This window comes from Roseomonas sp. 18066 (assembly GCF_902706185.1).
In the GTDB taxonomy this organism is placed as follows: domain Bacteria; phylum Pseudomonadota; class Alphaproteobacteria; order Acetobacterales; family Acetobacteraceae; genus Pseudoroseomonas.
The window spans coordinates 1-55,942 of record NZ_CACSJM010000001.1 but is presented as its reverse complement, the minus strand read 5'-3'; the positions used below and the strand labels follow the sequence as shown (position 1 = coordinate 55,942).

The 55,942-nt window shown below is 69.9% G+C and carries 50 protein-coding genes (1 of these 50 cut by a window edge); 30 read left to right on the top strand and 20 right to left on the bottom strand.

The genetic code is table 11. From position 1 onward, the window contains the following. Nucleotides 1-630 carry the 3' portion of a LysR substrate-binding domain-containing protein gene (locus GVN67_RS00250; protein ID WP_159992243.1) on the top strand. It extends 273 nt beyond the left edge of the window, so 630 of the gene's 903 nt are visible here — the last part of the coding sequence; the start codon falls outside the window, past its left edge; it ends in the stop codon at nucleotides 628-630. Nucleotides 631-712: 82 nt separating this feature from the next. Here the strand turns inward: GVN67_RS00250 and GVN67_RS00245 are convergent, their stop codons facing one another. Then, nucleotides 713-1,684 carry a S1C family serine protease gene (locus tag GVN67_RS00245; protein WP_159992242.1) on the bottom strand — a complete coding sequence of 324 codons (972 nt, stop codon included), beginning with the start codon at nucleotides 1,682-1,684 and terminating at the stop codon, nucleotides 713-715. A 205-nt stretch (nucleotides 1,685-1,889) separates the two neighbouring features. Then, nucleotides 1,890-2,717, bottom strand: coding sequence for an alpha/beta fold hydrolase (locus GVN67_RS00240; RefSeq protein ID WP_200845054.1), 828 nt, complete (start codon nucleotides 2,715-2,717; stop codon nucleotides 1,890-1,892). 431 nt (nucleotides 2,718-3,148) lie between these two features. Between GVN67_RS00240 and GVN67_RS00235 the strand changes: the two genes are divergently transcribed. Further along, the gene (locus tag GVN67_RS00235; RefSeq protein WP_159992241.1) at nucleotides 3,149-3,868 is read left to right on the top strand and encodes a ParA family protein; all 720 of its coding nucleotides are present in this window, start codon (nucleotides 3,149-3,151) and stop codon (nucleotides 3,866-3,868) included. Between the two features lie 2 nt (nucleotides 3,869-3,870). Further along, on the top strand, nucleotides 3,871-4,503 hold the full coding sequence (locus GVN67_RS00230; RefSeq protein ID WP_159992240.1) for a hypothetical protein: 633 nt from the start codon (nucleotides 3,871-3,873) through the stop codon (nucleotides 4,501-4,503). Between the two features lie 16 nt (nucleotides 4,504-4,519). Here GVN67_RS00230 and GVN67_RS00225 read toward each other — a convergent pair whose 3' ends face one another. Next, nucleotides 4,520-5,485 carry a replication protein RepA gene (locus GVN67_RS00225; protein WP_235034877.1) on the bottom strand — a complete coding sequence of 322 codons (966 nt, stop codon included), beginning with the start codon at nucleotides 5,483-5,485 and terminating at the stop codon, nucleotides 4,520-4,522. Between the two features lie 577 nt (nucleotides 5,486-6,062). Here GVN67_RS00225 and GVN67_RS00220 point away from each other — a divergent pair. Continuing rightward, nucleotides 6,063-7,160 carry a branched-chain amino acid aminotransferase gene (locus tag GVN67_RS00220; RefSeq protein ID WP_159992239.1) on the top strand — a complete coding sequence of 366 codons (1,098 nt, stop codon included), beginning with the start codon at nucleotides 6,063-6,065 and terminating at the stop codon, nucleotides 7,158-7,160. 39 nt (nucleotides 7,161-7,199) lie between these two features. Here the strand turns inward: GVN67_RS00220 and GVN67_RS00215 are convergent, their stop codons facing one another. Next, on the bottom strand, nucleotides 7,200-8,096 hold the full coding sequence (locus GVN67_RS00215) for a LysR family transcriptional regulator (RefSeq protein WP_159992238.1): 897 nt from the start codon (nucleotides 8,094-8,096) through the stop codon (nucleotides 7,200-7,202). A gap of 137 nt (nucleotides 8,097-8,233) precedes the next feature. Here GVN67_RS00215 and GVN67_RS00210 point away from each other — a divergent pair, with 137 nt between their 5' ends. Genes GVN67_RS00210 through GVN67_RS00200 form a run of 3 tightly spaced genes read left to right on the top strand, consistent with a single transcriptional unit; the run spans nucleotide 8,234 to nucleotide 11,626 of the window. After that, a complete protein-coding gene (locus tag GVN67_RS00210) occupies nucleotides 8,234-9,877 on the top strand; it encodes an NAD(P)/FAD-dependent oxidoreductase (RefSeq protein WP_304621450.1) in 1,644 nt (547 codons plus the stop codon). A 1-nt stretch (nucleotide 9,878) separates the two neighbouring features. Further along, a complete protein-coding gene (locus GVN67_RS00205; protein ID WP_159992237.1) occupies nucleotides 9,879-10,844 on the top strand; it encodes an alpha/beta hydrolase in 966 nt (321 codons plus the stop codon). Next, complete coding sequence (locus GVN67_RS00200) at nucleotides 10,841-11,626, top strand: SDR family NAD(P)-dependent oxidoreductase (protein WP_159992236.1); 786 nt, start codon at nucleotides 10,841-10,843, stop codon at nucleotides 11,624-11,626. Before GVN67_RS00205 ends, GVN67_RS00200 begins: the two co-directional genes overlap by 4 nt. On the opposite strand, the gene GVN67_RS00195 is transcribed toward GVN67_RS00200, so the two are convergent. Continuing rightward, entirely contained in the window at nucleotides 11,623-12,348 is a 726-nt protein-coding gene (locus GVN67_RS00195) for an SDR family NAD(P)-dependent oxidoreductase (protein ID WP_159992235.1), read from the bottom strand. The genes GVN67_RS00200 and GVN67_RS00195 overlap by 4 nt on opposite strands. Before the next feature lie 174 nt (nucleotides 12,349-12,522). Here GVN67_RS00195 and GVN67_RS00190 point away from each other — a divergent pair, with 174 nt between their 5' ends. Then, entirely contained in the window at nucleotides 12,523-13,500 is a 978-nt protein-coding gene (locus GVN67_RS00190; RefSeq protein WP_159992234.1) for a phosphoribosylaminoimidazolesuccinocarboxamide synthase, read from the top strand. Nucleotides 13,501-13,543: 43 nt separating this feature from the next. On the opposite strand, the gene GVN67_RS00185 is transcribed toward GVN67_RS00190, so the two are convergent. Next, complete coding sequence (locus GVN67_RS00185) at nucleotides 13,544-13,798, bottom strand: hypothetical protein (protein WP_159992233.1); 255 nt, start codon at nucleotides 13,796-13,798, stop codon at nucleotides 13,544-13,546. Between the two features lie 485 nt (nucleotides 13,799-14,283). Between GVN67_RS00185 and GVN67_RS00180 the strand changes: the two genes are divergently transcribed. The 3 genes from GVN67_RS00180 to GVN67_RS00170 all read left to right on the top strand — a co-directional run bounded on the left by GVN67_RS00180 (nucleotide 14,284) and on the right by GVN67_RS00170 (nucleotide 17,386). After that, complete coding sequence (locus GVN67_RS00180; RefSeq protein WP_159992232.1) at nucleotides 14,284-15,252, top strand: helix-turn-helix domain-containing protein; 969 nt, start codon at nucleotides 14,284-14,286, stop codon at nucleotides 15,250-15,252. Nucleotides 15,253-15,391: 139 nt separating this feature from the next. Next, on the top strand, nucleotides 15,392-16,909 hold the full coding sequence (gene adh, locus GVN67_RS00175; RefSeq protein ID WP_159992231.1) for an aldehyde dehydrogenase: 1,518 nt from the start codon (nucleotides 15,392-15,394) through the stop codon (nucleotides 16,907-16,909). Between the two features lie 57 nt (nucleotides 16,910-16,966). Further along, complete coding sequence (locus tag GVN67_RS00170; protein ID WP_159992230.1) at nucleotides 16,967-17,386, top strand: DUF779 domain-containing protein; 420 nt, start codon at nucleotides 16,967-16,969, stop codon at nucleotides 17,384-17,386. Here the strand turns inward: GVN67_RS00170 and GVN67_RS00165 are convergent. The 7 genes from GVN67_RS00165 to cyoA are packed head-to-tail and all read right to left on the bottom strand — an operon-like array spanning nucleotide 17,379 to nucleotide 24,280. Beyond that, nucleotides 17,379-17,948: a response regulator transcription factor gene (locus tag GVN67_RS00165; RefSeq protein ID WP_159992229.1), complete on the bottom strand. Its 570-nt coding sequence runs from the start codon at nucleotides 17,946-17,948 to the stop codon at nucleotides 17,379-17,381. The genes GVN67_RS00170 and GVN67_RS00165 overlap by 8 nt on opposite strands. Continuing rightward, nucleotides 17,938-19,236 (bottom strand): ATP-binding protein, encoded by a 1,299-nt coding sequence (locus tag GVN67_RS00160; protein ID WP_200845053.1) that lies wholly within the window; start codon nucleotides 19,234-19,236, stop codon nucleotides 17,938-17,940. The genes GVN67_RS00165 and GVN67_RS00160 overlap by 11 nt, the downstream gene beginning before the upstream one ends. 33 nt (nucleotides 19,237-19,269) lie before the next feature. Next, nucleotides 19,270-20,037, bottom strand: a complete 768-nt coding sequence (locus GVN67_RS00155) for an SURF1 family protein (protein WP_200845052.1) — start codon at nucleotides 20,035-20,037, stop codon at nucleotides 19,270-19,272. A gap of 4 nt (nucleotides 20,038-20,041) precedes the next feature. Then, the gene (cyoD, locus tag GVN67_RS00150; RefSeq protein ID WP_159992228.1) at nucleotides 20,042-20,470 is read right to left on the bottom strand and encodes a cytochrome o ubiquinol oxidase subunit IV; all 429 of its coding nucleotides are present in this window, start codon (nucleotides 20,468-20,470) and stop codon (nucleotides 20,042-20,044) included. Beyond that, complete coding sequence (gene cyoC, locus GVN67_RS00145) at nucleotides 20,467-21,105, bottom strand: cytochrome o ubiquinol oxidase subunit III (protein WP_159992227.1); 639 nt, start codon at nucleotides 21,103-21,105, stop codon at nucleotides 20,467-20,469. The genes cyoD and cyoC overlap by 4 nt, the downstream gene beginning before the upstream one ends. Nucleotides 21,106-21,110: 5 nt before the next feature. Continuing rightward, complete coding sequence (gene cyoB / locus GVN67_RS00140; RefSeq protein ID WP_159992226.1) at nucleotides 21,111-23,114, bottom strand: cytochrome o ubiquinol oxidase subunit I; 2,004 nt, start codon at nucleotides 23,112-23,114, stop codon at nucleotides 21,111-21,113. Between the two features lie 41 nt (nucleotides 23,115-23,155). Next, nucleotides 23,156-24,280 (bottom strand): ubiquinol oxidase subunit II, encoded by a 1,125-nt coding sequence (gene cyoA / locus GVN67_RS00135; RefSeq protein ID WP_159992225.1) that lies wholly within the window; start codon nucleotides 24,278-24,280, stop codon nucleotides 23,156-23,158. 201 nt (nucleotides 24,281-24,481) lie between these two features. Here cyoA and GVN67_RS00130 point away from each other — a divergent pair, with 201 nt between their 5' ends. Beyond that, a complete protein-coding gene (locus GVN67_RS00130) occupies nucleotides 24,482-25,816 on the top strand; it encodes an MFS transporter (RefSeq protein ID WP_159992224.1) in 1,335 nt (444 codons plus the stop codon). A gap of 133 nt (nucleotides 25,817-25,949) precedes the next feature. After that, on the top strand, nucleotides 25,950-27,293 hold the full coding sequence (locus tag GVN67_RS00125; RefSeq protein ID WP_200845051.1) for an NtaA/DmoA family FMN-dependent monooxygenase: 1,344 nt from the start codon (nucleotides 25,950-25,952) through the stop codon (nucleotides 27,291-27,293). A 34-nt stretch (nucleotides 27,294-27,327) separates the two neighbouring features. Here the strand turns inward: GVN67_RS00125 and GVN67_RS00120 are convergent, their stop codons facing one another. After that, nucleotides 27,328-28,233 (bottom strand): 2-hydroxyacid dehydrogenase, encoded by a 906-nt coding sequence (locus GVN67_RS00120; protein WP_159992223.1) that lies wholly within the window; start codon nucleotides 28,231-28,233, stop codon nucleotides 27,328-27,330. Between the two features lie 429 nt (nucleotides 28,234-28,662). On the opposite strand from GVN67_RS00120, the gene GVN67_RS00115 reads away from it, so the two are divergent. Genes GVN67_RS00115 through GVN67_RS00085 form a run of 7 tightly spaced genes read left to right on the top strand, consistent with a single transcriptional unit; the run spans nucleotide 28,663 to nucleotide 36,805 of the window. Further along, nucleotides 28,663-29,928 carry a branched-chain amino acid ABC transporter substrate-binding protein gene (locus GVN67_RS00115; RefSeq protein ID WP_200845050.1) on the top strand — a complete coding sequence of 422 codons (1,266 nt, stop codon included), beginning with the start codon at nucleotides 28,663-28,665 and terminating at the stop codon, nucleotides 29,926-29,928. Then, nucleotides 29,925-31,016: a branched-chain amino acid ABC transporter permease gene (locus GVN67_RS00110; protein ID WP_200845049.1), complete on the top strand. Its 1,092-nt coding sequence runs from the start codon at nucleotides 29,925-29,927 to the stop codon at nucleotides 31,014-31,016. The genes GVN67_RS00115 and GVN67_RS00110 overlap by 4 nt, the downstream gene beginning before the upstream one ends. A gap of 4 nt (nucleotides 31,017-31,020) precedes the next feature. Further along, nucleotides 31,021-32,643, top strand: coding sequence for a branched-chain amino acid ABC transporter permease (locus GVN67_RS00105; protein WP_200845048.1), 1,623 nt, complete (start codon nucleotides 31,021-31,023; stop codon nucleotides 32,641-32,643). Further along, on the top strand, nucleotides 32,640-33,446 hold the full coding sequence (locus tag GVN67_RS00100; protein WP_159992221.1) for an ABC transporter ATP-binding protein: 807 nt from the start codon (nucleotides 32,640-32,642) through the stop codon (nucleotides 33,444-33,446). Before GVN67_RS00105 ends, GVN67_RS00100 begins: the two co-directional genes overlap by 4 nt. Beyond that, entirely contained in the window at nucleotides 33,443-34,153 is a 711-nt protein-coding gene (locus GVN67_RS00095) for an ABC transporter ATP-binding protein (protein WP_159992220.1), read from the top strand. The genes GVN67_RS00100 and GVN67_RS00095 overlap by 4 nt, the downstream gene beginning before the upstream one ends. A gap of 17 nt (nucleotides 34,154-34,170) precedes the next feature. Next, a complete protein-coding gene (locus tag GVN67_RS00090; protein WP_159992219.1) occupies nucleotides 34,171-35,469 on the top strand; it encodes an NtaA/DmoA family FMN-dependent monooxygenase in 1,299 nt (432 codons plus the stop codon). Nucleotides 35,470-35,488: 19 nt separating this feature from the next. After that, the gene (locus GVN67_RS00085; RefSeq protein WP_159992218.1) at nucleotides 35,489-36,805 is read left to right on the top strand and encodes an LLM class flavin-dependent oxidoreductase; all 1,317 of its coding nucleotides are present in this window, start codon (nucleotides 35,489-35,491) and stop codon (nucleotides 36,803-36,805) included. Here GVN67_RS00085 and GVN67_RS00080 read toward each other — a convergent pair. The 5 genes from GVN67_RS00080 to GVN67_RS00060 all read right to left on the bottom strand — a co-directional run bounded on the left by GVN67_RS00080 (nucleotide 36,802) and on the right by GVN67_RS00060 (nucleotide 42,705). Further along, nucleotides 36,802-37,881: an ABC transporter ATP-binding protein gene (locus GVN67_RS00080; RefSeq protein ID WP_159992217.1), complete on the bottom strand. Its 1,080-nt coding sequence runs from the start codon at nucleotides 37,879-37,881 to the stop codon at nucleotides 36,802-36,804. The genes GVN67_RS00085 and GVN67_RS00080 overlap by 4 nt on opposite strands. A gap of 3 nt (nucleotides 37,882-37,884) precedes the next feature. Beyond that, a complete protein-coding gene (locus GVN67_RS00075) occupies nucleotides 37,885-39,630 on the bottom strand; it encodes an iron ABC transporter permease (RefSeq protein WP_159992216.1) in 1,746 nt (581 codons plus the stop codon). Nucleotides 39,631-39,664: 34 nt separating this feature from the next. Continuing rightward, a complete protein-coding gene (locus GVN67_RS00070; protein ID WP_159992215.1) occupies nucleotides 39,665-40,714 on the bottom strand; it encodes an ABC transporter substrate-binding protein in 1,050 nt (349 codons plus the stop codon). A 64-nt stretch (nucleotides 40,715-40,778) separates the two neighbouring features. Continuing rightward, nucleotides 40,779-41,834: an ABC transporter substrate-binding protein gene (locus GVN67_RS00065; protein ID WP_159992214.1), complete on the bottom strand. Its 1,056-nt coding sequence runs from the start codon at nucleotides 41,832-41,834 to the stop codon at nucleotides 40,779-40,781. A 61-nt stretch (nucleotides 41,835-41,895) separates the two neighbouring features. Then, a complete protein-coding gene (locus tag GVN67_RS00060) occupies nucleotides 41,896-42,705 on the bottom strand; it encodes an enoyl-CoA hydratase (protein WP_159992213.1) in 810 nt (269 codons plus the stop codon). A 231-nt stretch (nucleotides 42,706-42,936) separates the two neighbouring features. Between GVN67_RS00060 and GVN67_RS00055 the strand changes: the two genes are divergently transcribed. The 9 genes from GVN67_RS00055 to GVN67_RS00015 all read left to right on the top strand — a co-directional run bounded on the left by GVN67_RS00055 (nucleotide 42,937) and on the right by GVN67_RS00015 (nucleotide 54,049). Further along, on the top strand, nucleotides 42,937-43,656 hold the full coding sequence (locus GVN67_RS00055; protein ID WP_159992212.1) for a GntR family transcriptional regulator: 720 nt from the start codon (nucleotides 42,937-42,939) through the stop codon (nucleotides 43,654-43,656). A 12-nt stretch (nucleotides 43,657-43,668) separates the two neighbouring features. Next, nucleotides 43,669-44,508: a sugar phosphate isomerase/epimerase gene (locus GVN67_RS00050; RefSeq protein ID WP_159992211.1), complete on the top strand. Its 840-nt coding sequence runs from the start codon at nucleotides 43,669-43,671 to the stop codon at nucleotides 44,506-44,508. 79 nt (nucleotides 44,509-44,587) lie between these two features. Beyond that, complete coding sequence (gene trkA / locus GVN67_RS00045; RefSeq protein ID WP_159992210.1) at nucleotides 44,588-45,979, top strand: Trk system potassium transporter TrkA; 1,392 nt, start codon at nucleotides 44,588-44,590, stop codon at nucleotides 45,977-45,979. Nucleotides 45,980-45,989: 10 nt separating this feature from the next. Beyond that, nucleotides 45,990-47,492 (top strand): TrkH family potassium uptake protein, encoded by a 1,503-nt coding sequence (locus GVN67_RS00040; protein WP_159992209.1) that lies wholly within the window; start codon nucleotides 45,990-45,992, stop codon nucleotides 47,490-47,492. A 55-nt stretch (nucleotides 47,493-47,547) separates the two neighbouring features. Then, nucleotides 47,548-48,267: a GntR family transcriptional regulator gene (locus GVN67_RS00035; protein ID WP_159992208.1), complete on the top strand. Its 720-nt coding sequence runs from the start codon at nucleotides 47,548-47,550 to the stop codon at nucleotides 48,265-48,267. Then, nucleotides 48,264-50,903 (top strand): aconitate hydratase AcnA, encoded by a 2,640-nt coding sequence (acnA, locus tag GVN67_RS00030; RefSeq protein WP_159992207.1) that lies wholly within the window; start codon nucleotides 48,264-48,266, stop codon nucleotides 50,901-50,903. Before GVN67_RS00035 ends, acnA begins: the two co-directional genes overlap by 4 nt. Next, nucleotides 50,900-52,051 (top strand): 2-methylaconitate cis-trans isomerase PrpF family protein, encoded by a 1,152-nt coding sequence (locus tag GVN67_RS00025; protein ID WP_159992206.1) that lies wholly within the window; start codon nucleotides 50,900-50,902, stop codon nucleotides 52,049-52,051. The genes acnA and GVN67_RS00025 overlap by 4 nt, the downstream gene beginning before the upstream one ends. Before the next feature lie 72 nt (nucleotides 52,052-52,123). Next, on the top strand, nucleotides 52,124-53,077 hold the full coding sequence (locus GVN67_RS00020; protein WP_159992205.1) for a tripartite tricarboxylate transporter substrate binding protein: 954 nt from the start codon (nucleotides 52,124-52,126) through the stop codon (nucleotides 53,075-53,077). Nucleotides 53,078-53,092: 15 nt separating this feature from the next. Next, complete coding sequence (locus GVN67_RS00015; protein WP_159992204.1) at nucleotides 53,093-54,049, top strand: tripartite tricarboxylate transporter substrate-binding protein; 957 nt, start codon at nucleotides 53,093-53,095, stop codon at nucleotides 54,047-54,049. A gap of 4 nt (nucleotides 54,050-54,053) precedes the next feature. Here the strand turns inward: GVN67_RS00015 and GVN67_RS00010 are convergent, their stop codons facing one another. Next, complete coding sequence (locus GVN67_RS00010; RefSeq protein ID WP_159992203.1) at nucleotides 54,054-54,833, bottom strand: alpha/beta fold hydrolase; 780 nt, start codon at nucleotides 54,831-54,833, stop codon at nucleotides 54,054-54,056. 90 nt (nucleotides 54,834-54,923) lie between these two features. Here GVN67_RS00010 and GVN67_RS00005 point away from each other — a divergent pair. Further along, nucleotides 54,924-55,942 (top strand): aminotransferase class V-fold PLP-dependent enzyme (locus GVN67_RS00005; protein WP_159992202.1); only part of this gene is annotated, 1,019 nt, incomplete at its 3' end.

Genomic DNA, 55,942 nt, shown 5'->3' with positions numbered 1-55,942 from the left:
CCGCGCGCCCTGCTGACGGTCAATGCGCAGACTTCCTTCGCCATCGGCTGGCTGCTGCCGCGCCTGCCCCGCTTCCACCGCCGCCATCCGGAGATCGAGCTGCGCCTGTCCACCGCCATCGAGACGCCGGAGCTGCGCGGCGATGACGGGCTGGATGCCGCCGTGGTGCATGGCCGCGGCCCCTGGCCGGAGATTTCTTCCCATCTGCTGTTCCCCGACCGGCTGGTGCCGGTCTGCGCCCCCGCCTGGCTGGCCGCCCGTGGCGCGCTGGAGCCGCGGACCATGGCCGGCGAGACGCTGCTGGCCTCCGACACCGCACCGAACGACTGGGAGGAATGGCTGGCCCATGCCGGCCAGCGCGGCCAGCGCCCCGAGCGGCCGCTGCGCTTCGCCTCCTCGCTGCTGCCGCCGCAGGCCGCCATGCATGGCCTCGGCGTGGCGCTGGCCGACCTGTCGCTGGTGGCGCCCGAGCTCGATGCCGGGCGGCTGGTCAATCCGCTGCCCGCCATTGCCCCGCTGCGGCGCGGCACCGGCTGGCACCTGCTGCATGCCCCGGCGCGCGGGCGGGAAGCGCCGGTGACGGCGCTGCGCGACTGGCTGCTGCAGGAGGCTGCCTCGCCTTTCGGCTGAGGGCGCGGCGGATGCGTCCCCCGGCACGCCCCCCCTGCCCTGCCCGGTCCTGTCCTGTCCTGCCCGGTCCTGCCCTGGGGCGTCAGTGCAGCCGGCGGGTCTTCAGGCAGCGGTTGCGGTCGCCCGAGGTGACATTGACCTCGAAGCGGTCGCCGTCGCGGTCCAGCACCAGCGGCACATCGACCCCGGCATCGCCCAGCGACCATAGCGCGCGGAAGAAGGTGGCCTCGTCGGTCACCGGCTGGCTGTCGACCGCCAGCACGATATCGCCGCGCTTCAGCCCGGCCCGCGCCGCCGGGCCGCGCCGGCTGACGCCGATCAGCACCAGCTGCCCTTCCTCGGACGCCGCCGAGACGCCGAGCCAGGGCCGCGGCGGCCGGCTGGGCTGCCCCTGGGCCAGCATTTCCGGCAGGATCGGCTTCAGCAGGTCGGTGGGGACGCTCATGTTCAGCACCCGCACCTTGCCGTCGCCCGGGTCATGGCCGAGTTGGATCGAGCCGATGCCCACCAGGTCGCCGCGAGGCCCGATCACCGCGCCGCCGCCCCAGAGCGGATGCGCCGGCGCCGTGTAGATCGCATCGTCGAGCAGGTATTCCCAGTAGCCGGCAAAGGCCTGGCGCGCGACGATGCGCCCGGCCAGCGCCCCCTGGCGGCCACCGGCGCCGGCGAAGACGATGTCGTCGCCGGGGCGTATGCTGCTGGAGGCGCCGAGCGGCAGCGCCGGCACGCCGAGCCGCCCCAGCGCCTGCACCAGGCCGAAGCCGGTGACCTGGTCGAAGCCGATCACATGGCCGGGCACGACGCGGCCGTCGCCGGCGGTCAGCCAGACCTCCTCCGCCTCGGTCACCAGGTAGCCGATGGTCAGCAGCAACCCGTCCTCGCGGAACTGCACGGCGTTGCCGATCCGCTCGGTGCCCAGCGTCTCGGCGGTGAAGGCGTCGTCGGGGATGCGGGCGCGCAGCGTCACCACGGCGCTCAGCGCCCGGTCCAGGTCGTATTCGTAATCGCCGGGCTGTGGCTGCATGGCGGCCGGCACGGTTCTGTCCTCGTCCATCCTGGCCTCCGTCGCTGATGCTCCCCGCAGATTGGGGCGCCCTCGGCGAAGTCTAGACCGCATCGCGGCGGCGGGGCTGCAGAATTCGCGGGGCCCTTGGCCTGGCGTCGCGACGGCCGTGAGGACAATGGCGGGATAGTAGGACTTTATTCCTCTCTCGGACGCCCCTGGCGCGGTGTCGCGCCAGGGGATCCCGCGAAAGGCCTCAGCCGCTGATGAAGGCCAGCAGGTCAGCGTTGATCACATCGGCATGCGTCGTCGCCATGCCATGCGGCAGGCCGGGATAGGTCTTCAGCGTGCCGTGCTTCAGCAGCTTGATCGCCAGATGCGCGGAATCGGCGATCGGCACGATCTGGTCGTCCTCGCCATGCAGCACGAGCACGGGCACGTCGATCTTCTTCAGATCCTCGGTGAAGTCCGTCTCGGAGAAGGCCTTGATGCAGTCGTAATGCGCCTTGGCGCCGCCCATCATGCCCTGGCGCCACCAATTGTCGACGACGCCCGGGATGGTCGCGACGCCGGTGCGGTTGAAGCCGTAGAAGGGCCCGGCCGCGACATCGCGGAAGAACTGCGCGCGGTTGTCGGCCAGCGCCTTGCGGAAGCCGTCGAAGACCGCGAGCGGCAGGCCGCCCGGATTGGCCGGCGTCTGCAGCATGATCGGCGGCACGGCGCCGACCAGCACCGCCTTGGCCACGCGGCCCCCACCGCCATATTGCGCGACATAGCGCGCCACCTCGCCGCCGCCGGTCGAATGGCCGATATGCACGGCGCCCTTCAGGTCCAGCTGCTGGGCCAGCGCGGCCACATCGGCGGCATAGGTGTCCATCTCATTGCCGGTTGCCGTCTGGGTGGACCGGCCATGGCCGCGCCGGTCATGCGCGATGACCCGGTAGCCGGCATTGGCGAAGAAAATCATCTGCGCATCCCAGTCATCCGCGCTCAGCGGCCAGCCGTGATGGAAGACGATCGGCTGGCCGGTGCCCCAATCCTTGAAGAAGATCCGGGTGCCGTCCTGGGTGGTGATGCTGTCCATTGAGACGCGTCCTTCATGGGTTGACGGTGCCGCCGCCGCGGGCGGGCGTCGATGGGCCTGGGCCGTGGCCGCCGCCGGCAAGGCAAGCGTCGCCGCGGCCGAAAGCCCGCCGAGCACCAGCTTCCGACGGCCGGGCTGTGGCTGCGACATGGGGATCATGCGGGGCATGCGGGCCTCCTGGCTTGAATATAAATGCCGTCTTCTGCGCCGGGATCGGCGGAGTTTGGCGGCGGCCAGGATGCGGCGCGGCGCGAACGCGCGCGATCATCCGCAGGGGCGGAAGGACCCGGACTTTGGTATAGGGTGGGATGAGGCTGGCGGCGGGGCGTGACTTATCCACAGGCCAGGTTTGACGCCGTCAAACATCGCCCTACAGTGAGCGGCGTTTGACCACACCCTGAAGACGCGATTTGCAGCGGCAAGGAAGCAGCATGGCCCGGAAGCCGAGTTCCAGCAAACCCGTCGAAGCCGCCCCGGCCAAGCCGGCCGAGATCTCGCCCGGCAAGGTGGTGCTCCTGTCCAGCGCCAAGGGCGGCAGCGCCAAGACCACCACCACCCGCAACCTGGCCGCCATGGCCGCCCGCGACGGCTACCGGGTGGCCACCATCGACCTGGACCTGCAGCGCACCCTGACCCGCTGGTGGAACCGCCGGCCGGAAGAGCTGCCGGCGATCAGCCATTTCGACAAGGTCACCATGGCGGAAGCTGCCGAGGCCCTGCGCGAGATTGCCGACCTCGGCGAATACGACCTGATCTTCGTCGACACGCCACCGGGCGTCGAGCATGACTCGGAACACCTGCGCCATGTGTTGCGGCGCGCCGATATCGTGCTGATCCCGACCGGCCAGGGCGGCGAAGACCTGGAATCGGTCGCCGAATGGATGAAGCTGGTGCGGCAGGAAAACCGCCCGGCCTTCTTCCTGCTGTGCAAGACCGAGCGCGATGTCAGCAGCCTGGGCGAGGCCCGGCACTACCTGTCCTCCATGGGCAAGCTTTGCCCGCATGACGTGCGCACGCTGCAGGCGGTGATGCGCACCTATTTCGAAGGCAAGGGCGTCGCCGACCTGACCGGCAAGCTCGGCCGCAAGGCCGCCGAAGACTATGAGGCGGTGTGGAATTTCGTTCGCTTCGAACTCGGGCTGGAGAGCTGAGCATGGCCATCGACGCCAAGGAACGCTGGGGCGCGCGCAAGGCGCCGGCCAAGCGCGCCTCGATCCTCACCATCGCGCATGAGGATGTGGAAACCCCGCGCAGCGAGATTTTCAAGCTGTCCAGCGAGGCCGATGTCGTCCAGGAGATCGGCAAGCTCTGGGACACCGCCCAGCGCACCTTCCTGTCCATCGGCCGGTTGCTGGCGCATGCGGAACGGCAGTTCCGCGGCAGCTTCGAGCGCGACATCGTCGCCAAGCTGCCCTTCAACCGCTCGGTCGCCCATATGCTGCGGACTGTGGCGGAGAAGGTGGAGCAGGGCTACGTGCCCGAGGCCGAGCTGCCGCGCAGCTATGCCGCCGCCTTCCGCCTGGTGACACTGGAGCCCGATGCGCTGGAGCAGGCGCGGCAGCGCGGCCTGGTGGCGCCCGGCACGCCGCGTTCGGCGATCGAGCGCTTCCGCCAGGAATTGCGCACCCAGCGCCTGGCCGCCCATGGCGAGGACGCGCTGCTGGCGGCGAAACGCGAGGAATTGCAGGGGAAGATCGAGCGCGCCCGCAAGGAGATGGCACGCTGGTCGGCGGAGCTCGCCGAGCTGGAGCGTCAGATCATCGACGCCAAGGCCGAGGAGGCCTGAGGACTTTGGCGGGGGGTCAGCCCGCCTTCTTCTGGGGACTCTGCCGGGAAGCGGCCTCGCCCGGGAAGGCGACCACAGTCTTGCGCGCCGCGACCGGGGGCGAGGAGGGGGACAGCACCAGCCCCATCGGCTTGATGTCGATCTTCGCCGCCGGATAGACGGCGGTCGCCAGGGCCAGCTGCTCGGTGAAGGTCTCGCGGAAATGGTCGAGGCGGCGGATGCCGGTGCCGAACTGGGCGTGCAGCGCCTTCCAGGAGACCTGCAGCGGGCTCGGCAGCACATGCAGCCGGTAGGCCAGCCAGCAATAGATATCCAGCGCCATGGAGTGGCGGTTGATGGCGCGGATCGCCGATTCCTCGATGGGGACGGGGTGGCGGCGCAGCTGGTCGAAGAAGGTCTCCGACAGCTTGGTCCGCTCAAGGAACTGGCTCCCGCCAGAGTCCGCATCCTCGGTGAACAGCGCCTTGTCGACGATCAGCTGCTGCACCAGCGCCGAGCGCCCGGCCTGCTGCACCTCGAAGGTCAGGCGGCAGCGGGTGATGCGCTCGGCCTGCTCGCGGACATCCTTGATCGACTTGCCGCCCGGCGAGATGCCCATCCGCCCCAGCCAGGCGCGCAGGCTGCGGCCCAGCTCGATCTCGCGCGAATTGGTGCGGATCGCCTCCGACTGCAGGTACAGCATGATCAGCCGCGCCCGGCTGCCATAGGGCACGCCGATCCATTCCAGGCTGCCATCCGGGCGGGTCTTGCGGCCGGGCTCGACGAGGAGGCTGACGCGGTCGGTGCGAACCTGCCAGGGTGCGTCGTCGGGCAGGCGCTTGTGGGGCAGGGCGGCCTGGGCCCAGCCGGAATAGATGAAGCCGATGCCGCCATCCTCGTCGCCGAGGTAATCGGCGGCGGCATCCACGACGCGACGGTCGAAGTCGAGCTTCAGGACCCCTTGGCGGCCATGGGCTTCCAGCATCGCATGGACTTCGGCCACGGCATCTCTCCTTCAAGGCTCGCTGGTGACCAACCATCGAGGCGTCCCGGAGAATGGAACATTTTGAGACGCTTGTCGCCGAGGACTTTGGCGGGTGAGCTACTAGAGGATTAGTAGTGATTCTAACTATTAGTCTGTCCCGCAATAGTCCTCGGGATGAAGCTCGCGACTCCCAGCAAAACCGCGCGGCCGCCCCCGCCGAAGTCCCTGCCGCCACCGCCACAGTCCTCGCCGATGCTGGGGACAAGGTTTTTCAGCGCCCTGCCGCGAATCGCGTTTCTGTTCATCGACTCGCGGCCGGGTTTTCCCGCCAAAGTCCTCATCCACCGGTGCCGGGCAAGGCGCAGGAAAACAGCGCCTTGCAGGCCGATCCGGAGTCGGCGTCGATTCGTCATCGATTCGCAACAAAACGACTCCCCGCCAAAGTCCCCAGACTCGGCCGAGACGAGATCGGGCAGACGCGCTGACCTATCAGAACCAGCGCGCATGGGTGGAATGTTGACGGAAGGGGGGCGGAATCGTACGGCCATTGCGGTAGACTGCCTCCACGCGCAACAAAACTGCGGACACCGGCCCCATGAGCTCGACCAGCCCGACCCCGATCAGCATCACCCGCACCCGGACGCCGCAGCCGCGCCCGGCCGATGCCTCGCTTTCCTTCGGCAAGGTCTTCACCGACCATATGTTCGTCATGAACTATGTCGAGGGGAAGGGCTGGCACGACCCGCGCGTGGTCCCCTATGCGCCGCTGTCGATGGACCCGGCGACCTCGGTGCTGCATTACGGCCAGGCGATCTTCGACGGGCTGAAGGCCTTCCGGGGCAAGGATGGCCAGATCCGCCTGTTCCGCGCCCAGCGCCATGCCGAGCGGCTGAACAAGTCGGCCCGCGCGCTGTGCATCCCCGAGCTCGATGTCGAGCTGGTGCGCCGCTCCTTTGAGGCGATCGTCGGCGTCGACCATGAATGGGTGCCCTCGACCCATGGCACTTCTCTCTACATTCGCCCGACGGTGATCGCGACCGACGTGATGCTCGGCGTGCATCCGGCGCACAGCTACACCTATTTCGTCATCTGCTCGCCGGTCGGCGCCTATTACAAGGAAGGCGTCAAGCCGGTCCGCATCCTGGCGACCGACAACCATGTCCGCGCCGTGCAGGGCGGCCTCGGCGAGGCCAAGACCGCGGCCAACTACGCGGCCTCGCTCTCCGCCCAGCAGGAGGCCGAGCGCGCCGGCTACACCCAGGTGCTGTGGCTGGACGGCGTCGAGCGCAAATACATCGACGAGGTCGGCACCATGAACATCATGATGCAGATCGGCGACGAGGTGATCACGCCGCCGCTGGCCGGCACCATCCTGGACGGCGTCACCCGCAACTCGATCCTGACCCTGCTGCGCGACTGGGGCGTGAGCGTCTCCGAGCGCCGCATCAGCATCGACGAGGTGATGCAGGCCGGCCGCGACGGCACCCTGCGCGAGATGTGGGGCACGGGCACCGCGGCGGTGGTCTCGCCGGTGGGCGAGCTCGGCTACAAGGGCGAGAAGATCAGCATCGGCAATGGCCATACCGGCCTGCTGACCCAGAAGCTCTACGACGCTATCGTCGGCATCCAGTATGGCGCCGCCGACGACAAGCATGGCTGGACCAGCACGGTCCCGGCGCTGACCGAGGCCTGATCCTTCCGGGGGAGGGGAGGGCGGTTCCCGCCATTCCCCTCACTGCGGCCTGCGCGAGAATTCCTCTTCCAGGAAATCGAGGAAGAAACGCAGGCGCGGGCTGGGGTGGCGGCGGCCCTGGTGGACGGCATAGATCGCCTCCTCCATCCGCGGCTCCTGCTCCGGGAACAGTTTTTTCAGCTTGCCCTCCGCCAGCGCCTCGCGGATCTGGAAATCGGCCAGCCGCGCGATGCCGACACCGGCCACCGCCAGCGCCATCAGCATCTGCCCCTGGTTGGCGGTGACGCCGCCGCGCGCCGGGATGCGGCTGACCGAATGGTCGGCGCCACGAAAGCTCCAGGTGCTCCAGGGCATCCGCTTGTTGAAGTTCAGGCATTCATGCTCGGCCAGCTCCGCCGGGCTTTTGGGCGTGCCGTGCTCGGCGAGGTAGCTGGGCGCCGCGCAGATGATCCAGCGCATCGTCGTCACCCGCCGCGCGACCAGCGAGCTGTCCGGCAGCTCGCCGATGGAGATGGCCAGGTCGACGCCGCCCTCCAGCAGATTGCCCGGCTCGTTGCCGAGGACGAATTCCAGCCGCAGCCCGGGATGCTGGCGGCGGAATTCCGGCACCAGCGGCGCCAGCAGGTGGATGGCAAAGGTCGGCACCGAGCGGATGCGCAGCACCTCTCCCGTCAGCCGGCCGCCCTGGGCGCTGGCCTCGGCCTCCTCGACGGCGGCGAGCGCCTGCAAGGCGGCGGGGTAGAAGGCTTCGCCCTCCGGCGTCAGCGCCAATGACCGCAGCGAGCGATTGAACAAAACAACGCCCAACCGGTTCTCCAGCCGCGCCACCAGCTTCGACACGGCGGATGGCGTCAGCGACAGCGCTCTGCCGGCGGCCGAGAAGCCACCATCCTCCACCGCGCGGACGAAGACGCGCATTTCCGCCAGCCGGTCCATCCCATCGCCCCCCGTATTGTGACGGATCTTCACACCAGTTTGGCGATTTTGGAAATTGTCGTGCCCGGCCACCCCTCCTAGCCTTGCCCGCAAGCGGCCCCGCCAGAGCGGCCACCATCGCCCAGGGAGGGCCATGCATGTCCACCGCCATTCAGACCGATGCCGCGCCGATGGCGCCGCCGGGCGAAGCACTCGACGCCATCATCATCGGCGCCGGCTTCGCCGGGCTCTACCAGATGCACAAGCTGCGCGACGGGCTGGGCCTCGCGGTGCAGGGGCTGGAGGCCGGCAGCGATGTCGGCGGCACTTGGTACTGGAACCGCTATCCCGGGGCGCGCTGCGATTCCGAAAGCTACTACTACAGCTTCTCCTTTTCCGAGGAACTGCAGCAGGAATGGGATTGGAGCGAGCGCTATCCCGAGCATCACGAGATCCGCCGCTATCTCGGCCATGTCGCCGAAAAATTCGACCTGCGGCGCAGCTTCCGCTTCGACACCCGGGTGGCGTCCGCCCGCTATGACGAGGCGGCAAACCTCTGGCGGGTGACGACGCAAGCCGGCGAGACGCTGTCGGCGCGCTACCTGATCACCGCCATCGGCTGCCTGTCCTCGGCCAATATCCCCGACATTCCGGGCCTCGACGGCTTCGCCGGGCAATGGGTGCATACCGGGCGCTGGCCGAGCGAGGGCGTCGACTTCACCGGCAAGCGGGTGGGGCTGATCGGCACCGGCTCCACCGGCATCCAGGCGACGCCGGTGATCGCGGCGCAGGCGGCGCATCTGACGGTGTTCCAGCGCACCGCCAATTACAGCATCCCGGCGCGCAACGGCCCGGTCTCGCTGGAATTCCGCCAGGAGGTGCGCGCCAACTACGCCGCCATCCGCGAGCGCGCCCGCGCCGCCCCCAACGGCCATCCCTTCGATTTCGGCGACCAGTCGCCGCTGGAGCTCGACGCGGCGGAGCGCCAGGCGCGCTACGAGGCCGGCTGGGAACGCGGCGGCCTGCGCTTCCGCTCGATCTTCCGCGACCTGCTGACCAACCGGGCGGCGAACGACACCGCGTCGGACTTCATCCGCGGCAAGATCCGCGACGTGGTGCAGGACCCGGCGACGGCCGAGAAGCTCACCCCGCGCGACCATCCCTTCGCCACCAAGCGGCCGCCGATCGACAGCCATTATTTCGAGACCTTCAACCGCGACAATGTCGATCTCGTCGACATCAAGGCGACCCCGATCGAGGCGGTGACGCCCGACGGCATCCGGCCATCCGACAAAGAAATTCCGCTCGACATCATCGTCTTCGCCACGGGCTTCGACGCCATGACCGGCGCGCTGCTGGCCATCGACATCGAGGGCCGCGGCGGGCAAAAACTGAAGGACGCCTGGGCGGCGGGGCCGGTCACCTATCTCGGGCTGCAGGTCGCGGGCTTCCCGAACCTGTTCACCATCACCGGCCCGGGCAGCCCCTCGGTGCTGACCAATATGCCCGTCGCCATCGAGCAGCATGTCGACTGGATTGCTGACTGCATCACCCATCTGCGCGACAACGGCCTGCGCTCGATCGAGGCCGAGCCCGACGCCGCGGAAAAATGGGTCACCCATGTCAACGAGGCGGCGGCGGCGACCTTGCTGCCCCAGGCCAATTCCTCCTGGTATCTGGGCGCCAATGTGCCGGGCAAGCCGCGCGTCTTCATGCCCTATGCCGGCGGCATGGCGCGCTATGCCGGGATCTGCGCCGATGTCGCCGCGCGCGGCTATGACGGCTTCCGCCTGACGCCCTGAGATGCCGAGGACACCGCCGGGGATCAGCCCCGACCTGAAGCGCCTGCTGGCCGCCATCCGCCTGGGCGGCGCGCCCTCTTTCGAGGCGCTGACGCCGGAAGCGGCGCGCGAGGCCCATGCCGCGCGCGGCCGCGTTATGCAGCATCCGGGCGTCGACCTGCCGGAAATCCGGGAGCTCGCGATCGAGCTGCCGGACCGCCGCATCCCGCTGCGGCTCTATCGCGGCGCGATCGCCGACGCGCCGCAGCCCTGCCTGCTGTTCCTGCATGGCGGCGGCTGGGTGCTGGGCAGCCTGGAGACGCATGACGCGCTGTGCCGCGCGCTGGCCCAGCGGCTGGGTGCTGCGGTGCTGGCGGTCGACTACCGCCTGGCGCCGGAGCATCCCTATCCGGCGGCGCTGGACGACGCCCTGGCCGCGCTGCGCTGGCTGCACGCGCAGGCGCCCGCCTTGAACATCGACCCCACGCGCCTCGCGGTCGGCGGCGACAGCGCCGGCGGCGGCCTGGCCGCCACCCTGGCGCTGATGGGCCGCGACGGCGCCGCGCCGTGCAGCTCCTTCCAGATGCTGCTCTATCCGGCGGTGGATCTGCGGATCACGCCCGACCGCTATCCGCGCCCGAGCGACGCCATGGTGCTGACCGGCGCCACCATGCGCTGGTTCATCGGCCACTATCTGCCCGACCCGGCGCGGCGCGCGGATTGGCAGGCCTCGCCGCTGCTGGCGCCGAGCCTGGCCGGCACGCCGCCCGCCTTCCTGCTGACCTGCGGCCAGGACCCGCTGGCCGACGAGGGGTTGGCGTATGGCAGCAAGCTGGAGGCCGCGGGCGTGCCGGTGACCGCGCTGCACCTGTCCGGCGAGGCGCATGCCATCCTGACCATGGACAAGGCGATCGGCGCGGTGCCGGCGGTGCTCGATCTTGCGGCCGCAACCCTGCGCGCCGCCTGGGGAAAACAGGAAAAAGAATGACACGGGATGAGGGGAGGGGGCGGCTGGCCCTGGTCACGGGCGGCGCCAGCGGCATCGGCCTGGCCACCGTCGAGCTGCTGGCCGAGCGCAACTGGCAGGTCGTCATCGCCGATATCGACGGGGCCCGGGCCGAGGCCGCCGCCGCGCGCCTCGGCGCCCGCGCCATCACGCTGGACGTTACCGACGCCGATGCGGTGGAAGCTGCGTTTGAAAAGCTGGAGCGCGAGGCCGGCCCGGTCGAGGCGGTGATGGCCAATGCCGGGCTGATCCAGCCGGGCGCCCGGCCGGAGGAGCTGCCGCTGGCCGAGTTCGACCGCATCGTCGCGGTCAATCTGCGCGGCGTCTATGTCACCTGCCTGGCCGCCGGCCGGCGGATGGCGCCGCGCGGGCGGGGGGCGATGGTGCTGACCGGCTCGATCACCGCCAGCCGCGCCGTGCCGCTGCATGCCTATGCGCCGACCAAGGCGGCCGTCGTGCATATGGCGGCGTGCCTGGCCGGCGAATGGGGCCGCTCGGGGCTGCGGGTGAATGCCGTCTCGCCGGGCTTCGTCGCCACGCCGCCGTTGCAGGCCGCTATCGACAAAGGCTTGCGCGACGCCGCCAAGCTGGCCGATGGCGCCGCCATGGGCCGCATGGTGGAGGCCTCGGAAATCGCCAAGGCCGTCGGCTTTCTGCTCTCCGACGACGCCTCGGCCGTCAGCGGTATCGACCTGCCGGTCGATGCCGGTTGGCTGGCGACCGGGCATTGGGCGACCTATGGGGGCCCCCGCGCGCCGCGCTAGCGGAAATGGGTCGCCCCGTTGATGTCGAAGACGGCGCCGGCCGCATAGCCGGCGCCGGGACCCAGCAGGAAGATGGCGGTGGCCGCAATCTCCTCCGGCTTTGCCATGCGGCCCAGCGGATAGTTCTCGGGGCGGTAGCCGCGGCCCTCGGTCATGGCGGTCTCCACCGGGCCGGGGGCGATGGCGTTCACCAGCACGCCTTGCGGCGCCGCGCGGCGGGCCAGCCAGCGGATGAAGGCATGCAGCCCGCCCTTGGAAAAGGCGTAGTGCGGGCCGGAGACGATGCCGCCCATCCAGCCGGCGATCGAGCCGCAGAACACCATCCGCCCGCCGCCCTGGGCCGCCATCGGCGCCAGCAGCGCCCGGGCCAGGTTGATCGGCCCGCCGACATTGACCGCCAGCACCTGCTGCAAGGCCGCGTCCCAGTCCGGGGCCATCCAGTCGTCGGCCGGGCAGATCGCCGCCGTGTCGACCAGCCCGTCGATCCGCCCGGCCTGCGCCACGAAGGCCTCGACGGCGGCGCGGTCGCTGGTGTCCAGCCGGTGGCAATGCGCGACCGCGACGCCGCTGCGGGCGGCGATGGCGGCGGGCTCGGCCAGGTCGGCGGCGATCACCTGGGCGCCCTGCTCCGCCGCCAGCCGCGCCGTCGCCGAGCCGATGCCGCCGGCCGCACCCGTCACCAGCACCCGCTGCCCCTGCAGCGAGAAAACCCCTGCGCCCATCCGCGCCTCTCCCTTGAAAGATGGCCCTTCTGGGTGAGGACCCTGGCGGGAAGGCTGCGCCTTTGCCGCGGCCCTGGCCAGGGGTGGCGGCATGGGCGCCCCGCCTGACAGCCGTGCCGTGATCGGCTAGAAGCAGCGGCAGCCGCCGCCTGCGCCGCAGAAGGATCGAAGAGCATGGACCCCGCCACCCTCCGCGCCTCGGCGCAGCGCATCCTCCGCGACGCCACCATCGCCGAGCTGCCGAACCACTACAGCGGCAAGGTGCGCGACAATTACGACATGCCGGATGGCAGCCGGGTGATCATCGCCACCGACCGGCTGAGCGCCTTCGACCGCATCCTCTGCGCCGTGCCCTACAAGGGCGAGCTGCTGACCCAGACCGCCCGCTTCTGGTTCGACGCCACCCGCGACATCTGCCCGAACCACGTCCTGTCCTATCCGGACCCGAATGTGGTGATCGGCCAGCGGCTGGAGATCCTGCCCGTGGAGATCGTGGTGCGCGGCTACCTCGCCGGCACCACGGGCACCTCGGTGCTGACCCTCTACAAGGCCGGGCAGCGCGAGATGTACGGCATCACCCTGCCGGACGGCATGCGCGACAACGAGCGCCTTCCGCAGCCGATCATCACGCCGACCAGCAAGGCCTTCGACGGCGGCCATGACGCGCCGCTGACCCCGGCCGAGATCATCGAGCAGAAGCTGCTGACGCCCGCGCAGTGGCAGCAGCTGAGCGACTATGCCCTGGCCCTTTTCGCCCGCGGGCAGCAGATGGCGGCCGAGCGCGGCCTGATCCTGGCCGACACCAAGTACGAGTTCGGCACCGATGCCGAGGGCCGCATCGTGCTGGCCGACGAGATCCACACCCCCGACAGCAGCCGCTACTGGCAGGCCGCCAGCTATCCCGCGCGCTTCGAGGCCGGCCAGCGCCCCGAGAGCTTCGACAAGGACTTCGTTCGTTCCTGGGTGGCGGCGCGCTGCGACCCTTACAACGATGAGATCCCGGAAATCCCGGAGCAACTCGTGCTCGACACGGCCGCTGTCTATATCCAGGCCTATGAAGCGATCACCGGCCAGCGCTTCGACCCGGCCCCGCTGCCCGGCACCGTGCTGGAGCGGATCCGCGGCAACCTCGCCCCCCTGATGCGCGGCTGATTGCGGCCCGGCGCGGCGGGGCCCCCCCGCCGCGCGCCTGCCTTCAGCCGAACAGCCAGTCGGAAAAGTGGCCGGCGACCGAGCCGCCGATATCCAGCAGGTCGCCGAGATCGACGTGGTTGTCCTTGATGTCGCCGATATCGATGTCGCCGACATTGATGTCACCAAGGTTGATGTCGCCGATGCTGATGTTACCGGCGAAGACGCCCAGGATGCCACCCAGGTCGATATCGATGTTGATGTCCTGGACTTGCGGGGCCGGCGGCGCGGGCGGCTCGTGATGCGGGTGCTTGGACATGGCGGGTCTCCTTTCTGGAGGGGCTGGCGGCTTTCTGCGCGCCAGGCCCGCGCGGCGTGCGGGATTTGCACGGCGGGGAAACCGGATGAAAGCACAGCGGTTCTGCGCTGCATCATCGAAACGATGGATTCCGGAATAAAGGATAGTTTATCGCGACGGCCATGACGCAGCCGGACGCGCCAATTATGCATGTCCAGGACGCCGGAACTGGTCCAGTATGTCTGGATTCGTCGAGAATTCCCCTGTTTTGCCGAATATCGTCGCCGTTTCTCGCCCCGGATAGGCGCGGGGGTTTGAAGATCCGCGCCTCGTTCCGGCCTAATAGTTTTTGTTGGGCGAAAATACTGCGGAAAATTGGGGTGGCGGTCCTCGTTACCCGGGCGCGCGCGAAACGGTAAAAACCCTGGGCCGCCCCCCGCCGCCATGCCACTCTGCGGAAGACAGAGCCCTGCGAAGGGGCCGCCCGCCACCCCCCGGAGGAAGCGATGCAGGCCACCCCTGTCCATCATGCCGCGCGCGTGCAGGCCATGCTGCGCGACCATTCCGCCGCCGCCCGTTCCAGCATCGCCGCTTCCTGGCTGCGCTCGGCGCGCGACCATGGGCTGGACCCTGAATCCAGCCGGCCGCCGCAATGGCTGGAGGAAGCCCGGCTGCGCGAGGCCCGCGACCGCATGGCGCCGATGCTGCGCGCCGCCGCGCCCGTGCTGGACCGGCTGCTGGAGACGGTCGGCGAAAGCGGCTGCTGCATCCTGCTGACCGATGCCGAGGGCGTGCCGCTGGAACGCCGCGGCCGCGCCGGCGACGATGCCAGCTTCCGCCGCTGGGGCCTGTGGACCGGCTGCGTCTGGAGCGAGGGCGCCGAGGGCACCAACGGCATCGGCACCTGCCTGGCCGAGGGCCGCGCGCTGACCATCCATCGCGACCAGCATTTCTACACCCGCAACACCGTGCTGACCTGCAGCACCGCGCCGCTGCACGACCATGCCGGGCGGCTGGTCGGCTGCCTGGACCTGTCGAGCTGCCGTGGCGATGTCGATCGCGGCATGGTGGCGCTGCTGGGGGCGGCCGTCGGCGAGGCGGCGCGGCGCATCGAGACGGCCGAGTTCCGCCAGGCCTATGCCGGCGCCCGCATCCTGCTGGCCAGCGAGGCCGGGCCGGAGGGCGCGCTGCTGGCGCTGGACCGCGACGACCTGGTGATCGGCGCCAACCGCGCCGCCCGCCGCGCCTTCGGCATCTCGGCCGAGGCCATGGCGGCGGGCCTTCCCGCCGCCAGCCTGCTGTCGCCCGGCGAGGCGGAGCAGCTGGACCAGGCCGAGCGCGGCGTGCTCAGCCGGGCGCTGGCGCGCTCGGGCGGCAATGTCTCGGCCGCCGCCCGGCTGCTCGGCATCAGCCGTGCCACGCTGCACCGCAAGATGGCCCGGATGGGCCTGGGCCCCCGCGCGCCGCGCGGATGATGCGCCGCACACCTGTCGCGCTTCTGCGACAGGTCGCCCGCGCTGGCGGCGCCCGCCCGCTGACAGCGCGGCCGCGGCGACGCCAGATACGACAAGAACGGCGCCCGCCACAGGGACGCCACACAGGGGAGCGACCGCCATGACGCAGCAGCAATTCGACCGCAGCTCGAAGCCGCCCTTCGCCGCGCGCTACGGCAACTTCATCGGCGGCAAGTTCGTCGACCCGGTCGGCGGCCGCTATTTCACCAATACCTCGCCGGTCAACGGCCAGGTGCTGTGCGAGATCGCGCGCTCGGACGCGGCCGACATCAACCTGGCCCTCGACGCCGCGCATGCCGCCAAGGAGGCCTGGGGCCGCACCGCCCCGGCCGAGCGCGCCAACATCCTCAACCGCATCGCCCAGCGCGTCGAGGACAATATCCCGCTGCTGGCCGCGGCCGAGAGCTGGGACAATGGCAAGCCGATCCGCGAGAGCACCGCGGCCGACCTGCCGCTGGCGGTCGACCATTTCCGCTACTTCGCCGGCTGCATCCGCGCCCAGGAAGGCAGCCTGTCGGAAATCGACCACGACACCGTGGCCTATCACTTCCATGAGCCGCTGGGCGTCGTCGGCCAGATCATCCCCTGGAATTTTCCCCTGTTGATGGCGGTGTGGAAGCTGGCGCCCGCCTTGGCGGCCGGCAATTGCGTCGTGCTGAAGCCGGCCGAGCAGACGCCGGCCTCGATCCTGGTGCTGGTCGAGCTGATCGCCGACCTGCTGCCGCCCGGCGTGCTGAACGTGGTCAATGGCTTCGGCCTGGAAGCCGGCAAGCCGCTGGCCTCCTCCAACCGCATCGCCAAGATCGCCTTCACCGGCGAGACCACCACCGGCCGGCTGATCATGCAATATGCCAGCCAGAACCTGATCCCGGTGACGCTGGAGCTCGGCGGCAAGTCGCCCAACATCTTCCATGCCGATGTCGCCGCCGAGGATGACGATTTCTTCGACAAGGCGGTCGAGGGCTTCGTCATGTTCGCGCTCAACCAGGGCGAGGTCTGCACCTGCCCGTCGCGCGCGCTGATCCATGAGAGCATCTACGACCGCTTCATGGAGAAGGCGCTGCCGCGCGTCGCCGCCATCATCCAGGGCCATCCCATGGACCCGTCCACGATGATCGGCGCCCAGGCCTCCAGCGAGCAGATGGAGAAGATCCTCAGCTATCTCGACATCGGCCGCCAGGAAGGCGCCGAGGTGCTGGCCGGCGGCGCGCGGCGCGAGATGCCGGGCGAGCTCGCCGGTGGCTACTACGTGCAGCCCACGGTGTTCCGCGGCCACAACCGCATGCGCGTCTTCCAGGAGGAGATCTTCGGCCCGGTCGTGTCGGTCGCCACCTTCAAGGACGAGGACGAGGCGCTGTCGATCGCCAATGACACGCTCTATGGCCTGGGCGCCGGCGTCTGGTCGCGCGACGGCAACCGCGCCTATCGCTTCGGCCGCGCCATCCAGGCCGGGCGCGTCTGGACCAACTGCTACCACGCCTATCCGGCGCATGCGGCCTTTGGCGGGTACAAGCAGTCGGGCATCGGCCGCGAGAACCACCGGATGATGCTCGACCACTACCAGCAGACCAAGAACCTGCTGGTCAGCTACAGCCCGAAGAAGCTCGGTTTTTTCTGAGTTGTTGAAAGGGGGAGGGGGCTCGTTGGCCCCCTCCCATGCACAGGGGGCACTGGCATGACCGAGGTTCCGGAACGGGTTCGCGCGACCGATGCCGCGCTGGGCTTGTTGGAAAAGATCGTCGCGGACCATGGCCCCGTGCTGTTCCACCAGTCGGGCGGCTGCTGCGACGGCTCCTCGCCGATGTGCTACCCGGAAGGAGACTTCCTGATCGGCGACGGCGACGTGAAGCTCGGCGAGATCGGCGGCGCGCCGGTCTATATCGGCGGCGCGCAATTCGCCGTCTGGCGTCACACCCAGCTGCTGATCGACGTGGTGCCCGGGCGCGGCGGCATGTTCTCGCTCGACAACGGGCGGGAGCAGCGCTTCCTTACCCGCTCCCGCGCCTTCTCGGCGGCCGAGCTCGCGGCGCTGGGCGAGGCGCCGCGCGAAGGGCCCGAGCCCGACCTGTCGGTCTGCGCCATCCCCGCTACTTGACCTGGCGCTTCTCCAGCTTGCGGGCGAGCGTGCGGCGATGCATGCCCAGCCGCCGCGCGGCCTCGGAGATGTTGAAGCCGGTCTCCGCCAGCATCTGGTGGATGCGCTCCCATTCCAGCGTCTTGATCGAGGTGGGGCGCGCGCTCAGCGGCGTCTCCACCTCGCCCTCGACGCGGGCGAAGGCGGCCTCGATGTCGTCGGTGTTGGACGGCTTGGCCAGGTAGTGGCAGGCGCCGAGCTTGATCGCCTCCACCGCCGTGGCGATGCTGGCGAAGCCGGTCAGCACCACGATCAGCATATCCGCGTCATGCGCATGCAGCGCCTGCACGCAGGCCAGGCCGGAGGCGCCGGCCAGCTTCAGGTCGACCACCGCATAGCCCGGGTGGCGGCCGGCCAGCAGCGCCTGGGTCTCCTCCAGGCTGGCGGCCACCAGCACCTCGTAGCCGCGGCGCTCGAAGGAGCGGCGCAGGGTGCGGGAGAAGCTTTCGTCATCCTCGACGATCAGCAGCAGGCGGCCGGGCGGATGGCCAGGCGGCGAGGCGGGGGTGGCGTCAGCCTGCATGGGGCGGCTCCGGATCATCGATGGCGAGCGACGCGATCGGCAGGGTCAGGGTCACGGTCGCCCCCCCCTCCGGCCGGTTGCGGGCGGCGAGGCTGCCGCCGAGCTTGCGCAGCACGTTGAACACCAGGAACAGGCCGAGGCCGCCGCCCTGCCGCCCCTTGCTGGAGCGATAGGGCTTGCCGAGCTCGGCCAGCATCTCGGGCAGGAAGCCCGGGCCCTCGTCGCTGACTTCCAGCACCAGGTCGTCGCCGGCGCGGCGCACCGACAGATGCACCCGCTGCGGCGAGACCTCCAGCGCATTGTCGAGCACATTGCCGATGACCTGCTGCAGCGCCGGGTCGGCGACCAGGCGGATATCCTCGGTCAGCCCGTTCTCGTAGCGCAGCGCCTGGGTCGAGCGGGCGGCGCGCCATTCCTCGATGCAATCCTCGAGGAAGTCGTCCAGCGTGGTCAGCGACGGCGCCTCGCCGCGCGCCTCGCCGGCCGAGAGCAGGATGCCGGTGACGATGCTCTTGCAGCGGGCGAGCGCCGCCTGGGCCTCGGCGATCTCCTGCATCAGCTCGGGGCTGGACTGGAAGGCGGGCAGCCGCTTCCAGTCGCCGAGGATGACCGAGACGGTGGCCAGCGGCGTGCCCAGCTCATGCGCGGCGCCCGAGGCCAGCAGCCCCATGCGCACGATATGGTCCTCCTCCGCCGCCTGCTGCCGCAGATGCGCCAGCTTGGCGTCATGCGCGCGCAGATTGCCGGTGATGCGCGTGACGAAGACGGCGAGCAGCACCGCATCGAGCACGAAACAGACAAGAATCCCCTGCAGGTGCAGGCGGAACAGGTCGTCCTCCAGATGGGCGGGCAGCACCAGCGGCCGATAGGCCAGCGTCAGGCCGAGGCAGCACAGGCTGGTCAGCGCCACCATCGCCCAGGTCCAGCGCACCTCCAGCAGGATGGCGGCCAGCACCACCTGCAGCAGATAGAGGGCGACGAAGGGGTTGGTGGCGCCGCCGCTGAGATAGAGCTGCACGGTCAGCACCATCACGTCGAAGGCGATGGCCAGGAACAGCTCGGCCTGGGTCACCGGGCTCCGCAGGCGCAGCCGCAGCAGGCTGACCAGGTTCAGCGCCACCAGCACCGCCAGCATGAAGGCCATGACGCGCAGCGGCAGGCGGATGCCGAAGCCCCATTCGACCACGGCGATGGTGACGACCTGGCCGATCACCGCGATCCAGCGCAGCTGGATCAGCTGCTGCATATTGGCGCTGCTGGCGGCGAGCCGGCTGGTCGTGGCGGTCATTCTTGTCTTTCGGCAGCGCGAGCGGAGAGCGGGTCAGCGCCGGCGGGCGCGCCACTCCTCCCGGATCAGATAGGAAGCCGCCCCCGCCAGCATCAGGGCCAGGGTGAACCAGGTGGCCGCATAGACCAGGTGGTTGTTGTTGAAGCGGATCACCGTCATGCCGCCGACCGGCAGCGCCGCAGGGTCGGGGCCGGCGGCCTGGTCGACGAAATAGGGGGCGACGCCGCCGGGCGCGCCGTCGAGGCCCAGATCGGCGGCCAGCGCCGCGACGTCGCGCGAATACCAGCGGCCGGCCGCCGGGTCGTTGCTGCGCAGGAAGCCGCCGCCGGGCTCGGTGATGCGCAGCAGCCCGGTCAGGCGCTGCGGCGTGCTGTCCGTGGCACGCGCCGCCGGGTCGCGCTGTTCGGCGCCGACGAAGCCGCGATTGACCAGGACGGTGAAGCCGGCGTCGCTGCGGAAGGGGGCCAGGACCCAGAAGCCGGCGCCGCGCAGGGTCGCCGCCTGCACCAGCCGGTCGGGGCCGGGCAGGAACCGCCCGGCCAGGGCGACATGGCGGTATTCGGCGGAGGCCGCATCGATCCCGGGCCATTCGGCCGGGCCGGGGGCGGCGAGAGCGGGCGCGTTCACCCGGCTCTCGATGCGGTCGATCAGCGCCAGCTTCCAGGCGCGGCGCTCGACCTGCCAGGTGCCCAGCGCCAGCAGGGCGACGATGCCGGCCATGGCCAGGGCCAGCAGCAGCCCCAGCCGAGCCGGCGAGGCAGGCCGCGGGCCCACCGCTGCCGGCTCGGTGGTGGTGGTCATGGGCTTAGGGCATGTTCCGCATGTCATGCGGCGCCATGGGCATCATGTTGGTGTCCAGGTGGTACATGACCCAGAGCGAGCCGGCGATGGTGATGACCACGATGATCAGGGTGAAGATCAGGGCCAGCATGATCCAGCCCCCCTCCGACTTCCCGTTCATGTGCAGGAAGTAGATCATGTGGACGACGATCTGCACCACGGCGAAGGCCATGACCAGCGCCGCGGTGACCCGCGGGCTGGCGAAGACCTCGCCCATCACCAGCCAGAAGGGGATGGCGGTGAGGATGACGGCCAGCACGAAGCCGGTGACATAGCCCTTCAGGGTGCCATGCGCGGCGCCGTCATGGCCGTGGTCGTCGTGGTGATTGTCGTGGCCATGGCCGGCGGGGCCATGGTCGTGGTGGCCGGCATGGCCGTGCGGCTGCGCGCTCACTGCAGCACCCCCATCAGGTAGACATAGGAGAAGACGCCGATCCAGACGACGTCCAGGAAGTGCCAGAACAGGCTGAGGCAGCTCAGGCGCCGGCGGTTCGACGCCGTCAGCCCGCCGCGGCCGACCTGGACCATCAGCGTCACCAGCCAGACCAGGCCGAAGGTGACGTGCAGCCCGTGGGTGCCGACCAGGGTGAAGAAGGCGGAGAGGAAGGCGCTGCGCTGCGGCCCGGCGCCGACATGGATCAGGTGGTGGAACTCATAGAGCTCCAGCCCGATGAAGGCGGCGCCGAACACCCCGGTGACGCCCAGCCAGAACAGCGTCGCCGCCTTCCGGTTGCGCGCCATCTCCAGCATGGCGAAGCCATAGGTGATCGAGGAGAACAGCAGCATCGAGGTGTTGATGGCGACCAGCGGCAGGTCGAACAGGTCGGCGGGCGAGGGGCCCGCCGCGTAGTTGCGGCCGACCACGCCATAGGTCGCGAACAGGACCGCGAAGATGAGGCAGTCGCTCATCAGGTAGATCCAGAAGCCGAGCATGGTCCCGTCGCCGGGGTGCACGGTCTCCCGCCCGTCCGTGATGTAGAAGGCGGGCTTGCCGTCGGGGCCTATCGTGTCGATGGGATGCGCGGACATGCGGCTCACTCCGCCGCCGACAGCAGGCGGGTGCGACGGTCCTCGGTCGCCACCACCTCTTCGGCCGGGATGTAGAAGTCACGGTCGTTGTTGAAGGTATGCGCGATCGAGTAGATGACGATCGCCGCGAAGCTCAGCACCGCCAGCCACCACATGTACCAGATCATGCCGATGGCGAAGCCGACCGACAGCCCGGCCAGGATCACGCCGGCGCCGGTGTTCTTCGGCATGTGGATGGCGTGGAAGCCGGAGACCGGGCGGACATGGCCGCGGCCCTTCATGTCCCACCAGGCGTCATGGCTGTGGATGATGGGGGTGAAGGCGAAGTTGTAGTCCGGCGGCGGCGAGGAGGTGGCCCATTCCAGCGTCCGGCCGCCCCAGGGGTCGCCGGTCAGGTCGCGCAGCTTGTCGCGGCGCAGGAAGCTGACGACGATCTGCAGCAGGAAGGCGCCGATGCCGACCGCGATCAGCACCGCGCCGATGGCGGCGATGACGAACCAGATCTGCAGCGAGGGGTCCTCGAAGCGGCTGATGCGGCGGGTCACGCCCATCAGGCCCAGCACGTAGAGCGGCATGAAGGCCAGGTAGAAGCCGATCAGCCAGCACCAGAAGGAGACCTTGCCCCAGAACGGGTCCAGCTTGAAGCCGAAGGCCTTGGGGAACCAGTAGGTGATGCCGGCCAGCAGGCCGAAGACCACGCCGCCGATGATGACGTTGTGGAAATGCGCGATCAGGAACAGGCTGTTGTGCAGCTGGAAGTCGGCCGGCGGCACGGCCAGCAGCACGCCCGTCATGCCGCCGATCACGAAGGTGATCATGAAGCCGATGGTCCAGAGCATCGGCACTTCGAAGCGGATGCGGCCGCGGTACATGGTGAACAGCCAGTTGAAGATCTTCGCACCCGTCGGGATCGAGATGATCATCGTCGTGATGCCGAAGAAGGAATTCACGCTGGCGCCGCTGCCCATGGTGAAGAAATGGTGCAGCCAAACGATGTAGGACAGGATGGTGATGACGACGGTCGCATAGACCATCGAGGTATAGCCGAACAGCCGCTTGCTGCAGAAGGTCGAGACGACTTCCGAGAAGATGCCGAAGGCGGGCAGGATCAGGATGTAGACTTCCGGGTGGCCCCAGATCCAGATCAGGTTCACGTACATCATCGGGTTGCCGCCGAAGTCGTTCGTGAAGAAGTTGGTGCCCACATAGCGATCGAGCGACAGCAGCACCAGCACGGCCGTCAGCACCGGGAAGGCGGCGACGATCAGCACGTTGGTGCAGAGCGAGGTCCAGGTGAAGACCGGCAGCTTCATCATGGTCAGCCCGGGCGCGCGCATCTTGACGATGGTGGCCACCAGGTTGACGCCGGAGAGCAATGTGCCGACGCCGGCGATCTGCAGCGCCCAGATATAGTAGTCGACGCCGACCCCCGGGCTGTAGGCCGAACCTGACAGCGGCGGATAGGCCAGCCAGCCGGTCTGCGCGAACTCGCCCACGAACAGCGACATCATGACGATGGCGGCGCCGGCGGCGGTCATCCAGAAGGAGAAGTTGTTCAGGAAGGGGAAGGCCACGTCGCGCGCGCCGATCTGCAGCGGCACCACGAAGTTCATCAGCCCCGTCACCAGCGGCATGGCGAAGAAGAAGATCATGATCACGCCATGGGCGGTGAAGATCTGATCGTAATGGTGCGGCGGCAGGTAGCCTTCCGCGCCGCCGAAGGCGATCGCCTGCTGCGCCCGCATCATCAGCGCGTCGGAGAAGCCGCGCAGCAGCATGATGAGCGCCAGGATGACGTACATGATGCCGATGCGCTTGTGGTCGACCGTGGTCAGCCAGTCGCGCCACAGCGGACCCCAGAGCCTGAAATAGGTCAGCGCCCCCATCGCGGCCAGCCCGCCGAGGGCGACCGCGATGAAGGTGATGACCAGGATCGGCTCGTGCAGGGGCAGGGAGTCCAGCGACAGGCGGCCGAACACGAACGACATTTGGTCCGGATTTGGGGACATGGGGCTATTCTATCGTTCCGTTGTCATTGCGTGGGCGGGGCTCAGTTGACCTGCCCGGCGGGCGGCGTGGCGGCATCGGCAGCGGGGCCCTGGGCCACCTCCTGCCGCACGCCGACCGGGTCGGCGGGCGTGCAGAGGGCCAGGACGAAGCGCTGGGCGGTGTTGCGCTGGGCGGGGACGGCGGCGGCGCCGGCGCCACGGCGCTGGGTCTTGTCGTATTCGAGGGCGGCGACGTTCAGCAGCCCGGCCGGGCCGAGGCCGCCGGCGGCGTCGATGCGCATCATCTCGCTGGAGCACATCTTGGTGCTGTCGACGCAGCGGTTCAGCACGGCGGTGAACAGCTCCGGGTCCAGGCTGGCGAAGCGGCGCACCGGCTCGCGCACCGAGGGACGCTCGAGCTCCAGATAGGCGGCCCGGTCCAGCGCGCCGCCGGCGGCCTTGTTCTGCGCCACCCAGGCGTCGAAGCCGGCCTGGCTCAGGCCGTGGAACTTGAAGCGCATGTCGGAGAAGCCGGCGCCGCTGTAGTTCGAGGACAGGCCGTCATAGACGCCCTCGCGGTTGATCACCGCGTGCAGCTTCGTCTCCATCCCCGGCATGGCGTAGATCATGCCGGCCATGGCCGGGATCGACAGCGCGTTCATCACCGAGGAGGCGGTGATGCGGAAGTTGATCGGGGTGTCGACCGGCGCGGCCAGCTCGTTCACCGTGGCGAAACCCTGCTCCGGGTAGATGAACAGCCATTTCCAGTCGAGCGCCACGACCTCCACGGTCAGCGGCTTGTGCTCGGCGGTCACCGGGCGCGCGGCATCGATGCGGGACAGCGGGCGATAGGGGTCGAGCAGATGCGTCGCGGTCCAGGTCATGGCGCCCAGCACCACGATGATGGCCAGCGGCGCCGCCCAGATCACCACCTCGAGCTTGGTGGAGTGGTGCCATTCGGGATCATAGGTCGCGGCCTTGTTCGAGGCCCGGTAGCGCCAGGCGAAGAACAGGGTGAGCACCATCACCGGGATGATGATCACCAGCATCAGCACCGTCGAGGCGATGATCAGGTCGCGCTGCTGGGCGGCGATGTCCCCCGAGGGGGACATGATCACCAGGTTGCAACCCGGGAGAAGGAGGCCCAGCGGAAGCAGGGCCAGGAGGCGCAAAATCTTGGGGGGCATGCCACTCGCTCAGGAAACCATGCTGCGGTGCACCCTCTTACAGAGGGGGTAGGAGAGGCAGGGATTGGACGTTTTGTCCTATCCTCGGTCCTGTTAGCATTGTTGCGGGATCGCCTGACTTGACAGGTTCGGGACCACAACAAGTCGCGGCCCCTGTTTGCGCCCGACTGATTATAAAACGTTGAAAGAGGGGCGGAGCTTATGATCCAGGCGCCTGACGCGGCATTGCATTCGTCCTCGCTGGAACGCGATGCCCGGCTGATCCACGACGACCACGAGGCCTCGGCGGGCGACATCGCCCTGGGCGTGGTGATCGGCCGCACGTCCGAATTCTTCGACTTCTTCGTCTATGCCATCGGCTCGGCGCTGGTCTTCCCGGCGCTGTTCTTCCCGGAATTCAGCCCGCTGCAGGGCACGCTCTGCGCCTTCGCCATCTTCGCCCTGGCCTTCATGGCGCGGCCGGTCGGCTCCTTCGTCTTCATGGCCGTCGACCGCCGCTACGGCCGCGGCACCAAGCTGACGGTGGCGCTGTTCCTGCTCGGCGGCTCCACCGCCTCGATCGCCTTCCTGCCCGGCTTCGAGAAGATCGGCTGGTGGGCCGTGGCCCTGCTGGCGCTGTTCCGCCTCGGTCAGGGCTTCGCGCTCGGCGGCGCCTGGGACGGGCTGGCCTCGCTGCTGTCGCTGAACGCGCCGAAGAACAAGCGGGGCTGGTATGCGATGGTGCCGCAGCTCGGCGCCCCGCTCGGCTTCCTGCTGGCCAGCGGCCTCTTCGCCTATATCTATTCCACCCTGTCGACCCAGGACTTCCTCGACTGGGGCTGGCGCTACCCCTTCTTCGTCGCCTTCGCGGTGAACGTGGTCGCGCTCTTCGCCCGGCTGCGGCTGGTGGCGACGCGGGAATTCTCCAACCTGCTGGACAAGCACGAGCTCGAGCCCACCACGGTCTTCTCGCTGCTCGACAACGAGGGCCACAACGTCCTGATCGGCGCCTTCGTGCCGCTGGCCAGCTTCGCCCTGTTCCACCTGGTCACCGTCTTCCCGCTGGCCTGGATCGCCCTGACCACCGACCGGTCGCCGGCCGACTTCATGGTGGTGCAGATGATCGGTGCCGGGCTCTGCCTGGTCAGCGTCGTGGTCTCCGGCCTGCTGGCCGACCGCATCGGCCGGCGCAGCCAGCTGGCCACCGGCGCGGTGCTGATCGGCCTCTTCGCCCTGGCCTCGCCCTTCCTGCTGAATGGCGGCCGGCATGGCGAGACCATCTTCGTGCTGGTGGGCTTCACCCTGCTGGGCCTGTCCTTCGGCCAGGCCAGCGGCGCGCTGGCGTCGAACTTCTCGCGCCGCTTCCGCTACACCGGGGCCGCCATCACCTCGGACATCGCCTGGCTGCTGGGCGCCGCCTTCGCGCCGCTGGTGGCGCTGAGCCTGTCCGACCTGATCGGGCCGGCGGCGGTGGGCGCCTACCTGCTCTCCGGCGTCGCCTGCACCCTGGGCGCGCTGCGGCTGAACCGCCGCCAGCTGGAGATCCAGGACCGCTAGATTTTCTGGCAAGCTCCGTCGCCGGGGAGGGGGGTCGCGCAGGCGGCCCCCCTTTTTCATGGCGGGGCCCCCGGCCGCGGAACGGTCATTGCATGGCTGACGCCGACCCTTCTGCCCCGTGAGGAGCCCGCCCTTGGCCAAGCCGATGATGCATCTGGGTTTCGATCTGTCCTACGCCCATATGGGCGGCCGCTGGCGCAAGCCGGAGGCGCTGCGCGGCCACCGCTTCCCCGATGTCGGGATGTACGAGCAGGTGGCCCGCCTGGCCGAGCGCGGCTGCCTCGACCTGCTCTTCACCGGCGACGGCACCGGGGTGCCGGACACCTATGGCGGGTCGCGGGATGCCGCCATCGAATGGGGCATGAACTGGCCGCGGCAGGACTTCAACCCGCTGATGGTCGCCATGTCGCGGGTGACCCGCCATATCGGCTTCGGCCTGACCTATTCCTCCACCTTCATGCACCCCTACTACCTGTCGCGGCTGATGAACTCGATCGACCACATCACCGGCGGGCGGGTGGCGATGAACCTGGTCACCTCCACCCGCAAGTCGGATGCCGCCAATTTCGGCTTCGACGAGCTGATGGAGCACGAGGCCCGCTATGACCGGATGGAGGAGTTCGTCGATGTCTGCCGGCTGCTCTGGGACAGCGCGCAGCCCGACGCCATGCTGTGGGACGCGGCCACCGGCCGGGTGACCGAGCCGTCGCGCATCGGCGATGTCCGCCACCATGGCCGCTTCTTCAAGGTGGAGGGGCCGCTGAACACCCCGCCATCCCCCCAGGGGCGGCCGGTGCTGGTGCAGGCCGGCGGCTCGCCGCGCGGCATCCGCGCCTCGGCCTATGTGGCCGACCATGTCTTCGGCCAGGACATGGCGCTCGCCTCCCAGGCCCGGCAGCGGGTGGCGCTGGACAAGGCGCTGGTGGAGCTGGGCAAGGACCCGGCCAAGGTGGGCATCCTGTGGCAGACCCCGATCACGGTGGCCGAAAGCCGCGCCGAGGCGGTCGCCCGCAAAGATTCTCTTCTGTCTTTCATCCCGCCCGAGGCGGTCGGCGCCTATCTTTCCTACAACTGCGGCTATGATTTTTCGACATTGCCGGCGCGTTTCACCCTGGGGGACATCCAGAAAGAAATCGTCGCCGCCAATGCCTCGCCGGTCGGCCCGGTGCAGAAGATGGCGGAGGAGCTGGGCGAGGACACGGAAATGACCCGGGCAGAATTCCTCGAGGAAGGCGCCCGCTATGCCACCAGCCACAACACCATGCTGGCCGGCACCGCGCCGGAGCTCGCCGATATCCTGGAGGAGGCCTTCGAGGCCACCGGGTCGCGCGGCGGCTTCATGCTCGGCCACACCGCCTCGCTGTTCGAGGACCTGACCGGCATCGTCGAGCTGCTGGTGCCCGAGCTGCAGCGCCGCGGCCGCTTCCGCACCCGCTATTCCACCACCACCCTGCGCGAGACCCTGGCGGAAAGCTGAGACAGGGGGGGGCGCCAGGCCCCCCCGAAAAGAATCAGCCGCCGACGCTTTTGACGATGTCCAGCGCGCGGCGCAGCATGGTCATGGTGGCCTCGGGCGTCATGAAGCCGGCATGCGCCGTCAGCGTGACATTGTCGAGGCCGAGGAAGGGGTCGTCGCTGGCCGGCGGCTCCTGGCTGAAGACGTCGATGGCGGCATGCCGCACATGCCCCTCGCGCAGCAGGGCGGCCAGCGCGGCATTGTCGACGATGTCGGCGCGGGCCGTGTTGACGAAGATGACGCCACGCTTGGTCAGCTTCAGCCGCTCGGCGGTCAGGAAGCCGCGGGTGTCGTCGTTCAGCGCCATGGTCAGGCACAGGATATCGGCCCTGGCCAGCACCTCCTCCAGCGGCGCCAGCGGCGCGGCGGGGCTGTCGATCGGGCTGCGATTCCAGGCCAGCACCTGCATGCCCAGCCCCTGGCCCATGCGGGCCACCTCGCGGCCGATGCCGCCCAGGCCCACGATGCCCAGCACCTTGCCGTTGACCTGCAGCCCCTCCACCTGGCGCCACTGCCCGGCGCGGACCTCGCGGTCCATCTTGGCGACGCCGCGCGCCGCCGACAAAGCGAGGGCGATGGTGTGCTCGGCGACCGTGGTGTCGCCATAGCCCTTGATGGTGTGCACGGTGATGCCGTTCTTCGCGGCCGCCGCCAGGTCGATGAAGCTGGAGGCGCCGGTGCCCAGGAAGACGATGTGCTTCAGATCCGGGCAGCGCCCGAGCAGATCGGCGTCAAAATAGCTGTGGTCGACGATGCAGGTGTCATGGCCGGCCAGCAGCGCCGGAATATCCGCCGGCTGGCCCGGCTCGACATTCACCGTCACCGCCGGATCGCCGGCCGCGCCCACCGCGTTCCAGAGCGGGATCATGTCGTCGAAGCAGTCGAGAAAGATGGTGGTCATGCCAGCCGATTCTCCGAAGGGGCCGATATGCCCATGCACGATGCGGGCCGCTCTGGCAAACGCCTAATTCTTGGGCCGATTCCTTCCGGGGGCGGAATCCGTCTGCTGCATCGCGGCGAAATGCGCTTCCCCCGGCAAAAATCCCTGACCTAAGCTTGCCCTGCGGATGCCCCTGACTGCGGCGGGCGCCGCCATCTGGAAAAGGAGGCTCGATGCTGTCCTGGGTTCCGGCTTTCCACCTTCCATCGGGCACCTCAGCGCCCTGCTGATCCCGGCGCCTCCCTGCCGTCCCGGCAGGGAGCGTTGCGCCTTCACCGATCTCATGTCGCCCGCGGCCGTCCCGCGGCGGGCGGATGCCGCTTCATGCTCCCGTCCCACCGAAGGGCGCGCTGCCTGGCGCCGCCCTGCCGTCCCCGCAGGAGGCGCCGCGTGACGACTGTCTTTCTCTCCGATCTCCCCCGCCGCCTTGCCACGCTGGCCCTGGCCACCGGGCTTCTCGCCGGCCAGCTGGGCCTGGCGCGCGCCGAGACGCTCGGCCCGGTCACCGACCCGGTCGGCGTGCTGCGCATCCCGCGCGGCGCGCCGATCCTGATCGGCGGGCTGATGGTGCTGTCCGGCCCCGACCTGTCGCTCGGCCTCGACGCCTCGCGCGGCGCCGAGATCGCCTTCGACGACCGCAAGAACACGCTGGTCGGCCACCCGATCCGCTACCTGCCGGAAGACGGGCAGTGCAGCGTCGAGGGCGGCCAGACGGGTGCGACGCGGCTGGCCGCCAACCGGCAGATCGTCGGCGTCATCGGCACCGCCTGCTCCTCCGAAGCCCGCGGCGGCGCGCCGATCCTGTGGAATGCCGGCATGCCGCAGGCGGTGACCAGCGCCACGGCCCCGGCGCTGACCGCGCCCGACCGCCCGGTCGGGCTGCAGGGCACGGTGCGCTTCGTCTACAACGACATCAACGCGGCAGCGGCGGCCGTCCGCTACGCCCAGGCCCAGAAGTTCGCCCGCGTCGCCACGCTGCATGACGGCAGCCTCTATGCCGAGCAGCTGGTGCGCGCCTTCGAGGCGCAGTTCAAGGCGGCCGGCGGCACCATCGTCGCGGCGGAGGCCATCGCCTCCTCCGACAGCGACCTGCGCCCGGTGCTGACCCGCATCGGCACGGCGAAGCCGGAGCTGATCTTCGCGCCGATCTTCGTCGGCGCCACCGCCTATCTGGTGCGCCAGACCAAGGAGATCGGCAGCCTGGCCAGCACGCCCGTGCTGGGCACCGACGCGGTGATGGCGCCGGCCTTCCTCGAGGCGGCGGGCGAGGCCGCCATCGGCTATCGCATGACCGGCATCAACAACGACCCGGCGCTGCTCGGCCAGCGCTACATCGAGTTCCGCGCCAAGTACCTGGCCAAGTTCGGCGAGAACCCGATCGGCGGCTTCCACGGCAATGGCCATGACGCGGCGCTGGCGATGATGCTGGCGATCGAGAAGGTCGCGGTGAAGGATGCCGAGGGCAACACCTATATCGGCCGCGGCGCGCTGCGCGACGCGCTGATGCGCACCACCGACATGGACGGCATCACCGGCCGGCTGTCCTGCGACCCGCATGGCGATTGCGGCGCCTCGCGCTTCGCCGTCTTCGAATACACCAGCGGCGATCCCGGCACCTTCGAGGAAGGCAAGAACCCGCGGCGCGTCTTCCAGTGACCGGGCTGCTTGCGGCCCCGGCGGCGCGGCTGCAGGACTGGCTGCGCCGCGCCACCTGGGTCGACGGCTTCCTGCTGGGGCTGCGCCTGCTGGTGCTGGGCCTGGTCGGCTACGGCTTCGTCGCCGGCCTGCTGCAGCCGCGCTACGGCCCCGCCGAATGGGCCTCCTTCCTGGTCTTCGGCCTGGTGATCGGCGCGATCTACGCGCTGATCGCCCTGGGCTACACCATGGTCTATGGCATCCTGCGCATGGTGAACTTCGCCCATGGCGACGTCTTCATGTTCGGCGCCTATGCCGCCTGCTTCACCCTGATCGCCTGCAACCGCAACGGGCTGCTGGCCGCGCAGCCGGCGCTGTCCTTCGGCCTGGCGCTGCTGGCCTGCATGGCTGTCGCGGCGGGCTTGGCGATCCTCGCCGAGCGCATCGCCTATCGCCCCTTCCGCCGCGGCCGGGCGCTGGCGCCGCTGATCAGCACGCTGGGCCTGTCCTTCGTGCTGGAATATTCGGCGCGCGGCATGTTCGGCGCGCAGAACAAGGCCTTTCCCTCCTTCCCGGCGATCGATGGCGCCGTCCTGGTCTTCGGCCTGTCGATCCCGCGGGTGCAGCTGATCGTCATGCTGGCGGCGGTGCTGACCATGCTGGTGCTGACCCTGGTCGTCATGCGCACCCGCATGGGCACGGCGATGCGCGCCGTCGCCGAGGACCAGGACGCCGCCATCCTGATGGGCATCAATGTCGACCGCGTCATCGTCTTCACCTTCGCCCTCGGCGGCGCGCTGGCCGGCGTCGCCGGCCTGCTCTACGGCCTGGTCTTCAAGCAGATTTCTTTCTTCATGGGCTTCTTCCTGGGCGTGAAGGGGTTTGGCGCCGCCGTGCTCGGCGGCATCGGCAATATCCCCGGCGCCATGCTCGGCGGCTTCGCCCTCGGCCTGGTCGAGAGCCTCGGCCCCGCGCTGTTCCTGGAAGGCATCGGCGTCGCCGCGCCCTACCAGCTGCGCGACGCCATCGCCTACACCATGCTGGTCATGGTGCTGATCTTCCGCCCGCGCGGATTGCTGGGCGAACGCCTGGCGGTGAAGCGGGCCTGACGGCATGAGCGAGCTTGCCATGACGCTGCCCGCCCGCCTCGAACCCCTGGCGCTGGCCCGCGACACCACCCGCCTGGCGCTGGCCGTCACCGGCGCCTGCACCGGGCTGGTGCTGGTCGGGCTGTTCGGCCAGTTCTCCAACCGCTGGCTGGTGGTCGGCCTGCTCGATATCGGCCATGCGCTGATGCTGGCGGTGGCGTTGCGCGCCGGCATGGTCGCGGCGCGCGGCCAGGACTGGCGGGGCGCCGTGCCGCGGGCCCTGCTGTGCGGCGCCCTGGCCGGGGTGCTGATCGTGCTGCTGGTGATGGCGGCGCGCGCCGCCAATCTGCGCTGGATGCTGGTCTCGCTGACGCCGGTGACGCTGAACCGCGTCGGCTACACCCTGCCCGACGCGCAGGCGATGCTGCTGCTGGCCGCCGGCGGCGCGGCCTCGGCGCTGCTCGGCGCGGCGCTGGTGCTGCTGCCGGCCAAGGCGCGCCGGCTGCTGATGGGCGCGCTGCTGGGCGTGGTGCTGGCCGGGCTGTTGAGAGAACTGATCCGCAGCCTGCTCTCCGGCCTCGGCGAGATCGATGGCTGGGCCTTCAGCTATGACGGGCTGCTGCCCGCCGGCGCCGTCGCCGCCGCGGGCATCGGCGCGCTCGCCGCCGCCCGCCCGGGCGCGCGCCATGTCGCCGCGCTGCCGCCGCGCGGCAAGCTGGCGGCGCGGCTGCTCTGCCTGGCGCTGCTGCTGGCGCTGCCGGCGGTGACCAACGACTTCGTGGCGCAGGTGATGATGCTGGTCTGCCTCTACACGCTGATGGGCCTTGGGCTGAACGTGGAGCTCGGCCTGGCCGGGCTGGTCGATCTCGGCTTCGTCGCCTTCTTCGCCGTCGGCGCCTATACCGTCGCCCTGCTGACCGCCGAGACCGCCGGCATCGCCCATCTGGGCTTCTTCGCAGCACTCCCCTTCGCCGTGCTCTTCGCCTCGCTGGCCGGCTTCCTGTTCGGCCTGCCGGTGCTGCGGGTGCGCGGCGATTATCTGGCCATCGCGACGCTCGGCCTCGGCGAGGTGATCCGCGTGCTGGTGCTGTCCGACATGCTGAAGCCGCTGATCGGCGGCGCCCAGGGCATCGTCAATATCCCGAAGCCGGTCTTCTTCGGCATCGTCCTCGGCAGCCCGACGCGGCTGTTCTACCTGACCGCCGCCTTCGCGGCGCTCGCCGGCTATTGCGCCTGGCGGCTGCAGCATTCCGGCATCGGCCGCCGCTGGCTGGCGGTGCGCGAGGACGAGGATGTGGCCCAGGCGCTGGGCATCAACCTCGTCCAGGTCAAGCTGATGGCCTATACGATCGGCGCCGCCTTCGCCGGTCTCGCCGGCGGGCTGTTCGCCGCCATGACGGGCGCGGTCTTCCCGCAGAGCTTCCAGCTGCTGGTCTCGGTCAATGTGCTGGCGGTGTTGGTGGTGGGCGGCATCGGCAGCCTGCCCGGCGTGGTGATCGGCGCCGCCGCGCTGATCGGCGCGCCCGAGGTGCTGCGCGATCTCGGCGAATATCGCTACCTGATCTACGGCCTCGTCATCATCGCCATCGTCCGCTTCAAGCCGGAGGGGCTGAGCCCGGTGGCGATCCGCCAAAGGGAGGTCGCATGACGGCGCCGCTGCTGCGGGCGGAGGGCGTCAGCAAGCGCTTCGGCGGGCTGCTGGCGGTGGACCGCGTCAGCCTGGTGATGGCGCCCGGCGCCATCCATGCGGTGATCGGCCCGAACGGCGCCGGCAAGACCACGCTGTTCAATTGCCTGACCTCCTTCACCCCGCCGACCTCGGGCAAGATCTGGCTGAAGGACGAGCGCATCGACGGGCTGCGGCCCGACCTGGTGGCGGCGCGCGGCATCGCCCGCACCTATCAGAACATCCGGCTGTTCCCCGACCTGACGGCGCTGGAGAACATCATGGTGGGCCTCGGCGTCCGCCGGCCGGAGACGCTGCTGGGCGCGTTGCTGGCGACGCCAGCGCATCGCGCCACCATCGCCGCGGTGGAGGCGGCGGCGCGCGCGCTGCTGCTCGACCTGGGGCTTGCCGGGCGCGGCGACCGGCTGGCGCGGCACCTGTCCTATGGCGACCAGCGGCGGCTGGAGATCGCCCGCGCGCTGTCGGTCAAGCCCAGCCTGCTGCTGCTCGACGAGCCGGCCGCCGGCATGAACCCGGTGGAGAGCCATGCGATGATGGAGCTGATCGCCCGCATCCGCGACGAGCACGGCGTCGGCATCCTGCTGATCGAGCACCAGATGCGCGTCGTCATGGGCATTTCCGAGGCGATCCATGTGCTGGACCACGGCGTCTGCATCGCCAGCGGCACGCCGGCCGAGATCCGCGCCGATCCGACGGTGATCGCCGCCTATCTCGGCGCGCGGGCGGCGAAGCACGGCATGGACGCGCTGGAGAAGCGCGCGTGAGCTCTCTCCAGGTCGAGGATCTCCACGTCGCCTATGGCAAGATCCAGGCCCTGCGCGGCATCTCGCTGCAGGTGTCATCCGGCAAGATCTGCGCGCTGGTCGGCGCCAATGGCGCTGGCAAGACCACGGCGCTGAACGCCATCTGCGGGCTGCGGCCGCGCGTCGGCGGCCGCGTGCTGCTCGACGGCCGCGACATTGCCAAGGTGCCGCCGCATGACCTGGTGACGCTCGGCCTGGTGCAGGTGCCAGAGGGCCGCCGCATCTTCGGCCGTCTGACGGTCGCCGAGAACCTCGCCATGGGCGCCTTCCGCCGCCGCGCCATGCGCTCCGAATTGCAGGCCGATTTGGAGGAGGTGCTGACGCTGTTCCCGCGGCTGCGCGAGCGCATGTCGCAGCTGGGCGGCACGCTGTCGGGCGGCGAGCAGCAGATGCTGGCCATGGGCCGCGCGATGATGGCCAAGCCCAGCCTGCTGCTGCTGGACGAGCCCAGCATGGGTCTGGCGCCGCAGCTGGTCGACCAGATCTTCGAGACGGTGACGACGATCAACCGGCTCGGCGTCACCGTGCTGCTGGTCGAGCAGAACGCCTTCATGGCGCTGGAAATCGCCGAGACCGCCTATGTGCTGCAATCCGGCGAGGTCGTGCTGTCCGGCACCGGGCCCGAGCTGCTCGACAGCGAGGCGGTGCAGGAAGCCTATCTGGGCTGAAAGAGGATCCAAGCCGCATGCCGAAGCCTTTCCACCTGGGCTGGTTCGCCAATTTCACGGCGGGCGAGTGGAACCACCCTTTCACCGCCGACACATCCCCCTGGGACGGCAAGTTCTATGTCGAGATGGCGCAGGCGATGGAGCGCGCCTGCTTCGACTACATCATGCTGGAAGACACGCTGATGGTCTCCGAGGCCTGGCGCGGCACGCCCGAGGCCACGCTGCGCCACGCGCTGCAGGCGCCGAAGCACGACCCGCTGCCGCCGGCGGCGATGATCGGGGCGGCCACGACCCATCTCGGCGTGGTCGCCACCATGTCGACCATGGCCTATCCGCCCTTCCTGCTGGCGCGGCTGGCCTCGACCATCGACAGCATCTGCGGCGGCCGCTTCGGCTGGAACATCGTCACCTCCGGCGAGGATGCGGCGGCGCAGAATTTCGGCATGGACGAGCTGCCGCCGCGCGAGCAGCGCTACGACATGGCCGATGAATATGTCGAGCTGGTCACCCGCCTCTTCGACTCCTGGGAGCCCGGCGCCGTGCTGCGCGACCGCGCCAGCGGCACCTATGCCGATAGCAGCAAGGTCCATCCGATCCATTTCGAGGGCAAGTACTTCAAGTGCCGCGGGCCGCTGAACACGGTGCGCTCGCCGCAGGGCAAGCCGGTCTATGTCCAGGCCGGCGGGTCGCCGCGCGGCCGCGAATTCGCGGCGCGCACTGCCGATTCCATCATCGCGACCGCCAATGGCACGGCGGGGATGAAGTGGTATCGCGACGATGTCCGTGCCCGCGCCGTCAAGGCGGGCAGGGACCCCGACAGCATCAAGGTGCTGTTCCTGGTCTATCCCGTGGTCGGCGAGACCACCGCCGAGGCGGAAGCCAAGTACCAGCGCCGCGTCACCGCGCCGGACTTCGTCGAATCTGCCCTGGCCAGCATCGGCACCGTCACCGACATCGATTTCTCCCAGTTCGATCTCGATGCCGAGCTGCCCCGCCTGACCACCAATGGCGAGCAGGGGTCGCTCGACAAGTTCGCGCAATGGGGCAGCGGCAAGACGCTGCGGCAATTGGCCTCGGAGCGTTTCGATGGCGGGCTGCGCCTGGTCGGCACGCCGGACGAGGTGGCAGAGATGATGGGCGAGGCCATGGCCGAGATCGGCGGCGATGGCTTCCTGATCAGCACGCCCTTCCAGCGCAGCAGCCGCCGCACGGTGATGGAGATCACCGAGGGCCTGGTGCCGGCGCTGCAACGCCGCGGCCTGACCCGCACGCGCTACACGCACAGCCTGCTGCGCGACACGCTGCGCGAATTCTGATCCGCCTGGGAGACGACCGATGACCCCGCGACAGATGCATCTGGTGGCCTTCCTGATGACCGGCCCGACCTGCCACCACCATGGCGCCTGGCGTCATCCGGAATCCGCCGTTGACGACCTGCTGGACCCGTCCCGCTACGAGCATATCGCCCGCGTGCTGGAGGCCGGGAAATTCGACGCGCTGTTCTTCGCCGATATCCTCGGTCTCTATGATCTCTACGAGGGAAAATACGACACCATGGTCGGCCGCGGCGGGCAGGTCTGCCTGCTGGACCCGGCGGTGATCCTGCCGATCATGGCGCGGGTGACCAGCCGCATCGGCCTTGGCCTGACCTATTCCTCGACCTTCAACCATCCGTATCAGGTGGCGCGGATGCTCTCGACGCTCGACCATATGAGCCATGGCCGCGCCGCCTGGAATGTCGTGGCCTCGACCAGCACGCTGGAGGCGCGCAATTTCGGCATGAAGGAAATGCCCAGCCGCGCCCAGCGCTACGACCGCGCCGACGAGGTGCTGGAAGCCTGCTCTGCTCTCTGGGAAAGCTGGGAGGAGGGTGCGCTGGTGCTGGACAAGGCGTCAGGCCAATTCGCCGATCCGTCGCGTATCCACTATGCCGATTACGAAGGCAAGTGGATCAGCACGCGCGGGCCGCTGACCGCGCCGCGCTCGCCGCAGGGGCGGCCGGTGATCATGCAGGCCGGCAGCTCCGAACGCGGCCGCGACTTCGGCGCCCGCTGGGGCGAGATCATCTTCACCTTGCAGCACGAGAAGTCGGACATGCAGGAATTCTACGCCGACTTCAAAGGTCGGATGCAGAAGTTCGGGCGGGCGCCGGAGGAATGCGTGGTGCTGCCCTCGATCGACGTGGTGATCGGCGCGACCGAGTCCATCGCACGCGAGCAGGCCGACTATGTCAACAGCCTGGTCGACACCCAGCTCGGCATGGCGCAGATCTCCGGCCATATTGGCATCGACCTGTCGCGCTTCGATCCCGAGCAGCCGCTGGCCGATATCGAGATCGAGGAAGGCTCGCGCGGCTCCTTCGACGTCATCCTGCAGGGCACGAAGCGGGAAGGGCTGACGCTGGGCGAGGCGGCGCGCCGCTTCGCCACCAGCGAGCTCTGCCCGCAGCTGGTCGGGACGCCGGAGAGCATCGCCGACCGGCTGACCGACCTGTTCGAAAGCCACGCCTGCGACGGCTTCGTGCTGACGCCGACGACCTTCCCCGGCATGTACGAGCAGTTCTGCCGCAGCGTCGTGCCGATCCTGCAGCAGCGTGGCGTGTTCCGGCGCGACTATGCCGGCGCCACGCTGCGCGAGCATCTGCGCGACTAGTTCACCACGGCGATCTGGTTCGGGTCGATCTCCAGCCAGACGCTGTCGCCCACCTCATGCACCTGCAGCGGCGGCGCGGTGACGCGCAGCTTCAGCCCGCTCTCCGCCGGATGCACGACATAGTCCCAGGATTCGCCGAGATAGGTGCGCTGCGCCACGGTTGCCGCCAGCAGCGGCATGCCGTCGCGCGCGCCGCCCGCCGGCCGGCCGCGATGCAGCGCCATGCCCTGCGGCCGCAGCGACAGCAGGATCGGCTGCGACGAGGCCGGCATGCTGCCCGGGATCTGGTCGGAGCGCAGCGCGAAGCCGTCGAGCCCGACCTCGCCATTGGCGAAGCGGCCCTCGATCAGGTTGGTGCGGCCGATGAAGCCGGCGACGAAGCGGGTGCGCGGCCGCGTGTAGATGACATGCGGCGCGTCCACCTGCTCGATCCGGCCGCCCTGCATCACCGCGATGCGGTCGGCCGTCGCCATGGCCTCGGCCTGGTCATGCGTGACATAGACGGTGGTGAAGCGGAATTCGTCATGCAGGCGGCGGATCTCGAAGCGCATTTCTTCCCGTAGATTGGCGTCGAGGTTGGACAGCGGCTCGTCGAGCAGCAGCACCGCCGGCCGCACCACGATGGCGCGGGCCAGCGCCACGCGCTGCTGCTGCCCGCCCGAGAGCTCGGCCGGGTAGCGATCGGCCAGATGCGCCATCTGCACCACCTCGAGGATGCGCGTGACCTTGGCGCGCACCTCTTCCCGCGGCAGCTTCTTCAACGTCAGGCCGAAGCCGACATTCTCGGCCACCGTCATGTTCGGCCAGATGGCGTAGCTCTGGAAGATCATCGACATGCCGCGCTTCTCCGGCGGCAGCACCGCGCCGGGCGCCGACAGCACCTGGCTGTTCAGCATGATGCTGCCCGAGGTCGGCTCGACGAAGCCGGCGATCATGCGCAACGTCGTCGTCTTGCCGCAGCCGGAGGGGCCGAGCAACGAGACGAATTCGCCTTCCTCCAGGGTCAGGTCGACGTCGTCCACGACCTTCAGCTTGCCATAGGCTTTGCCGAGGCCCTTCAGGGTCAGACGGGGCATGGGTCAGTTTCTCCGCAGCATGAAGTCGCGGCCGGCCAGCTTCATGCCGATACCGACGAGGACGAGGGTGATGGCGAGCAGCAGGCCGCCGAAGGCCGAGAGCACCTCGAAATTGCCCGCCTCGCTCAGATCGTAGAGCAGCACGGCCATGGTGCGGGTGCGCGGCCCCACCAGGAAGACGGCGGAGGAAAGCTCGCGCGAGGCGACGATGAAGACGATCAGCCAGCCGCCCAGCAGGCTGCGGCGGATCAGCGGCGCGGTGATGCGCATCACCGTCATCAGCCGGCCGCCGCCGAGGATGCGCGCGGCCTCCTCCATCTCCGGATGCACCGAGCGCACGGCGGCCGAGGCATTGGCGAAGGCGATCGGCAGGAAGCGCGCGGTGAAGGCCAGGATGATGATCAGCGCGGTGCCATAGAGCGCCAGCGGCGGCGCCGCATAGGCGGCGTAGAAGCCGATCGCCATGACGATGCCGGGGATGACGAAGGGCGCCATCGCCAGGAAGCCCAGCGCCGAGCCGAAGGGCACCAGCTTGCGGGTGACGATATAGGCGACCAGCACGGCGATCAGCACCGCCGCCGTCGCCGCCGTCGCTGAGTACCACAACGTGTTCCAGATCGAGCTCAGCGCCATCTCGTGGCGGAACAGCAGGTAGGTGTAGTTGTCGAAGGTGAAGTTGCCCGGCGCCAGCAACCCGCGCCCCCAGGCCTTGGCGAAGGAGGATTGCAGCAGCACCGAGACCGGCATGACGACCGCCATCGAGCCGACCAGCGCGCAATAGGCGAAGACCGGCCAGCGCCAGACGCCGAGGCGGATGATGCGGCGCTCGCCGCCCTTGCCGGTCTGCGAGACATAGCCCTTTCGCGCCAGCAGCAGCTTCTGCGCCAGGATGATGCCGACGGTGATCAGCAGCAGCGGCATGGCATAGGCGGCGGCGACCTCGACGCGCACCGGATATTCGAAGAACTGCCAGAGCTGCGTCGTCACCACGTTGATCCGCGCCGGGATGCCGATGATCGCCGGCGTGCCGAACAACGCGATGGTCTCGAGGAAGACGACGATGGTGCCGCCCAGGATCGCCGGCCAGACCAGCGGCAGCGTCACCCGCCGCGTCGCGGTCATGGTGCCAGCGCCGAGGATGTTGGCAGCGTCCTCCATCTCCGACGAGATCAGATCCAGCGCTGACTTGACGAAAATGAAAATGAGCGGGAAGGAATGCAGCGCGATGACCAGCGCGAGCCCTGGGAAGCTGTAGACATTGACCAGCGCGCCTTCCGCCCCCGTCACCCAGCGCCAGGCCTGGTTCAGGAAGCCGGAATTCGGCCCGGCCAGCAGGATCCAGCCCACCGCGCCCAGATAGGGCGGCATGATGAAGGCGCCCATCACCGCGGCCCAGGTCAGCCCCTTGCCCGGCATGTCGGTGCGCGACACCGCCCAGGCCATCGGCACGGCGAAGACCGTCGCCAGGCCTGCCGCCGAGACGCCAAGGATCAGCGAATTGCCCAGCGCCTCGAGGTAGCGCACGCGGCCATAGGCCTGGGCGTAGTTGGCGAAGGTGAAGGCGCCGGTGCCCTGCTGCTCGAAGCTGACGATCAGCAGCTTGCCGATGGGCACGGCGACGAGGAACAGCAGCACCAGCACCAGCAGCAGCCAGAGCAGGTTGGAGGGCTCGAGATAGCGCAGCCGCGTCAGCACGCCGGGCGGGCGCGTGGCGAGGGCGGGCTTGGGCAGGGTCACGGTCTCTGTCATGCGCCGGCGGATCCTTCTGCTGCGCGGCGGAACATCAGATGCCGAAGGTGTCGCGCCATTGCTCTTTCACCTCCGGCACGCCCTTCTCGATTTCCTCCGGCGTCGGCATGATCACCTTCACCTGGTCGAGCGGCGTCGAGCCCGGCGGCGGCGGCACGTCGGCGCGCAGCGATTCGTTGTAGAACTCGCGGGTGACACGGAAATACTCGGGTCCCGTGGCGAATTCCATGAACAGCTTGGCGGCGTTGGGATGCGGCGCGTTCTTCTGGATGCAGCTGGGCGAAGGCACCACCACCGTGCCGTCCTCCGGATAGATCAGCGACAGCGGATTGCCGCGCGCCATGCTGAGCAGCGTGCTGGCCGAGGGAACCGCCACGCCGATGGTGCGCTCGCCGGCATTCAGCGTCGTCACCGGATCGATGGAAGACCGCCCGATCTGTGGCCGGTTCTTCTCCATCGCCTTGAAATAGTCCCAGCCATAAAGCTTGCGCAGCAGCACCGCCCAGGCGCCGATGGCGCCGCTATAGCCCGGATGGCCGACCGCCAGCTGGTCGCGCCAGCGCGATTCCGTCAGCGCGCGCCATGATTTCGGCGCATCGGCCTCCGACACCTTGTCGGTGCGCCGCGCCAGCAGATGCACGCCGATATAGAAGACGTGGAAATGATCGTCGGGATCGCCGGCCTTGCGGACGAAGTCGAGCAGTCCTTCCGCGTTCTTCGGGCGGTATTGCAGCAGCCGCCCTTCGCGCTTGAGGAAGGAGGAATGGCTGTAGTCGGTGGAGCTCAGCACGTCGCATTGCGCGATGCCGGCGCGCATGTCCTGCGCCAGCCGCTGGAATGCCACCTGCGAGGTGCTGCGCACCACATTGACCTTCACCCCCGGATAGCGCGCGGTGAAGGCCTTGCCCACCGCCTCGCAGGGCTCGGCGCTGAGCTGCCCGGCATACCAGGTCATCTCGCCCTCGCGCCGGGCGGCGGCATGCAGCTCCTGCTCATGCGGCGGCAGCTCGGCGGCGCCCGCCCTGGGCGCCGCGCCGATGATGGCGGCGGCCGCCAGCAGGCCGCGCCTCCCCACTCCGATCATCGCCTCCCTCCTTTTTCTTCCTGGGTCGCTGGCCTCGTTGGGCCAGCGATGACGTTCCGCCCGCTCAGATCCCGAATGTATCGCGCCAGAGGTCCTTCACCTCCTGCGCCTTGGCTTCGACATCCTCGGGCTTCGGCGTGTAGAGCGGGATGCTGTCCAGCGCGCGGGCGCCGGGCGGCGGCGGCACTTCCGGCCGCAGCGATTCGCCGAAATAGGCGCGCGTCGCGGTGTGGTAGGCCGGGCTGGTGACGAATTCCATGAACAGCTTGGCCGCATTCGGATGCGGCGCGGCGCGCATCGCCCCGGTCGGCGAGGGCACCACCAGCGTGCCGTCGGTCGGATAGATCAGCGTCACCGGATTGCCGCGCGAAATGCTGAGCAGCGTGGTGGCCGAAGGAATCGCGGCCCCGATCATCCGCTCGCCGGCATTCAGCGTTGTCACCGGATCGCCGCTGGAACGGCCGATCAGCGGCCGGTTGCGCTCCAGCTCCTTGAAGTAGCCGACACCAAACTTCTCCTGCATCATCAGGCACCAGGCGGTGATGGCGCCGCTATAGCCGGGGTGGCCGACCGCGATGCGGTCCTTCCAGCGCGGATCGGTCAGGTCGCGCCAGGATTTCGGCGCATCGGCCTCCGACACGTTCTTGCTGTGCCGCGCCATCAGATACAGGCCGAGATAGGTGATCTGGAAGAAGCCGTCCGGATCGGCGGCCTTCTGCGCCACCTCGATCAGGCCTTTCGCATTCTCCGGCCGATAGGCCATCAGCTGCTCGCCGCGCTTCAGATGCGCGGCATGGCTGTAGTCGGTGGAGCTGAAGACGTCGCACTGGTTGACCCGCGCGCGCATGTCCTGCGCCAGCCGCTGGAAGGCCACCTGCGAGGCGCTGCGCACCACATTGACCTTCACCCCGGGATAGCGCTCGCCGAAGGCGCGGCCGATCGCCTCGGAAGGCTCGGCCTGCATCTGCCCGGTATACCAGGTGATCTCGCCTTCCTTCTTCGCCGCGTCGTACAGCGCCTGCTCATGCGCCGGCAGCGCCTGCGCCTGCGCCTTCTGCTGCGCCAGCAACGCGCCGCCCGCCGCCAGCGCCACGAAATGCCGCCTGTTGATCATCCGCATCCCACTTCCTCCCTGCCTGCACCGGCGCCGGCGGCTCTGCGGCCGCTTTGGGCGCCACGCTTCACCTGCCGCTGAACACCGGGGCCCGCTTCTCCTGGAAGGCGCGGCGGCCCTCGGCATAGTCCGCGCTGTCGAAGCAGGCGCGATTGGCCTGCTCCACCGCGGCGCGGTCACGTTTCTCCGGATTGCCCACGATCTGCTCGATCGCCAGCCGCGCCGCCTTCAGCGACAGCGGCGCATTGCGCGCGATCTGCTGCGCCAGCTCGATTGTCGACGATTCCAGATCGGCGACCGGCACCACGCGGTTGATCATGCCGGCGCGCAGCGCCTCGGCGGCGTCGAACTGGCGGCCGCTGAACATCACTTCCTTGGCCATCGCCGGGCCGGTCAGCGCGACCAGCTTCTCCAGGCTTTCATAGCCATAGGCGATGCCGAGCTTGGCCGCCGGAATGCCGAAGCGGCTGTCCTCGGAGGCGATGCGCAGGTCGGCGATCAGCGCGGTGGCATAGCCGCCGCCGATGCAGAAGCCCTGGATCATGGCGATCAGCGGCTTGCCCATGCCCTCCAGCGCGCGGCGCGCCGCGGCGCTGCGCTGGCCATAGGCTTCCTGCGCCGCCGCATCGGCGCGGATCCTGTCGAATTCGCTGATATCGGCGCCGGCGGCGAAAGCCTTGCCGCCCGCGCCATGCAGGATGACGACGCGCACTTCCGGGTCGCTGGCGAAATCCGTCGCGGCCGCCGCGATGGCATCCCACATGGCCAGCGCGATGGCGTTGCGCTTCTCCGGCTGGTTGATGGTGATCCAGCCGATGCCCTCGCCGCGGCGCGTCAGGATCCTCGGGTCGGCAATGCCTTTGGCCTCGATATCCATCGGGTCCTCCCTGCCATGGCGGGAGATGGCGCGGCGACACGAAGGGCGCCTGGCTGGCTGCCCCGTGCTGCTCTGCTGATCGTTTCTCTCCCGGCGATGAGTCTTGCCACCCGGTCTCCGAAATGTAAACAATAAAGCCGGACCTGCGGGGTCGAGGGGATCGCGAAACCGCGACTGAGCAGTTGCAGCAAGCGATTTTATCGACACAGCCGCGGGGGTGGCGGGGAAAAAATGTCTACAATCCGGGCGGCGCGCGAAGCGGCGCAATCCCTCTCCAGCAAGGTGCAGACGGCGCTGGAGGGACTGATCTGGAGCGGCGCGCTGCCGCCCGGCGCCCGGTTGAACGAGGTGACGCTGGCCCGCCAGCTCGGCGTCAGCCGCGGGCCCGTGCGCGAGGCGGCGCGCGCGCTGGAGCGCACCGGCCTGGTCACCGTCATCCTCAACCGCGGCGCCTTCGTCCGCACGCTGACCATCGACGAGGCGATGCAGATCTACGAGCTCAACTCGGTGCTGTTCGGCTCGGCCGCCGCGCGGCTGGCGGTGGCCTGCACCGGCGAGCAGGCGATGACGCTGCGCGCCGTGGTCGAGCAGATGGACCAGCGCATCGCCGGCGGCGACCCGGAAGGCTTCTTCGCCGGCAACATCGTCTTCCACGAGCAGATCATGGCCTTCTCCGGCAATGCGGCGATGGAGGCGGTCTATCTGGACCACACCCGCAAGCTGCTGCTGATGCGCCGCCGCTCCTTCGACCGCAGCGGCAGCATGGCCGAGGCCAATGCCGAGCACCGTCGCCTGCTGGACAGCATCCTGGCGGGCGATGCCAGCCTGGCGCGGCAGCAGGCGGAGCAGCACACGCGCTCCGGCCGCGCCCGCTTCCTGACCGCCATCGCCTACAAGGACGGCGGCCCGCGCGTCGGCACGGCGGCGGAGAAGAACGCCGCAACCATCTGAAGGGAGAAAAAAATGGGCAAGACACTGCTGGACCGCATCGGCGTCGATATCGGCCGCCGCCTGCCGCTGGAGCAGGCCATCGACTGGGCCGCCGAGCGCGGCGTGCGCTACATCGACATCCAGCTCGACACCGGCGCCAACAAGGTCGATTCCTTCGACGACGCGCGCTGCGCCCGCATCCGCGCCCAGGCGGCGGCGAAGGGCGTCACCATCGGGCTGCACACCCTGTCCGCGGTCAATGTCGCCGAATACTCGCCCTTCCTGTCGGAAGCCGTCGACGCCTATATGCGCGCCTATATCGAGGTGGCGCCGAAGCTGGGCGCCGCCTGGATCGTCGTCCATGCCGGCTACCACTTCACCGCCGACGTCAAGATGCGGATGGAGGCCGGGCTCGACCGGCTGCAGCGCATGGTGGCGCATGCCGAGAAGCATGGCGCGCTGCTGCTGCTGGAGAACCTGAACAAGGAGCCGGCCGATGCCGAGGTCCACTACCTGGCGCATAGCCTGGAGGAGTGGCGCTACTACTACGACCGCATCGATTCCCCGGCCTTCGCCCTGTCCTTCACCGCCAACCACGCGCATCTGATGCCCGATGGCGTGCAGGGCTTCGTCGACGCCATCCCGCTGGAGCGCGTCGCCGAGGTGCGGCTGGCCGACTGCTTCCGCAACGGGCACGAGCAGCACCTGCTGCCCGGCGAGGGCAATTTCGACTTCGGCGCCATGTTCGAGCTGCTCGAGCGCCGCGGCTTCCAGGGCCACTACATGAACGCCTTCGGCACGCTGGACGACATGCACCAGTCCCGCCAGGCCATGGTCGACATGGCGCGCACCGCCGGCCTCGCTGACGCCTGAGGCTTTTCGCGCGCCGGCACGAGCGCAACCCTGGCCGATGCGCTAGCATTGACCGGCCAGGGTCAAGGGGTGTCGGCGCGTGAAGGTGATCATCTGCGGGGCGGGCCAGGTCGGCACCACCATCGCCCGCCATCTGTCGATGGAGGGCAACGACGTCACCGTCATCGACGCCTCGGCCGAGGCGGCGCGGCGGGCCGACGAAAGCTACGACGTGCGCGGGATGGTGGGCTTCGCCTCGCATCCCGCGACCTTGCGCGCCGCCGGCGCCGAGGAGGCCGACCTGCTGATCGCCGTCACCCGCTCCGACGAGGTCAACCTGGTCGCCTGCCTGGTCGGCCAGGCGCTGTTCCAGGTGCGCCGCCGCATCGCCCGGCTGCGCCACCACGGCTACCTGGAGCCCAACTGGCAGGGCGCGCAGGCGGCCGAGCGCGCGCTGGTCGATGTCGTCATCTCGCCCGAGGTCGAGGTCGCCCGCGGCATCGCCCGCCGCCTGCGCACCCCCGGCGCCTTCGACATGGCGCCGCTCTCCGACGGGCGGCTGCAGCTGCTCGGCATCCATTGCGAGGGCGCCGCCTGCCCGATGACCGGCCAGAGCCTGGGCGGGCTGCGCGCGCAGGCGGCCGAGCGCGGCTTCACCATCGTGGCGCTGCTGCGCGAGGGCGCCGCCCGCATGCCGCGCGACGAGGAGCGCATCGCCGCCGGCGACGACGTCTATGTCGTGGCCCGCCCCGAGCGCGCCGATGCCGTGGTCGCCGCCTTCGGCCATCGCGAGGAGGAGGCGCGCCGCGTCGTCATCGTCGGCGGCGGCAATGTCGGGCTGCACCTGGCGCAGATGCTGAAGCGCGACGCCCTGGTCTCGCTCAAGGTGATCGAGCACGATCCGGTCCGCGCGGGCCTTGTGGCCGAGGCGCTGGGCCCGGGCAGCGTCGTGCTCAGCGGCGACGCGCTGGACCGCGAGCTGCTGGAGGAGGCCAATATCGGCGCCGTCGACACGGTGATCGCGGTGACCAATGACGACGAGACCAATATCTTCGTCTCGGTGCTGGCCAAGCGCGCCGGCTGCGGCCGCGCCATCACGCTCGTCAACAAGAGCAGCTACGCCCCCGTGGTCGACGAGCTCGGCATCGACGCGGTGGTCAGCCCCAGCAGCATCACCATCGCCTCCATCCTGCGCCATGTGCGGCGCGGCGCGGTGGGGCAGGTCTATCCCCTGGGCGACGGCATGGTCGAGGTGCTGGAGGTCCGCGCCCTGGCCGGCTCGGCGCTGGTCGCGGCGCCCCTGGGCGAGCTCGCGCTGCCGAAGGGCATGCTGGTCGCCGCCATCCTGCGCGACGGCGAGCCGCGGCTGCCCGAGCCCGGCTTCCGCATCCAGCCCGGCGACGAGGTGATCGCCGTGGTCGCCCAGGCGGCGCGGGAGGCGGCGGAGGCGCTGATCGCGCTGCCCGGCAGCGAGCCCGGGGCCGGCCAGTGAAGGCGCCGCGATGAAGGCCAAGCTGCCGCCGCGCCAGCCGACGGGACGCTGGGCGCCGCCGCCGCTGCGCCCTGTGCTGCATCTGGTGGCGCGCATGCTGCTGGTGCTCGGCGGCTTCATGCTGCTGCCGGCGGCGCTCGACGCGGCGGCGGGCCATGCCGACTGGCGCGGCTTCGCGGTCAGCGCGCTGGGCACCATGGCGGTCGCCGCCGCGCTGCTGCGCGCCACGCGCTGCAACCTGGCCTCCGGCCTGACCCTGCGCCAGGCCTTCCTGCTGACGCCGATGGCCTGGCTGGCGGTCTGCGCGGCGGCGGCGGTGCCGCTCTATCTCTCGGCGCTGGAGGGCCTCGGCGGCAGCGTCACCAATTCGGTCTTCGAGGCGGTCTCCGGCCTGACCACCACCGGCGCCACGGTGATCTACGGGCTGGACACGGCGCCGCCCGGCATCCTGCTGTGGCGGGCGCTGCTGCAATGGCTGGGCGGCATCGGCATCATCGCGACGGCGCTGGCCATCCTGCCGACGCTGGGCGTCGGCGGCATGCAGCTGTTCCGCACGGAAAGCTCGGACCGGTCGGAAAAGGTGATGCCGCGGGTCAAGCAGATCGCGGCGCGCATCCTGCTCGTCTATCTGCTGCTCACCCTGGCCTGCGCGGTGGCCTATGCGCTGGCGGGGATGGGGCCGCTGGACGCCATCGCCCATGCGCTCAGCACGATTTCCACCGCCGGCTTCTCCACCGCCGACGCCTCGCTGGCGCATTGGGACAGCGCGGCGGTGCATTGGATCGCGACGGCCGGCATGCTGGCCGGCGCGCTGCCCTTCGTCCTCTATATCCGGCTGCTGCAGCGCGACTACGCCCTGCTGCGCGACCCGCAGGTGCATGGGCTGCTCGGCATGCTGGCGGTGGTCATCCTGCTGCTGACCGCCTGGCTGGTGCTGCATGACCGCTACGCGCCGCTCGACGCGCTGCGCCACGCGGCGCTGAACACCGTCTCCATCGTCACCACCACCGGCTTCGCCTCCGACGACTACAACCTGTGGGGCGGGGCGACGACCGGGCTGTTCTTCGGGCTGATGTTCGTCGGCGGCTGCACCGGCTCCACCGCGGGCGGGCTGAAGGTGTTCCGCTTCCAGGTGATGGCGGCGATGCTGCGGGTGCAGTTCCTGCGGCTGCTCTATCCGCGCGGCGTCTTCCCGCGGCTCTATGGCGGCAAGCCGATCCCGGACGAGGTGATGGGCTCGGTCGTCGGCTTCTTCACCCTCTACTTCGTCTGCTACGGCGTGCTGACCATCGCGCTGACCACCATGGATCTCGACTTCCTGACCAGCGCCAGCGCGGCGGTCAGCATGCTGTCGAATATCGGCCCCGGCCTCGGCCCGCTGATCGGGCCGGCGGGGCATTACGGCGCCATGCCAGCCGGCGCCAAATGGCTGCTCTGCTTCGCCATGCTGCTCGGCCGGCTGGAGCTTTTCACCCTGTTGATCCTGTTCATGCCAAGGTTCTGGCGGGGGTAGTTGTCGACAGAATCCGGCTGGACGACCGCAAGGCAGGGCGGTAGCCTCCGTCCCAATGGAGGAAATTGTCGACATCGACCCGGAGGCCGAAACGGCCCGGGCGGATGGTGCGCTCGCCCAGTCGCTGTTCCAGCGGCTCAGCGAGGCGATCATCCAGGGCGAGATCCCGCTCGGCGCCAAGCTGAGCGAGCCGGTGCTGGCGCGGCAATTCGGCGTCAGCCGGGCGCCGCTGCGCGAGGCGCTGAACCGGCTGCAGGAACGCCGCCTGGTGCAGCGCGCGCCGCGCCTCGGCGCCCGCGTCGTCAGCCTCTCCGCCGCCACCTTCCGCGAGATCTATGGCGTGCGCGAGGCGCTCGAGGGTTTCGCCGCGCGCGCCGCCGCGACGGCCATGTCGGGCGCGGATCTGGACCGCCTGCGCGCCATTCTTTCCCTGCAGGAAGCGGCCCTGGCGCGCGGCGGCCTCGAGGCGCCGAACGCGCTGGGCGGCGAGGATCGCGACTTCCACGCCCTCATCGCCCGCGCCTCCGGCAATGCGCTGCTGACCGGGTTGTTGTGCGGCGATCTCTACCAGCAGCTGCGCCTCTACCGCTCGCAGCTGAAGAAAGTGCCGGGCCGCGGCGCGCGCGCGGTGCTGGAGCATCGCCGCATCCTCGACGCCATCGCCGAGCGCGATGCCGAGATGGCCGAATGGCAGATGCGGCGCCATGTCACCGCCTCCTACGCCGCGCTTGCCCCGCTGCTGGATTCCCCCGATTCCGAGGACGCCTGTCCATGACGCGATTCCGCACGCTCCGCCTCGCCGGCGTCGAGCATGACTGCCTCGATCTTCCAGGCCTCGCCGGTGCGGATCGCCTGTCCCGGCTGCCCTACAGCCTGCGCGTGCTGCTGGAGAACCTGCTGCGCCATCAGGATGAGGACACGGTGCGGCAAGCCGACATCGATGCGCTGCTCGCCGCGGCGGACGGTGAAACGCGGGCCGGCGACGTCGCCTTCCGCCCCGCCCGCGTGCTGATGCAGGATTTCACCGGCGTCCCCGGCATGGTCGATCTCGCCGCCATGCGCGATGCCTTCGCGGCGCGCGGCGGCGATGCGCGGCGTGTCAATCCGGTGATCCCGGTCGACCTGATCGTCGACCATTCGCTGATCGTCGACTGCGCCGGCACGCCCGACGCCATGGCGCGCAATGTCGCGCATGAATACCGCCGCAACGCCGAACGCTATTCCTTCCTGCGTTGGGCGCAGACGGCTTTCGGTAATTTCCGCGTCGCACCCCCGGGCGGCGGCATCCTGCACCAGGTCAATCTGGAACACGTCGCCAGCGTCGTCGTCAGCCGCGAGGAGGGCGGCCGCCGCCTCGCCTATCCGGACACGCTGGTCGGCACCGACAGCCACACCACCATGATCAACGCGCTGGGCGTGCTGGGCTGGGGCGTCGGTGGCATCGAGGCCGAGGCCGCCATGCTCGGCCAGCCTTTGGTCTTCCGCCTGCCGGCGGTGGTGGGCGTCCGCCTGACCGGCCGGCTGCCGGTCGGTGCCACCGCGACCGACCTGGTGCTGACCCTGACGCAGCGCCTGCGCGCGCTGGGCGTCGTCGAAAAATTCGTCGAATTCACCGGCCCGGCGCTGGATGGCGCGCTGACGCTGGCCGACCGCGCCACCATCGCCAATATGGCGCCGGAATATGGCTCCACCTGCGGCTTCTTCCCCGTCGATCGCGCGACGCTGGACTATTTGGCCGCGACCGGCCGCGACGCCGCGCACTGCGCGCTGGTCGAGGACTACTGCCGCGCCCAGGGACTTTGGCGGGATTCCGCTGCCGCCGAGCCGGTTTTCTCGCAGCGGGTGGAGTTCGATCTCGGCGAGGTCGAGCCTTCGGTCGCCGGCCCGCGCCGGCCGCAGGACCGCCTGGCGCTGCCCGCCATCCCCGCCAGCCTCGAGGCCTTCGCCAAGAGGCCTTTGCAGGGCTGGGAAGATGGCTTCGGCGATGGCGCCGTGGTGATCGCCGCCATCACCTCCTGCACCAACACCTCCAACCCGGCGCTGATGCTGGGGGCAGGACTGCTGGCCCGGAAAGCCGTGGCGCGCGGCCTGAGCGTGCCGTCCTGGGTCAAGGCCTCGCTGACGCCGGGCTCGCGCGTCGTGGCGCGCTACCTGGAGATGACCGGGCTGCAATCCAGCCTGGACGCGCTGGGCTTCCACCTGACCGGCTTCGGCTGCGGCACCTGCGGCGGCAATTCCGGGCCGCTGGAGGAGTCTGTCGCCACCCGCATCAAGGAACGCGACCTGATCGGCTGCGCCGTGCTCTCCGGCAACCGCAATTTCGAGGGCCGCATCCATCCGCTGGCCCGCGCCGGCTACCTGATGTCGCCGCCGCTGGTGGTGGCGCTGGCCATCGCCGGCCGCGTCACCCTCGACCTGACGCGCGACCCGCTCGGCCAGGATCGCGACGGCGCCCCGGTCTTTCTCGCGGATCTCTGGCCGTCATCGGAAGAGATCGCGGTGCTGATGCGCGACGCGGTGACGCCGGAGCTCTATCGCCAGGAATATTCTTCCCTGTTCGAGGCGGACGACGCCTGGCGCGCGCTGCCGTCACCGGAAGAGATCCGTTTCGCCTGGCAGCCGGGCAGCACCTATATCCGCCGCCCACCCTATTTCGACGCGCTCGATGCCGGCGATCCGCCGCCGCCCGCGCTGCACGATGCGCGCATCCTGCTGCTGCTGGGCGACAGCATCACCACCGACCATATTTCCCCGGTCAGCGCCATCCCGCCGCAGTCCCCGGCCGGCGGCTTCCTCGCCGCGCACCAGGTGCCGCCGGAGGAGTTCAACGCCTATGGCGCCCGCCGCGCCAACCACGAGGTGATGATGCGCGGCACCTTCGCCAATATCCGCCTGCGCAACGAGATGCTGCCCGGCACCGAGGGCGGGCTGACCCGGCACCAGCCCAGCGGCGAGGTGCTGAGCATCTTCGACGCCGCCGACTGCTACCGCGCCGAGGGCGTCAAGCTGGTCGTGGTGGCGGGGCGCGAATATGGCACCGGCTCCTCGCGCGACTGGGCGGCGAAGGGGCCGCGGCTGCTCGGCGTCACCGTCGTCATCGCCGAAAGCTTCGAGCGCATCCACCGCGCCAACCTGGTCGCCATGGGCATCCTGCCGCTGGAATTCACTGGCGGCGCCACGCGGCTGACGCTGGGCCTCGATGGCAGCGAGCGCTTCGACATCGAGGGGCTGGACGGCCAGGCCTCGCCGGGCGCGCTGCTGCGCGCGACGCTGCGCCGCGACGACGGCCCGCCCGAGATCGTTCCGCTGCGCTGCCGCCTCGACAGCGCCTATGATGCGCGCATCTGGCGTGCCGGTGGCATCCTGCCCTTCATGCTGCGCGCGCTCGCCGCCGAGGGAGACGCCGCATGACCCGGCTGCACCGCCTGCCCGCGGTCTATATGCGCGGCGGCACCAGCCGCGCGCTGTTCTTCCACCAGCACCACCTGCCGGCCGCGCGCGCCGACTGGGACCCAATCTTCCTCGCGGCCCTCGGCAGCCCCGATCCGAACGGCCGCCAGCTCGACGGCATGGGCGGCGGCATCTCGTCGCTGTCGAAGATCGCGGTGATCGGCCCGCCGACGCGCGCCGATGCCGACCTGGACTACACCTTCGCGCAGGTGCAGGTGGACACGCCGGTCGTCGGCTATCGCGGCAATTGCGGCAATATTTCTTCCGCCGTCGGCCCTTTCGCTGTCGAGGAAGGCCTGATGGCGCCGCAGGGTGACGAGGCGGTGGTGCGCATCCACAACACCAATACCTCGAAGATCATCGAGGCCCGCTTCCCGCTGCGCGACGGCATGCCCGCCGTCGACGGCGACTTTCTGCTGCAGGGTGTGGCGGGCAGGGCGGCGCCGATCCGCCTGGCCTTCCTGTCGCCCGGCGGCGCCGCGACCGGCAAGCTGCTGCCCACCGGCCGCGCGCTGGATCGGCTCGAGGTGCCGGGCCTCGGCGTGATCGAGGCCTCGATGGTCGATGCCGCCAATCCGGTGGTCTTCGTCGCGGCCGCGGCGCTCGGCTTCACCGGCACCGAATCCCCGACGTCGCTGTCCAGCCCGGCCAATATCGAAAAATTCGAGAAGATCCGCGTCGCGGCGGCGGTCGCGATGGGCCTGGTTGCCACGCCCGAGCAGGCGCAGACAACGTTGAGGAATCTGCCGCAGGTGGCGCTGCTCGCCGCGCCGCGCGACGCCCCCGCCGCCGATGGCAGCACGCTGCCGGCGGGATCGATGGACCTGCTGGTGCGCATGGTCTCCGCCGGCCAGCCGCACAAGGCGACGCCGCTGACCGGCGCCATGTGCCTGGCCGTCGCCGCCCGCATCCCCGGCAGCCTGGCCGAGGCCCTGGCCCGTCCCCGCGGGCCGCAGGAAGATCTGCGCGTCGCCCATCCTTCGGGCATCCTGCCGGTGGCCGCGCGCACCCGGCTGGAGGATGGCGCGCTGATCGCCGAGGAGGCGGTGGTCTATCGCACCGCCCGCCGCCTGATGGAGGGCCGCGTGCTCTACGCCGGCCCGGACTGACAACCGACAGAACACTGCCCCGCGAGGCTGGCGACAGACCAGCCGGGGCCTGCCCAGGAGGATTTTCGTCCGATGCACCGTCGCAGCCTGCTCGCGGCCGCTGCCGCCCTGCCGTTCCTTCCCGCCGCCCACGCCGCCGAGCCGCTGCCCGGCCTGAACTTCCTGGTCCCCGCCGCGCCCGGCGGCGGCTGGGACGGGCTGGGCCGCGCCATCGAGCAGGTGGGGGTCGCCAACGGCCTTGTCGCCCGCTGCCAGTTCGAGAACCTGCCCGGCGGCTCCGGCACGGTCGGGCTGGCGCGCTTCGTCACCACGCGCCGCGGCCGGGCCGACAGCCTGTTCGTCGGTGGCGCCAGCCTGGTGGGCGCCGCCATCGCCAGCAAGTCGCCGGTCAGCCTGAAGGACGTTGTTCCCGTCGCCCGCCTGACGGAGGAGGCCGCCGTCATCGTCGTGCCCGCCAACAGCGAGTTTCGCGACATCCGCCAGTTTGCCGAGGCGCTGAAGGCCGAGCCGCGCGGCATCCCGGTGGCCGGCGCCGGCGGCGGCACGGTGGATCATGTGGTGCTGTGCCGGCTGATGACCGTGCTGGGCCGCAAGCCGCTGGAGGCGCAGTTCGTCTCCTTCCCCGGCGGCGGCGCCACGCAATCGGCGGTGATCGGCGCGCAGGTCAAGGCCGCTGTGGCTGGCTGGGGAGAATTCTCCGAGCAGGTCGCCGCCGGTCGCGTCCGCGCGCTCGCCACCAGCGGCGAGCGCCGGCTGCACCCCGACGTGCCGACGCTGAAGGAAAGCGGCTACGACGTCACCACCACCAATTGGCGCGGGCTGTTCGCCGCGCCCCAGGTCAGCGGTGCGCCGCTGCGCGCGCTGATCGATTTCGCCACGGCCCTGCAGGCGACGCCGGCCTGGAGGGAGCTGCTCCAGAAACGCGGCTGGGACGACGCTTTCCTCACTGGGGAGAACTTCGAGAAATTCGTGGCGCGCGACCAGGCGGAGACGGCCGCGGTGCTGCAGGAACTGGGCCTGTCCTGAGGGGAGATGCGCATCATGACCCTGTCACGCCGCCTGCTGCTGGCCGCCCCGCTGCTCGCCACCCCGGCGCTGGCCCAGCGACCCTGGCCGGATGGCCCGATCCGCCTGGTGGCGCCCTTTCCGCCGGGGGGCAGCGCCGATCTTCTTTGTCGCTTGCTGCAGAATCCGCTGCAATCGGCGCTGGGCGTGCCGATCGTCGTGGAGAATAAGCCGGGCGCCAGCGGCGCGCTGGGCACCGCCGGCGTCGCCCGCGCGGCGCCCGACGGCCAGAGTTTTGTCCTCGTCTTCGACACGCATGTGGTGAACCCCGCGCTGAACCCGCAGCTCGGCTTCGAGGCCCGCGACCTGCGCGGCGTCATGCTGGTGGCCACCGCGCCGATGCTGGTGGCGACGGCCAACGCAAAACCCTATCGCAGCCTGGCCGAGGTGCTGGCGGCCGCGCGGGCCAAGCCGGAGACGATCAGCTACGGCACCATCGGCATCGGCAGCCTGGCGCATCTGACCATGGAAAGGCTGCAGGATGTGACGGGCACCAAGCTGATCCACGTGCCCTATCGCGGCGGCGGGCCGATGAGCGCCGCGGCCTCGGCCGGCGAGGTCGACCTGGCGGTGGCCAGCGTCGTCGGCCTGGGCGGCCAGGTCGGCACCACGCTGCGCGCCCTGGCGCAGACCGGCGAGGCGCGCTCGCCGCTGCGGCCCGACATTCCGACGCTGATCGAAGGCGGCGTCGCCGGCGTGTCGGCCAAGGCCTTCTGGGGGTTCATGGCGCCGGCCGGAATCCCGGCCCCGGTGCTGCAACGTTTCCAGGCGGCGCTGGCGGAGGCCTTGCGCCAGCCCGCGGTGCGGCAGCCGCTGGAAGGGCAGGGGGTCGATGTCATCGGCTCGACGCCCGAGGAATTCGACCGCTTCCTGGTCGATCAGGCGGCGATCTGGACCCGGGTGGTGCGCGACAAGAACATCTCCGCGCATTGATTCGTCAGGCGAAGAATGCCGCCAGCCGCCGTCCCAGCGCTGCCGGCGCCTGGGACGGCATCAGATGGCCGCTGTCCAGCACGGCGAAGTCGGCGCCGGCGATGCGCGCCGCCAGGGCCTGCACCTGGGCCGGCGGCCGCAGCCGGTCATGCTGCCCGGCCAGCACCAGGCAGGGCACGGCGACGCCCGCGATCGCCGCATCCAGCCGCGCCGCCGCCAGCGCCCGGTTGGCCAGCCCATAGCCCACCGGGTCATTGCCCAGGAAGCGCGCGACATAGGCGGCGCGGTCGGCAGCCGGCGCCGTGACCTCGGGCGGCCAGGAGGCGGCGAGGCTGGCCTCGGCGACCGCCGCCATGCCCTCGGCCGCGGCGCGGTCGGCGCGTTGGATCAGATAGTCGACGCGGGCGGGGTCGACGCTGGTGGCCGGGCAGCACAGCGCCAGCCGCGCCACCTGCGCGGGCGCGCGCGCGGCCAGCGCCAGGGCCACCGCCGCGCCGGCGGCGACGCCGGCGACATGCCAGGGCGCAGGCAGGGCCAGCGCCTCGGCCAGGGCCAGCACGTCGGCCGCCTGATCCTCGATGCTGAAGGGCTGGCGCGGCTTTTCCGACCCGCCGGCGCCGCGCAGGTCCGGCCGCAGCACGGCGCGTCCGGGCGGCAGGTGATCGACCACGCCGTCCCAGCTTTCCAGCCCGCCGCCGAGCTCGTGCAGCAGCAGGATGGCGGGGCCCTGGCCGGGCGTCAGGCGGTAGCGCAGGCTGGCGCCGGGGGTTTGCATCCAGGGCATGCCGCCATGCTGCCGCCCGCGCGGGCCGCGCGCAAGATGGACAGCGCGGCGCGCCCGGCCCAGGCTGCCGGCGCGAGAGGAGCCTGCCGCATGACGCCGATCTTCGACCCCGCCGATTTCGAGATGCCGCCGGGCCTGGCCCATGTCTGCGCCGGCGGCGAGACGCCGCTGCTGCGCCGCCATGCGCAGGCCTATGCGCGCTATGCCCGCGACAAGGCCGCCGGCATGCCCGGCCGCACCGCGCAGGAGGCGGTGGTGCAGCGGGTGCGCGAGCGGATGGCGGCGCTGTGGCGGGTGCAGGCCGGCGATATCGGCTTCGTCTCCAGCGTCGCCGAAGGGGTTTCTCTTCTGGTCGACAGCCTGGAATGGCGGGACGGCGACAATATCGTGCTCGACGTGACGGAATATCCGTCGGTCGCGGCGCCCTTCGCGCTGAAGCGCGGCGGGCCGGCGCTGCGCCTCGCCGAGGGCCAGGCGCCGGACCGGCTGGCCTCGCTGGTCGACGATCGCACCCGGGTCATCGCCGTCAGCGCCGTCTCCTATCTGAATGGCGAGCGCTTCGACCTGGCGGCGCTGCGCAAGCTGGCGGATTCCGTCGGCGCCATGCTGGTGGTCGACTGCACCCAGGGCGCGGGCTATCTGCGCCTCGATGCCAGCGTCGCCGACTTCGCTTTCGCCGCCTCCTACAAATGGCTGCTCGGCGTCACCGGCGTCGCCACCGCCTATTGGAACCGGGCGCGGCAGCCGGGCTGGACGCCGGGCAGCGCGGGGTGGCATTCGCTGTCCGGCATGGCGCGGCCGGATTATGCCGGCGGGCTGGTGCTGCGGCCGGATGCGCTGTGCTTCACCCGCGGCAATCCGGCGCATCTGCCGCTCTATATCCTGGACGGCGCGCTCGACTACCTGGCGCAGCACGACGCGGCGGCGCTGGAGGCGCATGTGCTGGGCCTGACCGCCGCGCTGCGCGACGGCTTCTCGGCCGCCGGCATCGCCAGCACCACCCCCGCCGAGCCCGCGCGCCAGGCCGCCAGCGTCACCGTCGACACTGCCGGCAGCGAGGCCCTGGTCGCGGCGCTGGAAGCCCGCGGCGTCATGGCCTGGGGCGGGCG

Excerpts from the sequence above, each read along its gene's own strand:
- GVN67_RS00245 (WP_159992242.1), bottom strand. The coding sequence starts at position 1,684 with ATGGACGAGGACAGAACCGTGCCGGCCGCCATGCAGCCACAGCCCGGC.
- GVN67_RS00205 (WP_159992237.1), top strand. The coding sequence starts at position 9,879 with ATGCCGAGGACACCGCCGGGGATCAGCCCCGACCTGAAGCGCCTGCTG.
- GVN67_RS00025 (WP_159992206.1), top strand. The coding sequence starts at position 50,900 with ATGACCCGGCTGCACCGCCTGCCCGCGGTCTATATGCGCGGCGGCACC.
- GVN67_RS00235 (WP_159992241.1), top strand. The coding sequence starts at position 3,149 with ATGGCCCGGAAGCCGAGTTCCAGCAAACCCGTCGAAGCCGCCCCGGCC.
- GVN67_RS00035 (WP_159992208.1), top strand. The coding sequence starts at position 47,548 with ATGGAGGAAATTGTCGACATCGACCCGGAGGCCGAAACGGCCCGGGCG.
- acnA (WP_159992207.1), top strand. The coding sequence starts at position 48,264 with ATGACGCGATTCCGCACGCTCCGCCTCGCCGGCGTCGAGCATGACTGC.
- GVN67_RS00130 (WP_159992224.1), top strand. The coding sequence starts at position 24,482 with ATGATCCAGGCGCCTGACGCGGCATTGCATTCGTCCTCGCTGGAACGC.
- GVN67_RS00120 (WP_159992223.1), bottom strand. The coding sequence starts at position 28,233 with ATGACCACCATCTTTCTCGACTGCTTCGACGACATGATCCCGCTCTGG.
- GVN67_RS00020 (WP_159992205.1), top strand. The coding sequence starts at position 52,124 with ATGCACCGTCGCAGCCTGCTCGCGGCCGCTGCCGCCCTGCCGTTCCTT.
- GVN67_RS00210 (WP_304621450.1), top strand. The coding sequence starts at position 8,234 with ATGTCCACCGCCATTCAGACCGATGCCGCGCCGATGGCGCCGCCGGGC.
- adh (WP_159992231.1), top strand. The coding sequence starts at position 15,392 with ATGACGCAGCAGCAATTCGACCGCAGCTCGAAGCCGCCCTTCGCCGCG.
- GVN67_RS00075 (WP_159992216.1), bottom strand. The coding sequence starts at position 39,630 with ATGACAGAGACCGTGACCCTGCCCAAGCCCGCCCTCGCCACGCGCCCG.
- GVN67_RS00200 (WP_159992236.1), top strand. The coding sequence starts at position 10,841 with ATGACACGGGATGAGGGGAGGGGGCGGCTGGCCCTGGTCACGGGCGGC.
- GVN67_RS00180 (WP_159992232.1), top strand. The coding sequence starts at position 14,284 with ATGCAGGCCACCCCTGTCCATCATGCCGCGCGCGTGCAGGCCATGCTG.
- GVN67_RS00080 (WP_159992217.1), bottom strand. The coding sequence starts at position 37,881 with ATGCCCCGTCTGACCCTGAAGGGCCTCGGCAAAGCCTATGGCAAGCTG.
- GVN67_RS00230 (WP_159992240.1), top strand. The coding sequence starts at position 3,871 with ATGGCCATCGACGCCAAGGAACGCTGGGGCGCGCGCAAGGCGCCGGCC.
- cyoC (WP_159992227.1), bottom strand. The coding sequence starts at position 21,105 with ATGTCCGCGCATCCCATCGACACGATAGGCCCCGACGGCAAGCCCGCC.
- cyoA (WP_159992225.1), bottom strand. The coding sequence starts at position 24,280 with ATGCCCCCCAAGATTTTGCGCCTCCTGGCCCTGCTTCCGCTGGGCCTC.
- GVN67_RS00155 (WP_200845052.1), bottom strand. The coding sequence starts at position 20,037 with ATGACCACCACCACCGAGCCGGCAGCGGTGGGCCCGCGGCCTGCCTCG.
- GVN67_RS00220 (WP_159992239.1), top strand. The coding sequence starts at position 6,063 with ATGAGCTCGACCAGCCCGACCCCGATCAGCATCACCCGCACCCGGACG.
- GVN67_RS00010 (WP_159992203.1), bottom strand. The coding sequence starts at position 54,833 with ATGCCCTGGATGCAAACCCCCGGCGCCAGCCTGCGCTACCGCCTGACG.
- GVN67_RS00160 (WP_200845053.1), bottom strand. The coding sequence starts at position 19,236 with ATGACCGCCACGACCAGCCGGCTCGCCGCCAGCAGCGCCAATATGCAG.
- GVN67_RS00170 (WP_159992230.1), top strand. The coding sequence starts at position 16,967 with ATGACCGAGGTTCCGGAACGGGTTCGCGCGACCGATGCCGCGCTGGGC.
- GVN67_RS00050 (WP_159992211.1), top strand. The coding sequence starts at position 43,669 with ATGGGCAAGACACTGCTGGACCGCATCGGCGTCGATATCGGCCGCCGC.
- cyoB (WP_159992226.1), bottom strand. The coding sequence starts at position 23,114 with ATGTCCCCAAATCCGGACCAAATGTCGTTCGTGTTCGGCCGCCTGTCG.
- GVN67_RS00085 (WP_159992218.1), top strand. The coding sequence starts at position 35,489 with ATGACCCCGCGACAGATGCATCTGGTGGCCTTCCTGATGACCGGCCCG.
- GVN67_RS00100 (WP_159992221.1), top strand. The coding sequence starts at position 32,640 with ATGACGGCGCCGCTGCTGCGGGCGGAGGGCGTCAGCAAGCGCTTCGGC.
- GVN67_RS00055 (WP_159992212.1), top strand. The coding sequence starts at position 42,937 with ATGTCTACAATCCGGGCGGCGCGCGAAGCGGCGCAATCCCTCTCCAGC.
- GVN67_RS00240 (WP_200845054.1), bottom strand. The coding sequence starts at position 2,717 with ATGGACAGCATCACCACCCAGGACGGCACCCGGATCTTCTTCAAGGAT.
- GVN67_RS00015 (WP_159992204.1), top strand. The coding sequence starts at position 53,093 with ATGACCCTGTCACGCCGCCTGCTGCTGGCCGCCCCGCTGCTCGCCACC.
- GVN67_RS00185 (WP_159992233.1), bottom strand. The coding sequence starts at position 13,798 with ATGTCCAAGCACCCGCATCACGAGCCGCCCGCGCCGCCGGCCCCGCAA.
- GVN67_RS00190 (WP_159992234.1), top strand. The coding sequence starts at position 12,523 with ATGGACCCCGCCACCCTCCGCGCCTCGGCGCAGCGCATCCTCCGCGAC.
- GVN67_RS00090 (WP_159992219.1), top strand. The coding sequence starts at position 34,171 with ATGCCGAAGCCTTTCCACCTGGGCTGGTTCGCCAATTTCACGGCGGGC.
- GVN67_RS00165 (WP_159992229.1), bottom strand. The coding sequence starts at position 17,948 with ATGCAGGCTGACGCCACCCCCGCCTCGCCGCCTGGCCATCCGCCCGGC.
- GVN67_RS00195 (WP_159992235.1), bottom strand. The coding sequence starts at position 12,348 with ATGGGCGCAGGGGTTTTCTCGCTGCAGGGGCAGCGGGTGCTGGTGACG.
- GVN67_RS00060 (WP_159992213.1), bottom strand. The coding sequence starts at position 42,705 with ATGGATATCGAGGCCAAAGGCATTGCCGACCCGAGGATCCTGACGCGC.
- GVN67_RS00070 (WP_159992215.1), bottom strand. The coding sequence starts at position 40,714 with ATGATCGGAGTGGGGAGGCGCGGCCTGCTGGCGGCCGCCGCCATCATC.
- GVN67_RS00105 (WP_200845048.1), top strand. The coding sequence starts at position 31,021 with ATGAGCGAGCTTGCCATGACGCTGCCCGCCCGCCTCGAACCCCTGGCG.
- GVN67_RS00215 (WP_159992238.1), bottom strand. The coding sequence starts at position 8,096 with ATGGACCGGCTGGCGGAAATGCGCGTCTTCGTCCGCGCGGTGGAGGAT.
- GVN67_RS00065 (WP_159992214.1), bottom strand. The coding sequence starts at position 41,834 with ATGCGGATGATCAACAGGCGGCATTTCGTGGCGCTGGCGGCGGGCGGC.
- GVN67_RS00040 (WP_159992209.1), top strand. The coding sequence starts at position 45,990 with ATGAAGGCCAAGCTGCCGCCGCGCCAGCCGACGGGACGCTGGGCGCCG.